This is a genomic window from Polaromonas sp. (assembly GCF_018780625.1).
In the GTDB taxonomy this organism is placed as follows: Bacteria; Pseudomonadota; Gammaproteobacteria; order Burkholderiales; family Burkholderiaceae_C; genus Polaromonas.
In genome coordinates, this window is the sequence record NZ_JADMJK010000239.1 from 1 (window position 1) to 48,264 (window position 48,264).

Sequence of the window (48,264 nt, forward strand, 5' to 3'; positions counted from 1 at the left end):
GACCAGATTCAGGGATTTTTTGACATCCCGGTGGACAACATTTACGCGTCGCCCGTGTTGCTGGGCGATTTGCGCCAGAAAAATTACACAGACCTGATGGTGGTCTCGCCCGACGTGGGCGGCGTGGTGCGCGCCCGCGCACTGGCCAAGCAACTCGGCTGCGACATGGCCATCATCGACAAGCGCCGGCCCAAGGCCAATGTGTCCGAAGTCATGCACGTGATCGGCGACATCGAGGGCCGCAACTGCGTCATCATGGATGACATGATCGACACGGCCGGCACGCTGGTCAAGGCCGCCGAGGTGCTGAAGGAGCGCGGCGCCAAAAAAGTCTACGCATACTGCACGCACCCGATTTTTTCGGGTCCTGCCATTGACCGCATTACCCAGGGTGACGCGCTCGACGAAGTGGTGATCACCAACACCATCCCGCTGAGCCAGAGCGCGAAGGCCTGCAAAAAGATTCGCCAGCTCTCCGTGGCACCGCTGATCGCTGAAACCATACAGCGCATTGCCAAGGGAGAGTCGGTCATGAGTTTGTTCTCGGATCAGGACAATCTGTTCTGATTTGAAGCAGCAAGGTGGCTGCCCGGCTCGCAGAATCTGCAGAGCTTGAGCAGCCTTTTTTTGTCGGGGTAAGCTGGTCGCGGCACGCCCCTTTTGGAGAAGATTATGAAATTCGTCGCTTTTGAGCGCGCCATGCAGGGTACGGGTGCGAGCCGCCGTCTCCGCATCACGGGCCGCACGCCCGGTATTGTTTACGGTGGCACCGGTGAAACCACGCTGATCGAGATCGATCACAACGCGTTGTGGCACGCCATCAAGAAGGAAGCCTTCCACGCCTCCATCCTCGAGATGGACCTGGGCGGCACGGCACACAAGGTTCTGCTGCGTGACCTGCAGATGCACCCCTTCAAGCAACAGATTCTGCACATCGACTTCCAGCGCGTCGAAGCCCGCACGCGCATGACCGTGAAAGTGCCACTGCACTACAGCGGTGAAGAAGAGTCGCCAGCGATCAAGACCGACAACTGCCTGGTCAACCACGTGGTGTCCGAGCTGACCGTGTCCTGCTTCCCTGCAGACATCCCTGAATTCATCGCCGTTGACTTGAGCGGCCTGAAAAAAGGCAGCCCACTGAACGTCAAGGACATCACGCTGCCAAAAGGCGTGAAGTTCGTGGCCAAGGGCCAGGTCAACCCCGTGCTGGTGTCTGTGACGCCAATCGCCGTGGAAGTTGAAGTCGCACCCGTGGTCGATGCCAAAGACGCCAAAGGCAAAGGCGGCAAACCAGCAGCCAAGCCTGCTGCCAAGAAGTAATTCGCAGCGCGCTGCATTGGCCTGAAAAGGCCAATCAAGCCCAGGCGGCCCCTGCCCTCTCTTGAGGACAGGGGTCTTTTTTATGGGCGCCCCGTTCTGCTACGCTCACCGCTACGGGTTCAGGCTTCACCACACCGGCAAGCCGCCCTCCCGCCCTCCTCTTCTCATCACATGATCAAATTGTTTGTTGGCCTGGGCAACCCCGGCGCCGAATACGAAGCCACACGCCACAATGCCGGTTTCTGGTGGATTGACGCGCTCTCTCAGGAACTGAAGGTGCCGCTGAGTCTGGACAAGAATTACTACGGCCAGGTCGGCCGCACCACCCTGAACGGACAAACCGTGTGGCTGCTCAAACCCCTGACCTTCATGAACCTGTCGGGAAAATCGGTGGCCGCGCTGGCGCGTTTTTTCAAGATTGCGCCCGGGGAGATTCTGGTGGCGCACGATGAACTCGACATCGTGCCAGGCCAGGCCAAGCTCAAGCTGGGCGGCAGCCATGCGGGCCACAACGGCTTGCGTGACATTCATGCCCAACTGGGTACGGCGGACTACTGGCGGCTGCGCATCGGCGTAGGGCACCCTGGCGTGAAGTCAGAAGTGATCAACTGGGTGCTCAAAAAGCCATCGGCCGAACACCGCACCGCCATTGAAGACTGTATCGCGCGCAGCATCAAGGCGGCGCCTGAGCTGCTCCAGGGCGAGATGGAGAAAGCCACGATGCTGATTCACACCAGCCAGCCACCGCGACCCAAGCCGCCACGGCCTGCGGCTCCGGTGCCCACAGCACCGGCGGCAGGATCGCAGCCCGACTGAGATTTACTTTTTTTGATAGCTACTTGTCCTCGTAGCTATTGGGCTACAGGACAATTTGGCTAATAGTTTTCGGCCTAAAGCAGTTCTCCAGCCTCGCTAGCGAGGCAGCACCGGCACAACAGCCTGCAGGCGATGGTACTTCTCCCAGAGCGTTTCCCGGGTTTCAACATGCTGCGGGTTTACCGGAATGCAGGCAACCGGGCAGACTTGCACGCACTGGGGTTCGTCAAAGTGGCCGACGCACTCGGTGCACTTGTTCGGGTCGATTTCGTAGATTTCCTTGCCGAGGTAAATCGCCTCGTTGGGGCATTCGGGTTCGCACACATCGCAGTTGATGCATTCGTCTGTGATCAGTAAAGCCATGGCGTGTTCCTTGTCCTCTCAAGCCTGCAATCGGGGCCGGTGCGCCGCTTCCAGTGCGCCAGCCACGGCCGGGCTGACCATCTGGCCGACGTCGCCGCCCAGCTTGCTGATCTCGCGCACCAGCGTGCTGCTGATGCACTGCAGGGGCGCGTCGGGCAGCAGAAACACCGTCTCCACCTGCGGGCGCAGCTTGCGGTTCATGGCGGCCATCTGGGCTTCGTAGTCAAAGTCGGTCAGGTTGCGGATACCGCGCACCACCGCGCAGGCCGACTGCGCCGCGCAAAAATCCATGATCAGGCCGTCAAACGACAACACCGTCACGCCCGCTATGTTTTCAGTCGCCGCACGCACCTGCTCCACGCGCTCGTCCAGTGAAAACAGGGTTTTCTTGTGGTGGGCCACCGCTACCGCGATCACGAGTTGGTCAAACAGCCCGGCGGCGCGGCGCACCACGTCGTCGTGGCCCCGGGTGAACGGATCAAACGTGCCCGAATAAACAGCAATGCGGGGAAATGGCGGCGGCGTGATGGGCATGGCGGAATTATGCGCCGGGATGCCCGTCTGCCGCCTAGGCGCAGGCCATGAACCCACGCGCCCGGCAAGGCCGCAGGCCAGGCCCCAGCGATCAGGCCGTCAGCCCGTCCTGCGGCACATCCTGAACCTGCAGTGCGTCAACCTTGGTCAGCAGATGAAAATGCACCGCGCCAGCCTTGCCGCTGCGGTGCACTTGCAGCCCCAGCGGCGCCAACTCCTCATCAAGCCAGGCCCGGGGGGCTTCCAGATAGACCAGCCCCTTGGGCGCAATCGCCTGCGCAGCGGCCTTGAGTGCGGCCTCAAACTGGATGGAGTCAAACGGCGGGTCGAGAAACACGAGCTGCATGCTGCCGGCTGGCAGCCGCCGCAGCAGACTCAAGCCGTCACCGCGCTCAACCCTGACGCTGTCGGCTTTCAGCCGCGCCTGCACGGACTTGAGTTGCAGCACCAGCGCAGGGTCCTGCTCGCACAGCAACACCTCGGCGGCGCCGCGCGAAGCCGCTTCAAACCCCAGCACACCGGTGCCGGCAAACACATCGGCGCAGCGCCAGCCGCTCAGGTCCTGGCCCAGCCAGTTGAACAGGGTTTCCCGCACACGGTCAGGCGTGGGACGCAGGCCGGGCCTGTTGGGCACGGACAGCTTGGTGCGCCGGTACTGTCCGCCAATGATGCGGATCTCACCAGGCGGCTTGAGGTGCGCCGTTCCCTTGGGCTTCACGGTGGGTTTCATCAAGGGCTTGACGGCAGGCTCGGCCTGGATTTTGAGGGGGGTGTATTTCATAGCGAAGATCCAAGAATCACGGTGACCATTTTTTCGGGTTGTAGTTTGCGCGCAAAAGCGGCCTTGATGTCGTCGGCTGTCACCTTCTCCACTTGCTGGGTCCAGGTGTCGAGGTAGTCGAGCGGCAAATTATTCCATGCTATGCCGGCAATGTTGCCCAGCAGCTTGCCATTACTGTCAATGCGCAGGGCAAATCCGCCCATCAGGTTGTCCTTGGCGGCCTGCAGTTCAGCTGCGGTCGGCCCGTTGGCCACAAAGTCGCCCACCACCTGGCGCACCAGCGCTACCGCCTGCGCGGCCTGGTCGGGCCGGGTTTGCAGGCCGACCGTGAAGCTGCCGGCATGCAGGCCGGGCGAGAAATGGCTGGAGACGCCGTAGGTTAAACCGCGCTTTTCACGCACTTCCTGGGTCAGCCGCGACACAAAGCCGCCGCCGCCCAGGATGTAATTGCCGACGGTCAAGGCGAAATAATCGGGGTCGGCGCGCTTGAAGCCGGGCTGGCCCATCAGCACATGCGCCTGGGCGGAATCGAACGGGATGCGCTTTTCCTCGGCTTGCGTGAGCGGCGCGACTTCGGCTACCTGCGGCAGCGGCGGCAAACTGGCGCAAGGCACTTGCGGCAGGCGTGACAGCAAGCGCGCGGCCAGTGCATCGGCCTGCGCCCTGGTCACGGCGCCCACCATGCTGATGCGCGCGCGGCAGGCCACGACGCCGGCGGCATGCGCGGCCCGCAGGTCGGTGGTGCTGATGCGCGCCAGCGTCGCCTCGCTCACCTCCTGGCCATAGGGGTGCGTGCCGTACACAGCCTGGCCATAGGCCCGGCCAATCACGCTGGCGGGACGGGTGTAGGACTCCTTGAGCGCGGCCTGCATGCGCTGGCGTTCGCGCTGCCAGACGGATTCGGGAAAGGACGGCTCGGCCAACTCGCGTGCGGCAAGCGCCACCGCCTGGTCCAGCAAGTCAGGCTCGGTCAGGGAGCGCAGTGAAAAACTCAGCCGGTCGACGCTGGCACCGGCACCAAACTGGGCGCCCAAATCGGCCCAGGCTTCGCTGAGCGCATTTTCATCCAGCGTTGGCGAGCCATTTTTGGCCTGCACGCCCTTGTCCAGCATGGCCGCCATGATGCTGGCCAGACCGGCTTGCGCGGGCGGGTCACGCCGGCTGCCGGCGTCAAAGTCGATCTGCACGTCCAGCATGGCCACCGCCGGACTCTCGACCAGGTAGACCTGGGCGCCGCTGGGCTGGGTCCAGTGCTGGATCGGAATCGCCGCCCATGCTGGAATATGACAAAAAAGGCCTGAAGCCAACGTCGTTATTACGCGGATAGCTATTTTTTTAGTAGCAATGATCATGAAGACCCAAATCGTTCGGTTCGGAGCCGGGCTCAATGCCGGGGCGCAACAGTGGACGGGCGCGGCTTGCGCTGGGGGCCCATCGCCTGCGGCAGCAAGGTGGCGGTCGTCAGCTGGTCATCACCAAAATATTTGGCGGCCACCGCCTGCACCTCGGCAGCGGTGATGCTGCGCAGCTGGGCGATCAGGCGCGCACTGGCGTCCAGCGGCAGGCCCTGCACCCAGTTGGAGCCCAGCTCCTGCGCCTGGCTGAACACCGAGTCTAGCTTGTAGGTTTCGCTGGCCACCCACTGGGTTTTGACGCGATTGAGCTCTGATGCGCTGACGCCGTCCCTGGCCACCAGCGCCACCTGCTGGCGCAGTGCCTGGGCCACCTGCTGCACGGTTTTGCCTTCGGCGGGCACGCCGCTGAGCCTGAACAGCTGCGGCCCGCGGCCCAGCATGCCATTGGAGGCGCCTGCGCTGTCGGCAATGCGGCCTTGCTGGCCCTTCCCCTGGACCAGCGCGCGCTCCAGCCGGGCGCCGTTGTAGCCGTCAAGCACAGCGGCCAGTACCGTCAGGGCCAGCGCATCGCGGCTGGCTGGCGCGGTGGCTGATGCGGCCATGGCGGCATCCGCCAGGTCGGCGGCTTCGAGCTTGGGCACCTTGAAGGCCAGCGTCACATAGGCCTGGCTGGCAGGGGCCTTGAGTTCCAGGCGCCGCATGCCGGCCTGCGCGGGCTCGCTGCGCGGCTTGCGCACCGGCACCGGGCGCGCGGCAATCGCGCCGTAGTATTTTTCAGCCAGCACCCGGACCCGGGCCACGTCCACATCCCCCGCTACCACCAGTGCCGCATTGGCGGGCACATACCAGCGCTGATGGAAGTCGCGCACATCGCCGGGTGTCATGGCGTCCAGGTCGCTCATCCAGCCCACGATGGGGCGCCGGTAGGGCGCGGCCAGAAAGGTCAGCGCCGTGGACTGCTCGGACAGCATGGCGCGCGGCGCGTCTTCGGTGCGCAGGCGGCGCTCCTCCTTGACCACCTCGATCTCGCGCTTGAATTCCTCGTCAGGCCACCGGTTGTTGGCAAAGCGGTCGGCCTCCAGGCGCATCACGGTTTCGAGCTGGCCGGCAGGGATTTGCTGGTAGTAGCCGGTGTTGTCGCGGCTGGTAAAGGCGTTTTCGCGCCCGCCGAGCGCCGCCACCTGCCTGGAAAAATCGCCCGGCTTCACCGTCGGCGTACCCTTGAACATCATGTGCTCCAGCACATGCGCCACGCCCGAGGTGCCATCCACCTCGTCCATGGAGCCGACACGCACCCACAGCATGTGGGCCACGGTGGGCGCACGGTGATCGGGCTTGACAATGACCGTCAGCCCGTTGGCCAGCGTGAACTGGTCCACCGGCGCGGCAGGCTGTGCAACGGCTGCAGTGCCGAGGGCGGCGAGCAGCGCCACCGGAAAAAGCGAAGCTGAAAACCGGGCGGTCAGGCCCTTGGAAAAGGTTACCGAAGGCTTCAAATGGACGGGTCTGGCTTGTTTCATAGAATAGTGGACTCTACAAGCATAATTAATGTTCAGTTTTTTCAAGAAAAAATCCGGCTCTGCCCCGCCACCGGTGCCTTGCGCACCGCCTGCAACCCCTGCCGTACAGGCGCCCGGCGAGGCGTCCGCGCCGGCGGCAGCCCCTGTGCATGGCCCCGCAGCACCAACTGGCCCAGCCCGCGGCACGGGCGGCGGGATGATCGGCAGTGCGCTGGTCACGCCCATTTCCATCCCCGACGCGCTGGCAGCGGCTGCATCGCCAGACCGCCAGCGCTGGCTCGGCAAGCTGCAGGCGGGCCTGCGCAATACCGGCAGCAGCATTTCCACCGTGTTCACCGGCAGCCGCATTGACGATGCCCTGTACGAGGACCTGGAAACCGCCCTGCTGATGGCCGATACAGGCGTGAAGGCCACCGAGCACCTGCTGGCCGATGTCAAGCGCCGCGTCCAGGCGGGCGGTATGACGCACCCGGTGGCGGTCAAGAATGCGCTGGTCGAGGCCATTGCCCAGCTGCTCAAGCCGCTTGAAAAGCCCCTGGTGATTGGGCAGTACCAGCCCACGGTGATCATGGTCACGGGCGTCAACGGCGCGGGCAAAACCACCTCGATTGGCAAGCTCACGCGCCATCTGGCCAACGAAGGCGCTTCTGTGCTGCTGGCGGCCGCCGACACCTTTCGCGCCGCAGCGCGCGAGCAGCTCAGTGTCTGGGCCGACCGCAACACAGTCGAGATTGTCAGCCAGGCCGGCGGCGACCCCGCAGCCGTGAGCTTTGATGCCGTGACTGCAGGCAAGGCGCGCGGCAAGGACGTGGTGCTGGTCGATACCGCCGGCCGCCTGCCAACGCAGCTGCACCTGATGGAAGAGCTGCGCAAGATCAAGCGCGTGGTGCAAAAGGCCGACGCCACCGCGCCGCACGAAATTTTGCTCGTGATTGACGGCAACACCGGCCAGAACGCGCTGGCCCAGGTCAAGGCCTTTGACGACACGCTGCAACTGACGGGCCTGATCGTGACCAAGCTCGACGGCACGGCCAAGGGTGGCGTACTGGCAGCCATTGCCTTGTGGGCGCGCGAGCGGGCGCTGGCTTCGCCTGACCTGCGCCCGGTGCCGGTCTACTTTATCGGTGTAGGCGAAAAGCTCGAAGACCTGGAAACCTTCAACGCGCGCGAGTTTGCCCAGGCACTGCTGGCCTGAATGCCGCGCCGGCATTGAAAACCGCCCCCTTGCCTCCATTTGACAGCTTTGAAGGATTGCCTACGTGCCTAGCTTTGTCAGTCAAGTTCTTGGTCTTACGCTGAAAATCGTTCTGGGCCTGTTCGCCGCTTTGTTTGCGGTCAGCCTGCTGGTGGCGGGCCTGATTGTTTTCGTGGTGCTTCTGCTCAAATCCCTGATTACGGGCCGCAGACCTGCGGCATCCATGGCGTTTGGCCGCTTCCAGCAGTTTTCATCCCAAAAGGGCTGGTCGGGCCGTGGCGCCCGCGAAGGCGAGTCCGCGTCCAAATCCAGACCCGGCGCCGGCGATATTGTGGACGTCGAAGTACGGGAAATTCGGGAAGAGCGGCGCCTGCCTTGAGTTCCACGGCCAGGACGGCTCAGGCGCCGGGCACCGCATAGCCTTTCAGGGTCTCACGCAAGCGCTGCAAATCCGGCTCAGTGAGCGTTTCTTTCTGAAGCAGTTCGGCTGCAGCCGCGTCCAGCACCTGGCGCCGCGCGGTCAGCATCGCCACCGTTCGCGCAAAGGCTTCACGCACGATGCTGCGCACTGCCGCATCAATCTGGCGCGCGGTTTCCTCGCTGAAGTTGCGCTCCTTAAGGCTTAGCCCGGTTTCGCCCAGAAAAGACGAGCGCTCTTCCTCGTACACCACATGGCCCAGCTTTTCGTCCATGCCATAGCGCATGACGATGGCCCGCGCAATGGAAGTCACTTTTTGCAGGTCATCTGCCGCGCCGGTGGACACTTCCCCAAACACGATGTGTTCGGCGGCACGACCGCCCAGCAGCACCTGCATCTTGTTTTCCAGTTCCTGGCGCGTCATCAGGAAACGGTCCTCGGTGGGACGCTGGATGGTGTAGCCCAGCGCGCCAACGCCGCGCGGGATGATGGAGACCTTATGCACCACGTCCACCCCGGGCAAGGACAGCGCCACCAGCGCGTGGCCCATTTCATGGTGGGCCACCACGCGCCGCTCATGCGGGTTGAGCAGGCGGTTCCTCTTTTCGAGGCCCGCCACAATGCGCTCGACCGCCACCGTGAAGTCGTCCAGCGTCACCGCCTCGGCGCGCCGGCGTGTCGCGGCCAGCGCCGCCTCGTTGCACAGGTTGGCCAGGTCGGCGCCTGAAAATCCCGGGGTCAGTTCGGCCACCTGTTCCAGCGCCACGCCCGGCGCGAGCTTGATCTTGCGCGTATGGACCTTGAGGATGGCGATTCGCCCGATGCGGTCGGGCCGGTCCACCAGCACCTGCCGGTCAAACCGGCCGGCGCGCAGCAAGGCTGCGTCCAGCACCTCGGGCCGGTTGGTGGCGGCCAGCAGCACCAGGCCCGAGCTGGAGTCAAAGCCATCCATTTCCGCCAGCAACTGGTTCAGCGTCTGCTCCTTTTCGTCGTTGCCGCCAATGCCCGGCGCGCCCCGCGCACGGCCGAGCGAGTCGAGTTCATCAATGAAAATGATGGCCGGCGCCTGCTGGCGCGCCTGCTCGAACAAGTCGCGCACCCGGGCGGCGCCCACGCCGACGAACATCTCGACGAACTGCGAGCCCGAAATGGAGAAAAACGGCACGCCCGCCTCGCCCGCCACCGCGCGCGCCAACATGGTCTTGCCGGTACCGGGCGGGCCCACCAGCAAGATACCGCGCGGCATGCGCCCGCCCAGGCGGCCATATCCCTGCGGGTCTTTCAGAAAACCGATGACTTCCTGCAACTCAGCCTTGGCTTCGTCCACGCCGGCCACGTCGTCAAAGCTGACCTTGGTGTCGGTCTCGACGTAAATCTTGGCCTTGCTCTTGCCGATCGACAGGAAGCCGCCGCCCAAACCCTGCTTTTCGCCAAATTTGCGCATCGCAAACAGCCAGATGCCCACAAATACCAGCGTCGGCAGCACCCAGGACAGGATGTCGCGCATCAAGGTGCTCTCGATCACGCCGTTGAACTTGACGTCGTACTGGGCCAGGTCCCTGGCAAGCTCAGGCGCCACCCGTGTCGTGATGAAGGTCTTCTTGCCGTCCGGCAACCCTTGCTTGAGCGTGCCGGTGATGTAGCGATCGGTGATCGAAATGTCCGCGACCTGGCCGTCTTTCAGCAAGGACTGGAACTGGCTATAGGGAATGGGTTCAACCGCCCGCCACTGCAGGTACAGCCCGTGCAGAAACTGGAGGGCGATCAGCGCCAAAAGAACGTACCAGACGCTGAACTGCGCGCGCTTTTGCGTAGGGCCTTTCATGGCGTGCGCGCGCAGGGAAGCGCAGCCCGCTGCTGCAAATCCAGTGACAGCGACATGGCCTCGCCACTGGCCGCCAGCGTGACAGCAAACCCGAGGCTGAGCGCCAATGCCGCCATGGCCTCGTTCTGGCGCAGGCACTCTCCCACGAGCTGGCCGGTACCCCGGCCTTTCAGGTAGCGAATCAGCTTGGCCAGCAGCGCCCGCCCCAGCCCCATGCCCTTCAGGTCAGAGCGCACCATGATCGCGAACTCGGCGCGCAGGTTGTCGGGGTCGGTGCTTGCCCGTACTTCGCCCAGCATGCGGTCGGCGCCCACCGCGTCTGGCGCAACCGCGATGAATGTCATGTCGCGCGCATAGTCGATCTGGCTGAAGCGGGCGAGTTCAGAATGCGCAAATTCGCGCCTGGCCATGAAAAAGCGCATGCGCAGGTCATCGGGTTCGGCCTCCATGAAAAACGCACGCAGACAAGGCTCATCCTCGGGCCGGATCGGTCGCACCAGCGCGCTGCGCCCGCTGAACTCGACCTGTTCTTCAAGCTCAGCCGGATAGGGCCGGATGGCCAGTCGCTGCGCACCGGCGCTGCGCGCGTGCACCACCTTCACGCGGGCATCCAGCGCAATCACGCCCTGGTCGTCCGCCAGCAGCGGGTTGATGTCGAGTTCGGCCACCTCCGGGAAGTCGCAAATCAGTTGCGAGACCTTCAGCAGGGTCGACTCAAGCGCCTCGTGATCGATGGCCGCGCGGTCGCGGTAGCCGGCAAGCAGCCGGGATACGCGGGTGTGCGCCACCAGATCGCGCGCCAGCGCCAGGTTCAGCGGCGGCAAGGCCACGGCGCGGTCGCCAATCACCTCGACCGCAACGCCGCCCTGGCCGAACAGGATCACCGGCCCGAAGATCGGGTCGGTCGCGGCGCCGACGATCAACTCGTGCGCATGCGGCCTGCGTACCATCGCCTGGACCGTAAAACCCGCCAGCGCGGCATCGGGACGCAGTTCTGCGACCCGCCTCAGCATGCCTTGGGCGGCCTGCGCCACTTCCTGCCGGCTCTCCAGTTTCAGCGCCACGCCGCCCACGTCGGACTTGTGCGAAATATCGGGCGAGAGGATTTTGAGCACGACAGGAAAGCCGATCTCCGTGGACGCGCTCTCGGCTTGCGCGGCATCCGCCACGACGCGGGTCTCGACCACCGGAATGGCATAGGCCGCCAGCAAGGCTTTGGCCTCGGGCTCGCTCAGCAGCGTGCGGCCATCGGCCAGCACCCCGTCAATCAGCCGCCGCGCCGCCGCCAGGTCAGGGGCGAAGCCCTGCGGCAGCGAAGGCGGCGTCTGCATCAACAGGGACTGGTTGCGGTGAAAGCCCGCGAGTTGAAGAAACCCGCCTATAGCCTGCTCCGGGGAGTCATACGAGGGAATGCCGGCCTGGGCAAAGACGCTGCGCGCCTGCTGGACCGCTCCGCCGCCCAGCCAGCAACCCAGCACGGGCCGGGTGGCCTGTTGCATCAGCGGCACGCAGGCATTGGCGATTTGCACGCTCGGCACGATGGCCGTCGGGGCATGCATGAACAAGACCGCGTCGGCATTCGGGTCGGCGAGCAGGATCTGCAGCGTGCGGACATAGCGCTCAACGGGCGCGTCGCCGATGATGTCCACCGGGTTGCCCTGGGACCAGGTGGGCGGCAGGAATTCCTGGAGTTGGCGCATCGATTCGCCGGACAACCCGGCCAGCGTGCCGCCGCCCAGCGCCAGCGCGTCGGCCGCCAGCACGGCTGCGCCTCCGCCGTTGGTCATGATGGCCAGCCGCTCCCCCTTGAAGGGCCGCGCGCGGGCCAGGGTTTCTGCCGCCGCGAACAAATCGGTCAAGGTCGCCACGCGCAGCATGCCGGCCCGCCGCACGGCGGCGTCAAATACGGCGTCTGACCCCGCGAGCGCGCCGGTGTGCGATGCCGCCGCCTTGGCACCCTCGGGTGCGCGCCCGGCCTTGACCAGCAACACCGGTTTGTTGCGCGCCGCAGCACGCGCGGCCGACATGAATTTACGCGCTGACTGGATCGACTCCATGTACATCAGGATGGCGCGCGTGCCCGGGTCGCTGCCGAGGTAATCGAGTACGTCGCCGAAGTCCACATCGGCGCTGTCGCCGAGTGAAATAAAGTGCGAAAACCCGATCTGGTGCGACTTGGCCCAATCCAGCAGCGCCGTCGTCAGGGCGCCGGACTGGGAAACAAACGCCAGCCGTCCGGAAAGCGCCGAAGTGTGGGCGAAACTGGCGTTGAGCCCTATTCCCGGCACCAGCAAGCCGACGCAGTTCGGCCCCAGAATGCGCAGCAGGTGCGGCTTTGCGGCATCCAGCATGGCCTGCTGCAGGCTGGTCTCGTCGGGCGCATGGGCAGCCGAAAGTCCGGCGCTGATGACGATGGCGGCGCGGGTGCCGCAGCGGCCGAGTTCGGCCATGATGCCCGGAACCGTAGGCGCCGGCGTGCAGATCACGGCCAGGTCCGGCGGCTGCGGCAGGCTGGCCACGTCACGAAAAGCCGGCTGGCCGGCTACTTTCAGGTGCTTTGGATTGACCGGCCAGACAGGTCCGGCAAAGCCGCCTTCGAGCAGGTTGCGCATCACGGTCGCGCCAATGCTTTGCGGCCGGTCAGAAGCGCCAATGACGGCCACCGACCTGGGGCGAAACAGGTGTTCAAGGTTGCGCACACTCATGACGGTATTTCTGACGGAAAAAGTGCGGTGTCAGTGGCGCTCATCGGCAGGCCGGGTTTTTTCCAGCAGCCTGCCCAGCAAATCCATAGGCAAGGGAAATACGATCGTCGAGGCGCGGTCGCCGGCCACCTGCGTCATGGTCTGCAGGTAGCGCAGCTGCATGGCTTCGGGCTGCTGCGCCAGCATTTGCGCGGCCTCCAGCAAGGCCACGGCAGCCTGCTTTTCGCCCTCGGCATGAATCACCTTGGCGCGGCGTTCGCGCTCGGCTTCAGCCTGGCGCGCAATGGCCCGCACCATCGACTCGTTCAGGTCAATGTGCTTGATCTCCACATTGGTGACCTTGATGCCCCAAGCGTCCGTCTGGGCGTCAAGAATCTGCTGCACGTCCAGGTTCAGCCGCTCGCGCTCGGCCAGCATCTCGTCCAGTTCATGCTTGCCGAGCACCACGCGCAAGGTGGTCTGAGCGATCTGGCTGGTCGCCGTCAGGTAGTCCTCGACCTGGATGATCGCCTTCTGCGGATCGACCACGCGAAAGAACACCACGGCATTGACCTTGACCGAGACGTTGTCGCGCGAGATCACGTCCTGCGGCTCGACATCCATCGTCACGATGCGCAGGTCCACGCGCACCATCTGCTGGATGCCGGGAATCACAAGCACCAGCCCCGGGCCCTTGACTCGCCAGAACCGGCCAAGCTGGAACACCACGCCGCGCTGGTACTCACGCAGCACGCGCAGCGAGCTGAAGGCGAGGATCAGCAGCAGTGGCAGCAACACGCCGCCGAGACCGAGGTTGAAGTCGAAAATCATGATGAAGTTCCTTTCGGGATTGGATCGCTACCGGAGTCTTCGGGGCACACGTCCAGCGTCAGGCCGCTCAGCGCCACCACGCGCACCCGCTGCCCCGGCGTCAGGGCACCGGGGCAGCGCACCTTCCAGCGTTCGCCATGAACCAGGGCCCAGGCAACACCGTTGTCCACCGCCAGTACTTCGCCCACCGCGCCCAGCATTTCCTCCGGTCCGCTGACCACGGGGCGGCGACGCGCCCGCAGCGCCATACCGCCGCCGAGCAAAACGACAGCAGCGGAGCTGGCTGCCAGGCCAAAAACCAGTGCCAGCGGAACGCCAAAGCCGGGAATGTCGCGATCAAACAGCAGCAAGCCACCTGCGATGAAGGCGATCACGCCACCGACGCCGAGCACGCCAAAGGCGGGCGTCAGGATTTCTGCAGCGAGCAGCGCCATGCCGAGCAGGATCAGCGCCAGCCCCGCATAGTTGACCGGCAGCATCTGCAGCGCAAAAAGCGCCAGCAGCAAGCAAATGGCGCCGGTCACCCCCGCCACGCCAAAGCCTGGCGATGAAAACTCGAACAACAGGCCGTAGATGCCGATCATCATCAGAATCAATGCAAAGCTCGGGTTGGCAATGACTGACAGCAGCTGCTGGCGCCAGTCGGGCAGCACGGTCTCCACAGCCAGGCCGCGCGTGGCCAGCGTCACATCGGCGCCCAGCACCCGCACCGTGCGGCCGTCGATCTGCGCCAGCAAGTCGGGCACATCGGCGGCAAGCACGTCAATCACCTTGTCCCGCAGCGCTTCGCTGGCCGTCAGACTGACCGCCTCCCGCACGGCGCGCTCGGCCCATTCGGCATTGCGCCCGCGCTGCTGCGCCAAGCCGCGAATAAAGGCGGCCGCATCGTGCACTTGCTTGGCGGTCAGTGCGTCGGCCGGTGCCATGGGCGGTGCATCCCGCGTGGGCTCACCCCCACTGGCGCCGGGCCTGCCACTTTTTTCATCCGTTGACGGCTTGCGCTCGACGCCCGGCAGGCCAACAGCGACCGGCGTGGCGGCGCCCAGCGTGGTGGCTGGCGCCATGGCGGCGATGTGCGCGGCATACAAGATATAAGTACCCGCACTGGCGGCACGCGCGCCTTCGGGGCTGACGTACACGGCGACCGGCACCGAAGATGCGAGGATCGCCTGGATGATCTGCCGCATGGACGTATCCAGTCCACCCGGCGTGTCCAGCCTGATCACCACCAGTGGGGCATGTGCGTCCTTGGCCCTGGCAATTCCGCGGATCAGGTAATCCGCGCTGGCGGGGCCTATCGCGCCGTGCACTTCCAGCAAAAGAACCGGCGCTGCGCGGGCTGCGAATGCGCTCAAGCCAAGCAAGGCCGCAACGACCAGTGCGCGAAACCACGCAGCACCCGCCGCAACTAGCACCGACGCCCCGCGCGCGGCGCAAGGCCTGCTAATCAACTGCAGCGCAGTGAACATGGCTTGTCTTTCTGTCCGTGACTGTATTTTTGCGTCGATCCAGAAGCAGTAAAAGCGATTGGATTCGGCCTGGATGCCTTGTTGCCATGGTCATGGCAAAAACGGATTCGCGGTTGACGGGGATCAACCCCGGTGTAGATGTACAGGCCCGGACGCAGCAGGCGTCAACGCACCGGCACACAGGGGGTGTTGGCCGCCGCGCCCTCTGCTGCTTTTCCTACAGGCGCTTGTAGAACTAAAGTGCAAGATCAGACTCTAATTTGTTGAATTACAGGGTGGGTCTTGATTAGCCTGCCCCTATCAAAGCAATTGAACCTATTGATTAGCACTCACTCCAACAGAGTGCTAATATTTCAGATTAGAGAAAAGGAGTTCTGATATGTCACACGCGCTTTCCCGTCAGGCCCTGAACGCTGTCATGGCGGCACCTGCCATAGCCAACCATGCTGTCGCCCCGGCCAATCCATGGTCCATGGTCCCTCCCTTGGGCGATCTGGACGCTTACATTTCAGCCGTCAACCGTCTGCCGATGCTCACGCTGGAGCAGGAGCAGGAGTTTTCCAAAAAACTGAAAGAAAACAACGATCTTGATTCTGCCGGCAAGCTGATCCTTTCCCACTTGCGTCTGGTGGTGTCCATTTCCCGGAAATACCTGGGCTACGGCTTGCCGCATGGTGACCTGATTCAGGAAGGCAACATTGGCCTGATGAAAGCGGTCAAACGGTTTGATCCCGACCAGAACGTGCGCCTGGTGAGCTATGCCATGCACTGGATCAAGGCAGAAATTCACGAGTACATCCTGAAAAACTGGCGCATGGTCAAGGTCGCGACGACCAAGTCCCAGCGCAAACTGTTTTTCAATCTGCGCTCCATGAAACAGGGTTTCAAGGATGACGCCGATGTCGCCACGCACCGAGACACGCTGACCGAGGGCCAGATCGAGTCGATGGCGAAAACGCTGAACGTCAAGCGCGAGGAAGTCGTCGAGATGGAGCAACGCATGTCAGGTGGCGACGTGCTGCTGGATCCAAGCCCGAGTGATGATGGCGAGGATGCCTTTGGCCCCATTGCCTACCTGGCAGACGCCTCACAGGAACCTACGGCACTGATGGAGTCGCGCCAGCGTGACAACCTGGCCAGCGGCGGTATCAGCACCGCACTGGAAGAACTGGACGCCCGTTCGCGCCGTATCGTGGAAGAGCGCTGGCTGAACGTCAATGATGACGGTTCAGGCGGCATGACGCTGCACGACCTGGCCGCCGAATACAAGGTCAGCGCCGAGCGCATTCGCCAGATTGAAGTTGCTGCCATGAAAAAGATGAAGAAGACACTGGCAAGCTACGCTTGACGAGAGGCGAAAAAGAACAGCTATCAAGGACAGTCAGACCCGCGCAGTCTCCCCCTTGTCATCGTATATGTCTATACGCGGCACAAAAAGCCTGCACCATCCAAGGTGCAGGCTTTTTTTACAGCCTGTCGCCTGCCTGCGTGCGGCCCGCAGGCGGCAACGATCAGGAATTCTTCAGCAGCAGGCGAATGTCGGACGCAAGGGCTTCAGCACCGCTGCCGTAACGGTTGTAAAGCCGAATGCGGCCCTTTGCATCAAAAATGTAGCTCCCTGCCGAATGGTCCATGGTGTAGCTGGTGGGGGTTTTTCCATCCACTTTCTTGTAATAAATCTTGAAGTCCTTGGCGACTTGGGGCAGCTGCTCCAGCGTGGGCCTGAGCGCCAAAAAAGAGGGGTCAAAGTTGCCCATATACGCTTTGAGCAGTTCTGATGTGTCCCGCTCAGGATCCACTGTGACGAAAATCGCCTGCAGTTTGTCGCCATCGGGGCCCAGAAGCTTTTTGACCTGCCCGAGCTCGGTCAAAGAGGTGGGGCAGACATCAGGGCACTGGGTGAACCCGAAAAAAACCACCACGATCTTGCCGGAAAAGTCCTTGAGCGTGCGCACCCGACCGTCTTGATCGGCGAGGGAAAAGCCCTGGGCGTAGTCGGCCCCCGTCAGGTCAATGCTCTTGAACTGCGGCTTGTCCGCAGAGCAGGCAGTTAAAAGACCGGCGGTTGTTGCAAGCGCCACAACGCCCATCAGCGAGTTGACAACGCGTCGGCGGCTGGGCAGCATCAAAGAGCTTTTCATACGAGGTAGTGGTCCAGCAGCAGGGCTGCAAACAAAACTGAAAGATGGATCAGGGAAAAACGGAAGGTCTTGCGGGCCAGTTCATCGGAGTAGTTGCGCCACAGGCGCCAGGCGTACCAGCAAAACCCGAGGCTGAGCACCACGGCGGCGACCAGATAAAGCCAGCCACTCATCTTGAAGACAAAAGGCATCAGACAAGCAGCGAACAGCACCAGGGTGTACAAAAACACCTGCAAGCGGGTGAATTCATTGCCGTGCGTGACCGGCAGCATGGGCAGTCCGGCCTTGCGGTAGTCCTCTACGCGGTACAGCGCCAGCGCCCAGAAGTGCGGCGGTGTCCAGAGGAAAATGATGAGGAACAAAATCAGGGCTTCGGGGCTGACCGAGCCCGTCATCGCAGCCCAGCCCAGCACGGGCGGCATGGCGCCAGAGGCACCGCCAATCACGATATTCTGGGGCGTGAGCGGCTTGAGAATCACGGTGTAGACCACCGCGTAACCCACAAAAGTGGCGAAGGTCAGCCACATGGTGAGCGGGTTGACCCAAATATACAAAATGGCTGAGCCCAGCGCGCAAAGGCCTGCCGAGAACGCCAGGGTCAGCGGATTGCTGAGCTCACCCTTGGCGGTGGGCCGCCAGGCGGTGCGCCGCATCTTGGCGTCGATCTGCTGCTCTACCAGGCAATTGAACGCTGCGGCAGCGCCCGCTACCAGCCAGATGCCTGCGCACGCGATCAGTGCCAGCCTCACCTCGGACCAGGTCGGGATGCCGGGCACGGCCAGCACCATGCCGATCAGCGCACAGAAAACGATGAGCTGGATCACGCGCGGCTTGGTCAGGGCGTGAAACTGGCTGACCCTGGACGGAACGCGGGTCGGGGATGCTGAAGCAGCGGGCGGGTTGCTGGGGTTCATGGAAAATCGCTAAGCCTTCAATTTTGATGCGGGCGCCGTCTCAAGGCTACTGCTTCCTGAAAAAATCACACCTGTGAGCACCACCACCAGCGCGGCAGCGCCGCCCGTGTGCGCCACGGCGGCCACCAACGGCCAGCCCAGCACCACATTGCTCAAGCCGGTCGCGGCCTGCAGCAAGGTCAAACCCGCCAGCCAGCGGCCCTGCAGGCGGAACGCCGGCGCACGGTGCAGATGAATGGCCAGCGCCAACAGGACGACAAACACCAGGTAGGCGGCCAGACGGTGCACATAATGAATGGCGGTGAGTGCCTGGAAACTGATGTTGGCGCCATCGTGGCTTGCGCCGAGTTCGCGCCAGACGGTAAAGCCCTGCCGGAAGTCCATGTCCGGCCAGAACGAATTCTGGCAGGCAGGAAAGTCGGTGCAGGCAAGCACGGCATAGTTGGTACTGACCCAGCCGCCCAGCGCGATCTGCAGCCACAGCAAGGCAAACGCCGCCATCACGAAGATTCGGGTTCTTGGGCTCAAGGTGATCCGCGCGGCCGCAGAATTTTCTGACAGTTGCCCATAGCGAACGGACTGTGCCTGCAGCAGGGCTAGCAAAATCAAGCCTCCCAGCAAGTGCAGGGTGACAATCGCAGGAAACAGCTTCATGGTGACCGTCAGCGCGCCAAATGCGCCCTGCAGGCAAACCCAAAGCAGCGTCACGGTAGGCCACCAGGGCGATATCTGTGCGCCACGCTTTTCGCTTTTTGCAGTGCGCCGTTCATCGCGAAAAGCGATCCATGTGCTCAAGGTCAACACCAGTATGAGCACGCCAACCCCCGTGGCCAGGTAGCGATGGATCATCTCTATCCAGGCTTTGGAGTGGGTGACAGGGCCTGTGGGCATGGCGCTTTGCGCGGCGTCAATATGCAACTGTGCGCCTACCGGGCTGGCGCTGCCGTAGCAGCCTGGCCAGTCGGGGCACCCCAGGCCAGAGTCGGTCAGGCGGGTAAAGGCGCCAAAGATCACGAGGTCAAAGGTCAGGAACAGGGTCACCAGCGTCAGCACACGCAGTCGCTGCGCCAGCGGCGCATCCTTGTTGCGCACCCAGACCCACGCAAGCGGCCCAAGGGCCACGACAAGGCCCATGAACATCAGGCGCAGGGCCGGACTCAGGTCGTAAAGAGCAGGTGTAGACATGGTCAAAAAAATCAACAAGGCAGGCAACTGACCGCTAGCGTCCTTCGTTGTCCCAGCTGTTGGAGGCGCGCAGCAGGCGCTCCAGGTCGCGCTTGGCTTTAGCCGCTGCGGGCGCATCCATATTGGCCGGAAAACGCATCATCAAGTTGCCCAGCGGATCAACCAGGTAGAGGTGGTCTTGCAAACGCTGGCCCGGTGCCGGCACCAGCCATTGCGCGAGCCCGGCAGGTGCTACGCGCAGCACTTCCGAGGCCGCCAGCGCAGGCAGCAAGGCGTCCTTGACAGCCGCTTCATCATCGACCAGCCAGACCCGGTCCAGACGCTCCTTTTCCCGGCCCAGCGACTCACGCAACTGCCGCTGAAGGTACAGGTTGCGCTCGCAGCCCGCGTCGCAGGCACCGCCGGCCACGCTGATCAACAGCCATTGGCCCTTTAAAGCAGTCATTTGACCCGCTGAACCATCCAGCTTCTGGGTGGCCAGAGCAGGCAGTGGGCGCTGCGGGTTGATCAGCTCGCCAAAGTTGTGGCGCCCCTCCGGCCGGATCACGTAGTAGGTGAAGTAGGACGCGATTACCGGGCTGGCGCAAACCAGCAGCACGGCCAGCATTTTCCAGCGGCCTGCTGCTGTGCTGGGTGCTGTGGGGGTCGGCTGGTCAAGCATGGGCATGGCATGTACCGTCAGGCCCAGCGGATGATCCTGCGCTGCCGGGCTGGCGGAACTGCCAGAGGATGAGGAAGGTGTTTGAGAGTTATTTGTCACAGCAGTCATTCGCGGCTTTTGAAAAACAGTTAGCGAGGTAAAGGGAAACGTAGCTTGGTGCGCAACGGCAGTATCAATTGAAACCAGGTAAACAAAATCAGCACCAGGCCGCACAACCCGAACCACTGGAAGGCATAGCCGTAGTGCTTGTCGACGCCCAGATTGGGCGCAGCCCACTCGCGCAGCAAGCCTTCACTCGCTGCATCCAGCTGCAGCAATGAAACATCCAGCAGCGGCAGGCCGGTTTGCGCACTAAAAGCAGCAATGTCAAGATTTTGCCGGATACGGCCACTCTCGACACCCTTGAACGCATAGAGCTTGGAAGGCGGGGGGGCAATACGCCCCCGAATGGTCACTGGCGCCGATGGCGTTGCAATCGGAGCCAGGCGGGTGCGATCCGTAAAGTCACGCGGCACCCAGCCCCGCTGCACCAAAATAACCTGCTCACTGCCATCCAGCGCCAGCGGCGTGACCACAAAAAATCCTGTTTTCCCGCCCATGGGCCGGTTGTCCAGATACACCGTGTGTTCTGCGCGCCAAGTCCCTTTCAGGATGGCTTGCCGGTGAAGGACATTGACCGGATTTTTTTCGGCAGTCAATCCGCGGTTATCGAGCAGCGGAAGATTATCCCGGGCTCCAATGGCCGACTGAAGTGCCTCTTTTTGTGCCGCCCTTCGCAACTGCCACTGGCCCAGTGAAAACGTCGACCCCGCCACCACCAGGGCAGCCAGCGTTATCAGCCAGAATCTGGGTGTGCGCAAACGCAATGTCATGAGAAGATAATCTCGTTCATGACTTATTTCGTTGCACTGGCATTCATCGCCATCGTTGTCAGCCTGGCTTTCGCACTCTTTTTCATGATGAGGGCTGGCACCGACGGCAAACGCAAAGCCAGCAACATGGCGCGCGCCTTGGCATTTCGTGTCGGGCTCTCCGTATTGCTGTTTCTATGCATTCTGATCGCCTGGAAACTGGGATACATACAACCCACCGGTATTCCAGCAGGCAAATAAAAAAAGCGGTAACTCAAGAAAAAAGCCGCACTATGCGGCTTTTTTTGATGACTGCGGCCAGATGTAGCGCGCGTGGGGGCGGCTTGCATCACCCCCGCCAGGGCGATGGTCTGCGTTGCAGCCTGGGGCTGACTGATGGCCTGACCAATATCAGAGCCAGTAAACCAGAATGTAAAGACCCAGCCACACCACGTCCACAAAGTGCCAGTACCAGGCGGCGCCTTCAAAGCCGAAATGCTTCTCAGGCGTGAAATGTCCTTTTTGCAAACGCAGCGTAATAAACAGCAGCATCAGCATGCCTACGAACACGTGAAAACCATGGAAGCCGGTCAGCATGTAAAAAGTAGAGCCATACACGCCGGATGTGAGCTTGAGGTTGAGGTCTGAGTAGGCGTGCATGTATTCATAACCCTGCACAAACAAAAAGACAATACCGAGCAGCACGGTGATCCACATGAATGCAATGGTGCGGCCACGATGGTTTTCGATCAGTGCATGGTGGGCAATGGTCAAGGTCACGCCAGAGCTCAGCAGCAATGCCGTGTTGATGGTCGGCAACCAGAACGGCCCCATGGTGGTGAAGGGCTCAATGATGTCAGCGGGTGATCCGGTCACACCAACAGCACGACTGGGCCAGACGGCCTTGAAGTCAGGCCAGAGCAGTGCGTTTTCAAGACTTCCCAGTTCGGGCACGGAATGCGCACGTGCCCACCAGAGCGCCGTGAAGAACGCACCAAAGAACATCACCTCGGAGAAAATAAACCAGCTCATGCTCCAGCGGAACGACAGGTCGATCTTGCGGCCGTAAAGCCCGCCTTCACTTTCAGCCACGGAATCACGGAACCACTGGAACAGGGTAAATAGCCACCACACCATGCCAAAGGCGACTGCCCATGCGCCCCAGCCCGCACCGTTGACCCACTGGGTCGCTCCCATAATGACGAAAAACAGCCCGATAGCGGCCATGACCGGATGCCGTGAGGGGCCGGGTACAAAATAATAGGGGGTTGTCCCGTGGGTTGCTGATGACATCGATCGACTCCTGTTTTCTCTCGGATTTTCAATAATTTATTAATGCAGGCCGTCATGCACGCAATGGCATTTTCGGCGCTTTGACTTGGGCCCCTTGGCCCTTCAGGTCGCCACCATCCAGTTCACCAGCAACACCAGGGTAGCTACAAATACAAAAACACCGACCAGCCCGACCACAATAATGTGGATAGGGCTCAAATTCTTGATGTCTTCTTCGTAGTCACCCCGCGCGCGCAGGCCCACAAACGACCAGGCGACTGCCTTGGTGGTTCGCCACAAAGATATTTTCTTGCGCGGGTTTTGAGCCATTTCTACACGCCCAGCGATTTGGCAGGAGACTCGGCATCCGAAGTAGCCTTGGCCGTGCCCGGCGCTGCTGGCGTCTTGCCACCCACTTCAAAAAAAGTGTAAGACAGCGTGATCGTGCTCACGTCCCTTGACAACTTGGGGTCAATGACAAACGCAACGGGCCACTGCTTTTTTTCGCCCGGCGCCAATGTGTACTGGTTAAAACAAAAGCACTCCAGCTTGTTAAAGTACGCCGCCGCTTGCGCGGGCGCATAACTGGGGATGGCTTGCGCAGACATGGTGCGGTTCTGCGTGTTCTGAAATTCGTACATGACCGTGGTCAATTCACCCGGATGCACTTCCAGCGTATTCTGGGCCGGCTTGAACTGCCAGGGGCCACGCGCGTTGGCGTCAAACTCCACTGTCACGGTGCGCGTGCGGTCAACTTGCGTGTTGGCGGGCAGATTCGGGGTCGCACCGGGAATCAGCCGATCCCCCAAGGCCAGTATGTTGATACCGGTTACCTCGCAAATAGCCTTGTAGATGGGAACAAGGGCATAGCCAAAGGCAAACATGCCAAGCACGATAACGCCCAGCTTGCCCACCATCTTGAAATTTTCACGCTTGACTTGCATCAGAGTTGTGCCGGTTTGAACAATTTAGCCTGTACGCCGGGTTAGCGGCCCAGGAAAATCATCTTGGCCATGAAACCGACGAAAAAGACCAGCGCAACCGATGCCAGTATCAGCGCCAGACGCAGGTTATTTTTTTTCATTTTCTCGGTCGTCATGGTGTGGGTCGCCCGGTTGCCTAGCCAATCACGCGGGTTGCGCTTGCATCCAGCTTGGGTGGCGTTTCAAAAGTGTGGAAAGGTGCTGGTGATGGAACTTCCCACTCCAGGCCCTCGGCGCCCTTGCCGCCTTCATCGACCCATGGGTTCGCCTTGGCCTTGACGCCTTTGCCGCGCATCGCAGGCAAGACAATGAACATAAAGAAATACACCTGCGCAAAACCGAAGAAGAACGCCCCCACGGAAGCGATTGCATTGAAGTCGGCAAACTGCATCGGGTAGTCGGCGTAGCGGCGCGGCATACCGGCCAGGCCCAGGAAGTGCATCGGGAAGAAAGTGATGTTGAAGGAAATCAGCGACCACCAGAAGTGGATCTTGCCGCGGGTTTCGCTGTACATCACGCCGGTCCACTTGGGCGCCCAGTAGTAAAAGCCGGCGAACATGGCAAACAGCGATCCGGCGACCAATACATAGTGGAAGTGGGCGACCACGTAGTAAGTGTCCTGCAGCTGAATGTCAATCGGCGCGACCGAAAGAATCACGCCAGAGAAGCCGCCCAGCGTGAACACGAAGATGAAGCCGACGGCGAACAACATGGGCGTTTCAAACGTCATGGAACCACGCCACATGGTCGCCACCCAGTTGAAAATCTTAACGCCGGTAGGCACGGCAATCAGCATGGTCGAGTACATGAAGAACAACTGACCGGTGACGGGCATTCCAGACGTAAACATGTGGTGCGCCCACACGACAAAGCTCAGGATGGCAATGGAGCCGGTGGCGTACACCATGGAGGCGTAGCCAAAAAGTCGCTTGCGTGAGAACGCGGGAATGATCTGGCTCACGATGCCGAAGGCCGGCAAGATCATGATGTACACCTCAGGGTGTCCAAAGAACCAGAAAATGTGCTGAAACATCACTGGGTCGCCGCCACCTGCGGGGTTGAAGAAGCTGGTCCCAAAATGGCGGTCGGTCAGCGTCATGGTGATGGCACCGGCCAGCACAGGCATCACAGCAATCAGCAGGTAAGCCGTGATCAGCCAGGTCCAGCAGAACATCGGCATTTTCATCAGCGTCATGCCTGGCGCGCGCATGTTCAGCACGGTCACGATGATATTGATCGAGCCCATGATGGACGAAGCACCCAGAATATGCAGGGCAAAAATGCCGGCGTCCATGCCGGGACCCATCTGCAGCGACAGCGGTGCATACATGGTCCAGCCGCCAGCGGGCGCGCCGCCGGGCAACAGGAACGACGTACCCAGCAACACGGCCGCTGGAATCATCAGCCAGAAGCTGAAGTTGTTCATGCGTGCAAAGGCCATGTCGGATGCGCCGATTTGCAGCGGGATCATCCAGTTTGCAAACCCCACGAAGGCCGGCATGATGGCGCCGAACACCATGATGAGACCGTGCATGGTGGTGAGCTGGTTGAACAGCTCGGGATTGACGAGCTGAAGGCCGGGCTGAAACAGTTCGACGCGCAGCAGCAACGCCAGCACGCCGCCAAACATCAGCATGAAAAAGCTGAACAGCAAATACAGCGTGCCAATATCTTTGTGGTTGGTGGCAAAAACCCACCGACGCCAGCCCGTTGGGGCATGGTGGTCGTGGTCATCATGCACGTGATCGTGAGGATCTAGAACTGCACTCATCTTGGCTTCCTTTGGTGGCTTGTGCCTGTAACTTTACTATTCCGGCTGAGGTCGGCATTGCCGACTCTCAATCAATCTGCAGCGTGCACTTGCTTATTTTCGCGCAGCCAGCACTTGGGCAGGCTGAACGATCTGACCCGTCTGGTTGGACCAGTTATTTTTGCTGTAAGTGATCACGGCAGCAATATCGGTGTCGCTCAAGGCCTTCCAGGACGGCATCGCCCCGGCAGCTGCACCGTTGAGCAGCACCAGCGTCTCCACACTGTGGTCGGCGTTCAGCACAATGGCTGAGCCGTCCAGTGGCTTGATGGGGCCTGCGCCCTTGCCAGTGGCCTGGTGGCAGGCCACGCAGTTGGCAGCGTAGACTTTTTCGCCGCGCGCCTTCAAATCAACCAATGTCCAGACTTTGGCCGGATCATCCGCCTTGGCAGCAGCCTCTTTGTTCTTGGCTGCCACCCATGCGGTGTAGTCTTCGGCGGAAAGCACCTTCACGTGAATCGGCATATAAGAATGCTCTTTTCCGCAAATTTTGGCGCACTGCCCATAAAAGTCGCCCACTTGTTCAGCGCGAAACCAGGTATCGCGCACAAAGCCGGGAATCGCATCCTGGTGGATGCCAAAGGCCGGCACCGCGAAGGAATGGATCACGTCATTGGCCGTCGTGATGATGCGGATCTTTTTATTGACAGGCACCACCAGCGGATTGTCGACCTTCAACAGATAGTCATCGATCGGAGCACCCGCCTTGGGACCGCCGGCGTCAGACAGGGCGCGGTGGCTGCTGTCCAGCGTGGACACGAAACCAATCCCCTCGCCCTCGCCCTTGAGATAGTCATAGCCCCATTTCCACTGGATGCCAGTGACCTTGATGGTGAGGTCTGAACTGGTGGTGTCCTTCATGGCGATCACCAGTTTTGTGGCGGGCAGCGCCATGCCGATGACGATCAGGAAAGGCACGATGGTCCAGGCGATTTCAACGGCCGTGGATTCATGAAAATTGGCGGCTTTGTGACCCACCGATTTGCGGTGCTTCAGGATGGAATAAAACATTATCCCGAACACGACCAGAAAGATCACGAGACAAATGGCCATCACGAACCAGTGCAGCCAGATCTGCTCGTCTGCGACTTTGGTCACAGCAGGATGCAGGTTGAGCTGGTTGACGGCCGGCCCACCAGGTAGGTCATTCACGGCGTAAGCGGCAGTGCTGACCCAAGCGGCCGCAGATACCACAATTGCGCCCGCATGCTGCATGCCAAGCCGTGTCATTTTGCTCAGGGGATTGCTTAAGTTCATCGTGATCACTTTTTCTGCTTCAATTACCGACCGAATTAACCGCTCATTATAAAGTTTGCGGCAGATCAACCTGCCGTTACTTTAAAGGAAACAAAATTATGTTTCATGTTTAGCAGGATCGCAGCGCCAATCGGATCTCACGGGCCAGTGCAGGCCGCAATTCCGGCCGCACATGCCGCCCCACCCTGACCAACTGCCCCTGGCCAGACACCTCAATCAGCGAACCATCCCCACCGCGCGGTTCAACACGAACCCACGCACGGTTGAATTCTGCCCGCAGCGTGCGGCCCGCCATTTCCTGCTCAATCACCAGTTGCCCGTCCTGCAGAATAATTTTTTCAACGTCGCCTGCATGACGGGCATACACCAAAAACGCCGCGCCCACCGCCAACAACTCAGCCCACGCAAAAGGCATCACCAAGGTGGCCCCCTGCGACCAGAAGAATCCGGCAATGGCCAGTGAGACAACGCACAGCGAGGCATAGGTCCAGGCCAGTTGGGCGGGCGTGAGTGAACAGGGACGCTTAAGGAGCCACAACACCTCGCCCGGGCGGTGAACGCCTTGCGAGGACAAAGTGGCAAAACGAAAATTCCGTGGTGATTGCAGCATGTCGCAAACATCCATAAACTGCGCGCCAAGCCGGGCGTTTGCCGCAGAAAACGAGGGAATATGCCCAAAAACAACTGCATCATAGCTTTCTTCAGTGCTGCACGCACCCTGGGAAAACACTGATACCCCACCCCGTATAAAACGCGCACTCATGGCCGGCTAAAGGCCCTCGTGGGACGCCGCAATTCAGGCCGGCGGTCGCTGACCCTGCAGCATGCTGCGCATGTCCGCCACCGACACCGCACTGAGCGCGCTCACCTTGATTTTGGGCGGGGCCTTCAGCGCGTGGCCGTAAATCACTTCATAGGTCAGCGACAAACGGCCATCGGGCCCGGTCAGCTGCGCAGCCAGCGCCTGCTCCAGCCGCGCCTTCCAGTGGCGGCCGCGCAAAGCCGGAAAACGCGCAGGATGAAAATTTCGGCCCAGTTCTGCCAGCTCCTGCAGCAACCGCGCTGGCGTCTCATAGGTCAGCGTGATGCGCTCCATGTCCATGACCGGCTCGGCAAAACCGGTCTGCACCAGCATGTCGCCCCAGTCGTGCATGTCGGTCAGCTCATGACCGGCCGGGGGCCAGCCCAGTTGTGCATAGACCTCGCGCAATTCGCGGGCAGTATCGGGCCCCAAACATGAAAACATCAGGAAACCGTCGACCTTCAGCGCCTGGTGCCACGCGGCCAGCAGGGCCTGGGGGTCGGCCGATTCGTGCAGGGCCATATTGGCCCACAGCATGTCAACGCTGGCTGCGGGCGGAGCCTCAAAGCGTGTGGACGCCGCCCGCCACTGCAGGGGCTTCCACCACGGTTTCACTATATTTTTAATAGCATATTGAGTCCGTATTTCCTGGGCTTCAGCGACAAAACATGTTGATTTTTGATACAGGCGGGCCAATTTTTCATGGGCCAGCAGCCCTCCGCGCAGGGCACCCCAATGCGCCCAGGCCTCGGGCTGCAGCTTGATCCACTGCAAGCGGTCCAGCATGCGGCTAGCCACTTCCTCATGGAGCCACGGCGAGGCCAGGGGGGCCGTACGCTGCCAGCGGCTGACAGCAAGCGGATCAAGCGTAGGCGGGCGCTGGGAAGGAGTCATGAAGAAGCTGTCACCATTGGTCAAAAGTAGGCGAGTATATTGACACGGTGTTTACCCGTCTGCTTACCCCCGGTTTTATTCCCGGCTTATGGCTGCACCGACTGCCTGAGCTGGCCAGTCAATGCGCCGTCTGCCGAAGCTGGCCTGCGCGCCAGGTATGTCAGCCCTGCGAGTCGCGCTTTGCAGCCTGGCAGCCGCGCTGCGTCCACTGCGCATTGGCGCTGCCCGCCGATCTGTCGCTGGGCCTGCGGTCAGGCCCCGGTTTGTGCGCCGCCTGCGTGCGCCAGTCGCCGCCGCTGGACGGCACGCTGGCTGCGGTGCCCTACGCCTACCCCTGGTCCACGCTGATTACCCGCTACAAATTTGGCGAGCAGCACGGCTGGGCCGGTTTTTTTGCCGCCTTGCTGCTCAAGGCGCCCGGTGTGCCGCAGGCGTTTGACAGCCTGGGTACTCAAGACTGGGTGGTGCCCGTGCCGCTGTCGGCGCAGCGCCTGCACACGCGCGGCTTCAACCAGGCTTGGGAACTGGCCAGTGCGCTGGCCCGGCAAAGCCAGACCGCTGCCCGGGCCGATGCCCGCTTGCTGCTGCGCGTCAAACACACCCGTCCGCAAAGCCAGCTCAAGCGCGAGGCCAGGCTGGCCAATGTCAAGGGCGCCTTCCAGGTGGACCCGCTGCGCGTGGCCGAACTGCAAGGCCGGCGCGTGCTGCTGGTCGACGACGTGATGACCAGTGGCGCCTCGCTATTTACGGCAGCGCAGGCCCTGCGGGACGCGGGCGCGGCGCACATCACCGCGGTGGTGCTGGCGCGCACCGCACCCGCCTAAAATCGCGGGCTGCAACCACGCTGACCCCAGCCACACCGCCCCATGTTCAATATTGTTCTCGTCGAGCCCGAAATCCCACCCAACACCGGCAACGTGATTCGCCTGGCCGCCAACACTGGCTGCCGCCTGCACTTGGTGGAGCCGCTCGGATTTTCGATGGATGACAAGCACATGCGACGCGCGGGCCTGGACTACCATGAGTACGCCGAGCTGCTGCGCCACGCCAGCTGGCAAGCGTTTGTCGACAGCCAGCAGCCGCCAGCCCACCGGACTTTTGCCATGACAACGCAGGGCGCCGGCAGCATGTACGACGTGCAATTCTTGCCCGGTGACTGGCTGGTGTTTGGCTCCGAAACCAAGGGCTTGTCGGCTGAAGTCCGCGCCTTTTTTGGTCCCGCGCAACGCCTCAAGGTGCCGATGCTGCCCGGGCAGCGAAGCCTGAACCTGTCCAACACGGTGGCAGTGACCGTGTTTGAGGCCTGGCGGCAGAACCGCTTTGAAAGCGCGTCCGTCGTGCCGGCGGCGACTCAGGCGTAACGCCGCACGATCGACTCGGCGATGCAGACCGGCTTGGCAAGGCCTTCGCACTCTACCGTCACTTCCCAGATCATCTGCATGCCGGCAGGCTCCATCGGCTCGGCCGACAGCAGCTTCATGCGGGCGCGCAGCCGGCTGCCTACGGGAACGGGCGCCGTGAAACGCACCTTGTTCAGGCCGTAATTCACACCCATGCGCGAGCCGGTGATCTCAAACGAGGACTCAAAAAACCGGGGCAGCAGCGACAGCGTCAGAAAACCGTGTGCAATCGGCCCGCCAAACGGCCCCGAACGGGCTTTTTCCGGGTCCACATGAATCCACTGGTGGTCGCCCGTGGCCTCGGCGAACAGGTTGACCTGCTGCTGCGTAATGGTGATCCAGTCGCTGACAGCCACCTCCTGGCCGGTACAGGCCGCCAGTTCGGACAGGGTTTGAAAAGTCTTCATGGCTTGACTTTAGCGCCGCGCCCGTCGCTGCCCTGGCGCAAACTGTCGGGTCCGCGACAAGCAGGCGCGCCCCACACCCTGCCCTGCATTACTGGTCCAGCCACTCGCAAATGCTTTGCCACTGCGTCAGATCCTTTTCAACCCGGGCCGGCGCCACATCAAACAGCGACAGCCCGCCCGCCGCCAGGTGAATGTAGTTTTGCGTGTCGCGCACATAACCCAGCACCGGCAGGCCCAGGCCTTCTACAAAGGCCCGTAAATTGTCGGCCGCAATCGTGCGCGCATCGACCCGCATGCCGACGATGCCGACCTGGATCTTGCCGGCACGCCGATGCTTGGCCAGCGCATCCAGAAACGCGCGGACGGCAAAAATATCGAACACGCTGGGCTGCAGCGGCACGATCACCTTGTCGGCAAACTTGAGCACATCGCCCAGGCGCCGGCCGTGCAGACCGGCAGGCGTGTCCAGCACGCCATGGGTGGTGCCTTTGGGCGGCTTGGCCAGCAGGTCGGCATCCACCTCCCAGGGTGCAATGGGCCGCTCGGTGGGCGGGCGCAAACCCAGCCACAAGCGGGAAGACTGTTGCGGGTCAGCGTCGCCCAGCAGGACCGCATGGCCCTGGTTTGAAAAGTAGCCGGCCACGTTGGTGGCCAGCGTCGATTTGCCGACGCCGCCCTTTGGGTTGGCGATCACAACCACGGTCATAAAAATCTCCTCTGCTGCTTCAGCGTGATGTTGCTATGGCGCTATCGTAACGGCCTCGAAATTGACAAGTATGTCAAGACACGGTCATCCGACACTGTCCCACAGCAGCTTGATGCCGGTGAGCAACATGCCCACGTAAAGAATGCGGTAAAACCAGACCGGACTGATGCGCCGGGCCAGCCACACACCAATCCAGACGCCCAGCGGCGCCAGCGGCAGCAGCACCACCGAAGTCGCCATGTTGCGCAGGTCCAGCAGCCCCAGCCAGGCGTAGGGAATCCATTTGGACAGATTGATCACAAAGAAGAAAAACGCCATGGTGGCGGTGAACTTGACCGGACTCAGGCGCAAGGGAATCACGTAGGCGCTCAGCGGCGGACCGCCGGCATGCGCCACGAAGCTGGTAAAGCCCGACGTGACCGTCAACACTGCGCCCAACCATTTGGGCGGTGGCGGGCTGTCGGGCGTCGGTGGAAACAGGAGGCGCTGCGCCAGAAACAGCAAGGTAAAACCACCCACAATGCCGGCGACCATTCGTGCATCGAGCAAGCGAAACAGCAGCGCGCCGACCATCGTGCCCATGAGGCCGAACGGCACCAGGAATTTCAAAAACTTGAAATCAAAGTCTTTACGGAAGGCCGCCACCCCCAGCAGGTCCATCAACAGCAACAGCGGCATCAGGATCGCTGCAGCCTGCGGCACCGTGACCGCCAGCGCCATCATGGGCACGGCCAGCGAGCCGAAGCCAGCGCCAAAGCCGCTTTTACTGATGCCCAGCAGCAGCACGGCCGGAATCGCCACGGCGTAAAAGAAAGGATCGGTGATCAGCGGGAAGTCCACGGCGGCAGGTCTTTCTGGCCCGCATGGCATGGGCACACGGGGCGGGAGGCAACAAGGTGCGCCATGTTACCCGCCGCAACTCCAGCGCACACCAGGTGATGCGGTGCGGCTGCGACAATTGGCGCATGTCTGATATTGAATCCTGGGGCGAAACGCTGCGGCTGCTGGTCGAACTCATGGGCACGGCCGCATTTGCCCTGTCTGGCCTGCTCGAAGCCGCGCGCAAGCGGCTCGACGCCGTCGGGGTTTGCGTGGTGGCCTTTCTGACAGCATTTGGCGGCGGCACGCTGCGCGACCTGCTGCTGGACCGGCGGCCTTTTTTCTGGGTCCAGCATGTCGAGCTGCTCTGGGCCGTGATGGCGCTGTGCGTGCTGGCCATGCTGTTTCTGCGCCAGCAGCATTTGGAGGTGACCGAAAAGGCGATCCAGTGGCCGGATGCGCTGGGGCTTGGACTATTCACAGCCACCGGTGTTCACCTGGCGCTGATGGAGCAGATGCCGGTGCTGGTCGCCGTGTTGATGGGCCTGACGACCGGGGTGTTTGGCGGCGTCCTGCGCGACATGGTCTGCAATGAAGTGCCTACGGCATTTCGTGACCACCGGCCCTATGCGGTCTGTGCTTTCGCTGGCGGCTGGGTGTATGCCGGGCTTTGGCTGCTCGACGCCCCGGGCTGGATGGCGCTGGTGGCCTGCGTCGTGGTCACGGCCGGCCTGCGCATCGTGGCGCTGTGGCGCAACTGGGAACTGCCGGCCTGGCGAGTCTGAGGCAGCCGGCCCGCAGGCCGGTCCGCCATCAGTCCGCTTTGTTCAATCAGTCCATGCTGGCGCCAGAATCCTTCACCACCTTGCTCCACTTGGCCGATTCCTTCTGGATAAAGGCGGCAAACTGCTGCGGCGTTTCGGTATACACCTCGGCGCCCTGGTCACTGATCTGCTTCTTGACATCGGGCTTGGCCAGCACCTTGACGATGGCGGTGTTGAGCCGGGTGATCACGGCAGGCGGCGTGGCAGCCGGCGCAAACATGCCAAACCAGGAGGTCGCTTCATAGCCAGGCACGCCGGCTTCGGCGATGGTCGGCACGTCAGGCAGTTCGGGCGAACGCTTGGCCGTGGTCACGGCAATGGCGCGCAGCTTGCCCGAACGCACATGCTGGATGGCCGAAGGCATGTTGTCGAACATGATGCCGACCTGGTTGCCCAGCAAGTCGGTCACGGCGGGCGCGCTTCCCTTGTACGGCACATGCTGCATGTCCACCTTGGCCATCGACTTGAACAACTCGCCCGACAGGTGAATCGAGCTGCCATTGCCTGACGATGCGAAGTTCAGCTGGCCCGGATTGGCCTTGGCATAGGCGATCAGTTCCTTGACGGTCTTGAACGGCTGCGCCGGGTTGGCGACCAGCAGGTTGGGCACGTTGGCCACGCGCGTCAGCGGCGCAAAGTCCTTGATCGGGTCAAAAGGCATTTTTTTGTACAGGCTGGCATTGATCGCATGCGTGCCGACCGTGCCCATGAACAGCGTGTAGCCGTCGGCCGCCGCCCGGGATGCGGCCTGGCCGCCGATGTTGCCGCCCGCGCCGGCGCGGTTGTCCACAATGACGGTCTGGCCGAGTTCGGCCGTCAGCGCCTGGCCAAGGATGCGCGCGAGAATGTCCGTGGTGCCGCCAGCAGCAAAGGGCACGACGATGGTGATGGTCTTGGTGGGGTAAGCCGCCTGCGCTGCGGCGGGCACGGCCGCCAGCAGGCCCGCGCCCATGAGGCTGGCAGAAGCCAGTGCGCCAAGGCTGAAGCGACGGCGTGAAGCGTTGGTGAAATCAGATGAATGAGACATGGAAAAGTCCTTGATAAAAAAGGGGGGAGATGAAGCCGGGCGACGCCGTAACCAGGACGTGAGCCCTGCGGCACGGCCGGCGATGGACGCCTTGGGAGGCAAAAAAATCAGATAGGCGCGGTTCCCAGCGTGGTGCCGCCGCAGACGTACAGCACCTGTCCGGTGACAAAGCCGTTGTCGGGCGACAAAAAGAACATCGCGGCACGCGCCACGTCGCCAGCCGTGCCCATGCGGCCCACGGCAATGCTGTCCAGGATGCGCTGCGTCTGCGGCGCACCCTCGGGGTTGCTCTTGCGAAACAGCTCGGTGGCGATAGGCCCGGGGCCAATCGCATTGACGGTGATGCCGTCGCGCCCCAGCTCCATCGCCAGCGTGCGCGTCATGCCGATCATCCCGGCCTTGGTCGCCGAGTACACGATGCGGTCCACCTTGCCCAGCGCGGCGCGCGAGGACATGTTGACGATGCGGCCCTGGCCGCAGGCGCGCAGGGTTGGTAAAAAGGCCTGCGTCAGCAGCAGGACGGCGCGCAGATGCAGGCCGACCACGTCGTCCAGCGAGGCGGTCGTGGCCGTGTCTATGGTGCCGGGACGGGTGGCGCCGGCGTTGTTGACCAGCGCGGTGACGTTATGCCGGGCGGCAATCTCGGCGGCGCGTTCGCGGGTGGCGGCCTCCTTTGTCAGGTCGGCCTGGTAGGACACGAGTTGCGGGTGGCGCCAGTCGGGCAGCACGTAGTCAAGGTTGACCACGTCTTTGCCTTGCGCCAGCAGGGCCTCGGCAATGGCGCGGCCAATGCCGGAACTGGCGCCGGTGACGACCGTGACTTCAGTCAATGCTGCGGTCATCGCGCTCACACCCGTTCCAGGATCAAGGCAATGCCCTGCCCCACGCCGATGCACATGGTCGCCAGCGCGTAGCGCCCGCCCGTGGTGTGCAGGCGGTTGACGGCGGTGGTGGCCAGGCGCGCACCCGATGCCCCCAGCGGATGGCCCAGCGCAATCGCGCCGCCCCAGGCGTTGACGCGCGCGTCGTCGTCCTGCACGCCAAGCATGCGCAGCACGGCCAGGCCTTGCGCGGCAAAGGCTTCGTTGAGTTCAATCACGTCCATCTGGGCCATGGTCAAGCCGGTCAGGGCCAGCACCTTTTGTGTCGCTGGCGCAGGGCCGATGCCCATGATGCGCGGCGCCACGCCGGCCGTGGCCATGCCGACGATGCGGGCACGCGGCGTCAGGCCGTTTTTGGCGGCGGTGGCTTCGTCGGCCAGCAGCAGCGCGCAGGCGCCGTCGTTCACGCCGCTGGCATTGCCGGCGGTGATGGTGCCGTCCTGGCGCACGATGGGTTTAAGCCTGGCCAGCACTTCCATGGAGGTTTCGCGCGGATGCTCGTCCTTGCCGACGACGATCGCCTCGCCCTTCTTCTGGGCAATCGTGACCGGCGTGATCTCAGCGTCAAAGTAGCCGGCTTTCTGCGCGGCTACGGCCTTGAGTTGGCTGGAAAAAGCCATCTTGTCCTGGTCTTCGCGGCTGATATTGAAGTCGGTGGCGACGTTCTCGGCGGTTTCAGGCATGGAGTCCACGCCGTACTGGGCCTTCATCAGCTTGTTGATGAAGCGCCAGCCGATGGTGGTGTCGTACACAGCATTGGAACGGCTGAAGGCGCTTTCAGCCTTGGGCATCACGAACGGTGCGCGGCTCATGCTCTCCACGCCGCCGGCAATCATCAAGTGGGCTTCGCCCGACTTGATGGCGCGGGCCGCCGTGCCCAGCGCGTCCAGGCCCGAGCCGCACAGGCGGTTGAGGGTCGCGCCCGGCACCTCGATTGGCAGCCCGGCCAGCAGCGCGCTCATGCGCGCCACGTTGCGGTTGTCTTCGCCGGCCTGGTTGGCGCAGCCGTAGATCACGTCGGTGATGGCGGCCCAGTCCACGTCAGGGTTGCGCGCCATCAGCGCCTGGATGGGAATGGCGCCCAGGTCATCGGCGCGCACGCTGCTCAGGGCGCCGCCATAACGGCCAAAGGGGGTGCGGATAGCGTCGCAGATGAAGGCTTGGTTGATCGTCATGGAGTGGTCTCTTTATAAAAGTTCAATACGGCACAAAAAGTGTTTCAGCTCAGGCGGCAATCGGCAGGCCGACCAGCTTTTCAAGTTCGGCATGGGCCAGCCCGTCGACCTTGTCGATGAGCTTCAAGCCCTTCGGCGTGCATTCGAGCGTGGCCAGCTCGGAGTAAATGCGCTTGACGCAGGCAATGCCGGTGAGCGGATAAGTGCACTGCGCCACCACCTTGCTCTCGCCCTTTTTGGTCAGCAAATCCATCATGACCCAAGTCTGCTTGGCGCCAATGGCCAGGTCCATCGCGCCGCCCACTGCCGGAATCGCGCCGGGCTCGCCGGTGCTCCAGTTGGCCAGGTCGCCGGTGGCGGACACCTGAAACGCACCGAGTACGCAGATGTCAAGGTGGCCGCCGCGCATCATGGCAAAGCTGTCGGCATGGTGAAAATAAGCGCCGCCCGGCAGCAGCGTGATCGGCTGCTTGCCCGCGTTGATGAGGTCGTAGTCTTCCTGCCCGGCAGCGGGTGCCGGCCCCATGCCGAGAATGCCGTTTTCGCTTTGAAGGATGACCTCGCGCCCGGCCGGAATATGGTTGGCAACCAGCGTCGGCATGCCAATGCCCAAGTTGACGTAGGCGCCGTCAAAGATGTCCTGCGCCACACGCTTGGCCAACTCTTCCTTGCTTCGTTTTTGATAGCTGCTCATGCTTTTTCCTTATGCGCCAGAAGCTGATTTGGCACTTGGTTTGATGCCGCCGGCCAGGGTGGCGACGCGCTCGATTTGAACGATCTGGCTGACATGGATGCCCGGCGTCACGATGCACTCGGGGTCCAGCGCGCCCAATGGGACGATCTCGTGCACCGTAGCCACCGTTTTCCTGGCGGCGGTGGCCATGACGGGGCCGAAATTGCGCGCCGACATGCGGTAGGTCAGGTTGCCCCAGCGGTCACCACGCTCAGCCTTGATCAGCGCCACATCGCCATAAATCGGGTATTCAAGCACGTAATGCCGGCCATTGATCTCGCGTGTTTCCTTGCCTTTGGCCAGTTCGGTGCCGTAAGCCGTGGGGCAGAAAAATGCGCCAATGCCGGCACCCGCGGCACGAATGCGCTCAGCCAGATTGCCTTGTGGCACCAACTCCAGCTCCAGCTTGCCGCTGCGGTACAGCCCGTCAAACACATGGCTGTCAGCCTGCCGGGGAAAGCTGCAGATGATCTTGCGCACGCGCCCGGCCTTGAGCAGAGCCGCCAGCCCGGCCTCACCGTTGCCGGCGTTGTTGTTGACGACGGTCAGGTCCTTGGCGCCTTGCGCGATCAGACCGTCAATCAACTCGTTCGGGTTGCCGGCGGTGCCGAACCCCCCGATCAAGATGGTGGAGCCGTCTTTCACATCGGCCAGTGCATCCGCCACAGAAAGGGCGATCTTGTTGATCATTGATTAGTCTCCAGGAGGCAATAACATCTGGCGCGGCCGAGGCAACCGGCAGAAGCCAAAAAAGAAATCGAGATTTATTTTGTTCGCAATAAGAACAAGTGTTCGTATAATGAATTTTAGGAGATTTAGTCCCACATGGCAACCACCCGCACCCAAACCACCGGAAAAACTGACACCCTGGCTGCGCCGGCGCGCACCACGCCCGCCCCCGGCGACAGCTATGTGCAGTCATTTGCGCGCGGGCTGGAGGTGATTCGCTCGTTCAGCGCCCGGTCACCCCGGCAAACGCTGACCGAAGTCGCCGGTCGAACCGGACTCACCCGGGCAGGTGCTCGGCGAATTTTGCTGACGCTGCAAACGCTGGGCTATGTGGAGAGTGACGGCAAGCTGTTTCGCCTGACGCCGCGCATCCTTGATCTGGGCTTTGCCTACCTGTCTTCCCTGCCCATCTGGAACCTGGCCGAACCCGTCATGGAAGATCTGGTTGAGCAAATCAAGGAATCGTGTTCGGCAGCGGTACTGGATGGCACCGACATTGTTTATGTGCTGCGGGTGCCCACGCACAAGATCATGAGCATCAGCCTGGGCGTCGGTTCGCGACTGCCCGCTTATTGCACCGCCTTGGGCCGCATGCTGCTGTCGGCTTTGCCGCCGGATCAGATGATGCAGGTGCTGCAGGCGTCAGACCGCCTTGCACGCACCCGCTACACCGTGACCGACGTGAACGAGCTGGTGGCCAGAATTGAACAGGTGCGCAAGCAGGGCTGGTCGCTGGTCAATCAGGAACTGGAAGAAGGGTTGGTGTCGATGGCGGCGCCGATCACCGATCGGGCCGGCCAGACAGTTGCAGCGCTCAATATCAGCGGCCAGGCCAACCGCACCAGCGCCAAGGTCATGCAGGAGAAGATGCTGCCGCAACTGCTGGCCGCAGCGCAGGCCATTTCAGGCAGGCTGAGCCTGCAGCGCAACTGAAGCGCCCGGCAGGGCGCGGTGCGCTGACCGGCGCAAAAGACGGAAAGTGAATCAGGATTTACGCGAGCCCATCACCAGCACGATGGCGCCCAGGGCGATGGCACCCAAGCTCAGCCACTGCGGAATGTTCACTGATTGCTTCTCCGTGACGGTCAGCTCCATAGGGCCAATTTTGGCGGCGGTCGTGTCCTTGGTGAAGCTGAAACCACCGGTGAAAAAGCCGGCCAGGCCGCCAACAATCAAAATAATACCGGCGATACGTGATGCATTCATTTAAATCTCCTAGCCGGGCTTGTGGATCGTCAAGTAGCCGCATCCCGGAACTGCGCCACCGTGATACCTAATGTAAGGGGATGCAAGGATGCTGTCTGTAGGACGCGACCGGTGCATGGCGCCCCCCCAGGCCAGGGGAAGACATCACCAGGTCCGCCGCAAGCCCCTTGTGCGTGATACGCTTTGCGGATGTTCACACCTTCGCAAGCCGACGTCCGCCATTTTTTTTGCACTGTTTATGCCAAAGCCCGCTCAGGCAAGCCAATGGAAGCGATAGAAACAATAGCAAGCCAGTGGATTGAAGAGCACCCTGAATACCACGCTGATTTTTCCGATGCGGACGCTGCGCTTGAAAAGATGTATGACGTGGACGCCGGAAAAACCAACCCTTTCCTGCACCTGTCCATGCACCTGTCCATCAGCGAGCAGTGCTCCATCGACCAGCCACGCGGCATTCGGCAGGCCGTGGAGTTGTTGACGGCCAGGCGAAACTCCCTGCATGACGCGCACCACGAAACCATGGATTGCCTGGGCCAGATGGTCTGGGAAAGCCAGCGCGCAGGCCGCCCACCCGACGGCGCGGCTTACATAGAATGCGTGCAGCACCACGCAACCCGGGACTGAAACACGAGGCCGCCTGACAACGCGTGCATCGGTCAAACCCACAAAAAAAGCCGCTGAAACAGCGGCTTTTTTTTGTGGGCGGTGGTCCGTTTTAGCGGAAGCTGCTCTGGGGAACCACCTTGAGTTCACCCGGGATCGACGCCAGGTAGTTCGACATCAATTTGAGCTCGTCGTTGGTATAGAGCTTGACCATGCCGCCCATGATGGCGTTGCCGCGCCCGACCACCGCGTTGTTTTCTGCCTTGTAGGCCTTGAGCGCTACAAACAGGAAGTCAGCATGCTGGCCAGCCAGCTTGGGATAGCTGGGGTCAATCGGCTTGCTGAAATTGGCGCCGTGGCAGGACGCGCAATTGGCCTTGTTGAGCAAAGCCTGCACTTCGGCGCTGGGCATTTTTGCAGGTGCGGCAGGCAGCGCTGCGTCAGCCACCACGCCATGACCCTCGTAGTAAGCAGCAAGGTCGGCAATATCCTGGTCTGACAGCGTGGCGGAAATGCTGCGCATGGTGGGGTGCTTGCGATCACCTTTTTTGTAGGCGTTGAGCGCAGCCACGATATAGGGGGCACCCTGGCCCGAAATCATGGGCACCTTGTAGATCTGGGGAAACGTTGCCTGGTAGCCCGAAATGCCGTGGCAGCCAATGCACATGGCGTTCTTGGCTTCGCCCGCTTTGGCATCGCCTTTAATTTCCTGGGCAAGGCTGGAAGCCGTCACGCAGGAGACAACTACAGCAAATATCGTGGTGATCAGCTTATTCATTTTGCGCGCACAATCAAGTGAAATGTCATCATATAGGTCAGCGCCGGATTATATCTGGGCTAGCCGGGGCCTCGCGCCAATTACTGCAAACTCCTGCAAAGGCCGATTCAACGGCCTCGGGCTTTATTTTCAACCTCTCACATTTTCAAGACCATGAAATTCCAAGGCTCAGAAAACTACGTCGCCACCCCGGATCTGATGCTGGCGGTCAATGCCGCGGCCACTTTGAAAAGGCCGCTGCTGGTTAAAGGCGAGCCCGGCACGGGCAAAACCATGCTGGCCGAGGAAGTGGCAGGCGCCCTGAATCTTCCCCTGCTGCAGTGGCACATCAAGTCCACCACCAAGGCGCAGCAAGGCCTGTATGAATACGACGCGGTGTCGCGCCTGCGCGACTCGCAACTGGGCGACGAGAAGGTCAAGGACATCCACAACTACATCCTCAAAGGCGTGCTGTGGCAGGCCTTCACGGCAGACCAGCCGGTCGCCCTGCTGATTGACGAAATCGACAAGGCGGACATCGAGTTTCCAAACGACTTGCTGCGCGAAATCGACCGCATGGAGTTTTACTGCTATGAGACCCGCGAACTGGTCCGCGCCAAGCACAGGCCGCTGGTGTTCATCACCTCCAACAATGAAAAAGAACTACCCGACGCCTTTTTGCGCCGCTGCTTTTTTCACTACATCAAGTTTCCCGACGCCGGCACCATGCAGCAAATCGTGGACGTGCATTTCCCCACGCTGAAAAAGGAACTGCTTGCCGCTGCGATGAAGACTTTTTACGAAGTGCGCAACCTGCCCGGCCTGAAAAAGAAACCGTCGACCAGCGAACTGCTCGACTGGCTCAAGCTGCTGGTGGCCGAGGACATTCCCCTGGAAGCCCTGCAAAGCACAGACAACAAAGTCGCCATGCCGCCGCTGGTCGGCGCGCTGCTCAAGAACGAACAGGATGTGACGCTGTTTGAAAAACTGGTGTTCATGCAGCGCAACAACCGCTAATGCAGGAGGCGCGGCGCATGAACTTTGTAGAACCCGTCACGCTGGCAGCACGCGGCGTGGAACTGGTGCCGCTGACGCTGGCCCATGAAGCCGGACTGCGCGCCGCTGCCGCCGACGGCGCACTCTGGCAGTTGCGCGTGACCTCGGTACCCGAGCCGGTGCAAACACGGGCTTACATAGAAACCGCGCTGGCCGCACGCCAGGCAGGCGAGCGCTTTGCCTTTGCGGTGGTCGACCAGGCCAGCGGCACCGTTTTGGGCAGCAGCAGTTACCACGACATCCTGCCAGCCGTCAGACGCGTCGAAATTGGCTACACCTGGTATGCCGCGCGCTGCCAGCGCACCCACGTCAACACCACCTGCAAACTGCTGATGCTGACCCATGCATTTGAAGCCCTCGACTGCCATGTGGTGGGCTGGCGCACCGACAATTTCAACTTTGCATCGCAAGCGGCCATCGAGCGGCTGGGCGCCAAAAAAGACGGCGTCATTCGCGGCCATGCCCTGCGCCGCGACGGCACCATCCGCGACACCGTGATGTACAGCCTGCGCGCCGGCGAATGGCCGGAGGCCAAGGCGCAACTGCGCTACCTGCTCGACAAGCCGCGCCACTGAGGTCTATTTAGCCATGTTGATTGACTTTTTCTACACCCTGCGCTCGGCCAAACTGCCGGTTTCGGTCAAGGAGTTCCTGATGCTGCTTGAAGCGCTGGAGGCCGGCGTGGTGGGCCCCAACAGCGGGCTGCCCGGGCCGGACGGCGAAGCGACCGAGGGCGCCTACAAGATTGACGACTTCTACTACCTGAGCCGCTGCGTGCTGGTCAAGGACGAGAAGCACTACGACAAGTTTGACCGCGCCTTCGCCAGCTACTTCAAGGGCGTGGAAATGATTGCGGATTTCACCAAGGAAATTCCGCTCGAATGGCTGCGCAAGAACCTGGAACTCGAACTCAGCGCCGAGGACAAGGCAAAAATCGAAAAAATGGGCTGGGACGAGCTCATGGAAACGCTCAAAAAGCGCTTTGAAGAGCAAAAAGAACGCCACGAAGGCGGCAGCAAGTGGATTGGCACCGGCGGCACCTCGCCGTTTGGCGCCAACGGTTTCAATCCGCAGGGCATACGCATCGGCCAGGAAAAAAGCCGCAACCGCAGCGCAGTCAAGGTGTGGGACCAGCGCGCCTACAAGGACTACGACGACACCCAGGAACTCGGCACGCGCAACATCAAGGTCGCACTGCGGCGCCTGCGCAAGTTTGCCCGGCTCGGCAACGCCGAAGAACTCGACCTGGCCGACACCATCAAGTCCACCGCCGCCAATGCCGGCTGGCTGGACATCAAGATGGTGCCCGAGCGCCACAACAACGTGAAGGTGCTGCTGCTGATGGACGTGGGCGGCAGCATGGACGACCATATCCACCGGGTCGAGGAAATGTTCTCGGCCGTCAAAACCGAATTCAAGCACCTGGAGTTTTATTACTTTCACAACTGCGTTTATGACTTCATGTGGAAGCACAACCGCCGCCGCTTCAGTGAAAAATTCCCGACCTGGGACATCATTCGCAAATACAACAAAGACTACAAGCTGATCTTTGTCGGCGACGCCACCATGAGCCCGTACGAGATCCTTCAGCCCGGCGGCAGCGTGGAATACAACAACGAGGAAGCCGGCGCCGAATGGCTGCAGCGGCTAACCAACGCCTTCCCGAAATTTGCCTGGATCAACCCGGAGCCGCAGGGCGTCTGGCAATACCGCCAGAGCATCAGCGTGATCCAGCAACTGGTCGGCCAGCGCATGTACCCGCTCACCATCAAGGGGCTCGAAGAGGCGATGCGGCTGCTCTCCAAGTAGCGCTCAAGTAAACTTCAACCGTGATCCAACCCAGTCGACGCCGTGTGCCGCTCGTCACGCAGGCAGGTCTGACCGCCGCTGCCCGCGGCCTTGCCATGGGTGTTCTGGCCCTCCACGCGGTTTTCCTGGTGCCTGCAGCCAGCGCAGAAACAGCCGCGCCTGCCGACCCTTTCGCCACCACTATTTCAACGCCGCCTTCCGGCGTCGTGCAAACCGCGCCGCCGCCCGCGCCCCCGCCTGAAAAAGTGGCGCCCGCCCCCACCCCCGAGGGCGCCGTGGGCCCCACCGGCGCCGAACCCGAAGTCACCGCTTTTGACATCACCGTGCGCGCGCCGCCCGACGTCAGCGCGCTGCTTGAAAAACACCTTGAACTGCAGCGCTACCGCGCCGTGACCGATCTGGACGACGCCGAACTGGCGCGCCTGATCCTGCTGGCCGAGCGCAATGTGCGCAACCTCGTCGGCACGCTGGGCTACTTCAACCCCACCATCCGCATCGCGCGTGAGGGCGGCCCCAACGCGCGCCCGACCATTGTGGTGGCGGTAGACCCCGGCAAAGCCACCGTGATTGGCCCGGTAGCCATCAGCTTCCTGGGGGACATTGCCGAGTCGCCAGACCTGGACGCGGTAGCCCAGCGCGCCGGCATTGAACGCAACTGGAGCCTGCCGGGCGGCCAGCGCTTTACCCAAAACGCCTGGGATGGCGCCAAAACGCAGGCCTTGCGCGCCCTGGTGGCGCGCCGCTACCCGGCGGGCCGGCTGGCCGGCAGCCTGGCCGACGTGGACGCGCCAGCCGGAACCGCCAGCCTGACCGTGGCGCTGGACTCGGGCCCGCTTTACCGCCTGGGGCCCATGCAGGTGTCGGGCGTGGAACGCTACGACCCGGTGCTGGTGCCGCGGCTGGCCCGCCTGACGCCGGGCGCGGTCTTCGACCAGAACCAGCTGGTGCAAGCCCAGCAACGGCTCGCCTCAAGTGGCTACTTTGATTCAGCCTATATTTTTATCGACCCCGAAAGCGACCCGCTGGCAGCGCCGGTACAGGTGCAGGTGCGTGAAGCCAAGCTGCAAAAAGTGGTGCTGGGCGTGGGCCTGACCACCGACAGCGGGCCCCGGGCCTCGGTGGAACACACGCACAACCGCGTGCCCGGCATAGGCTGGCGCGCCGCCACCAAGCTGCAGCTTGAGAAAAAAGCCCCCTTCATCCAGACCGAGTGGACCTCCCTGCCCAACGAGGCCAGCTGGCGCTGGGCGGCGCTGAGCCGCATAGAGCGCCTGGACGACAACGAACTGATCACCCAGACCCAGCGGCTGCGCTTTGGCCGGACGCAGGCCGGCGAGCGGATAGACCGCAACATCTACCTGCAGTACGACCGGGCGCGGGTGCGCGGCACTGGCCTGTCGGGCGCCTCGGTGGCCGACACCGGCGACGGCTCGGCGCTGACCGCCAACTACGTCTGGACCGGCCGCTACTTTGACACGACACCGTTTCCCAGCAAGGGCTATGGCCTGGGGTTTGAGCTCGGGGGCGGTTCCACGCTGGGCAATGATCGCCAGCCCTTCACGCGCCTCGTGGGCCGCTGGCTGGGCATTCGGCCGCTGCAGCGCGGGCGCATTGCGCTGCGCGCAGAAGCCGGAGCCGTGCTGGCCAGGGACAGCGCCCGCATCCCGGCGACCCAGCTGTTTCGCACCGGCGGCGACAGCACGGTGCGCGGCTACAGCTACCGCGACATCGGCATCAAGCTGCCCAACGACGTGACCGGCCCGGGCCGCTACATGGCGGTGGGCAGCATTGAATGGCAGCGCCCCATGCTGCGCAACGGGCTGCCCAGCGAATGGGAAAACACTTTCTTCCTGGATGCCGGCGCCGTGGCCGACCAGCCGCAAGACCTGCGCCCTTCTGTGGGCGTGGGCACCGGCGTGCGCTGGAAAAGCCCGATCGGCCCCCTGCAGATTGACCTGGCCTATGGCGTCAAGGTCCAGCAGCTGCGCCTGCACGTCAGTGTCGGCTTCATCTTTTAAGGGGCGCGCAAATGGACCCCGTGCCCCCTGAAGCTGCGCCAGCCACTGCACCCACCCAGCCCGCCCAACCCACACGGCGCTGGCGCAAGGCCGTTGCGCTGACGGGCGCCGGCCTCCTCATGCTGACCGGGGTGGCGCTGAGCGCGCTCTGGTGGTGGGCAGGCACCAGCGGCTCGCTGGCCACCGCGCTGAACTGGATCGGGCAGTCGCAGCCCATCACGGCCCAGGGCGCCTCCGGAGCGCTGCGTTCAGGCGGGCAGATCGAGCACCTGGTGTGGGAGCAAGGCGGCCTGCGCGTGGATGCGCGCGCGCTCACGCTGGCCTGGCAGCCCTGGTCGCTGCTGCAGGGCACGCTCAAGCTCCAGCGCATCGCGGCGGCCAGCGTCACGGTAAACGACCAGCGCCCGCCGCGCACCGTGCCCGCCAGCGCCCCCACCGTGCTCGGTCTGCCCGTGCCGATATTGCTCGATGCGTTTTCTGTCGACCAGCTGCAATGGAACGGGGCCGCCGTATTTGCCGCATCGGGCATTTCAGGGCGCTACCAGTTCACGGGCCTGGAGCATCAGCTTGCATTGCTGGGCGCGCAAGTGGCCAGCGGCCGCTACAGCGGCCAAGCCGTGGTGTCGTCGAGCAGCCCCTTCGGGCTTGATGCGCGCCTGTCGGGCGCCCTGAGCGCCACGCTGCCCAAGAGCCGCACACCGCTGCCCCTGGCATTTCAGGCCACCGCCATCGGTCCGCTGGCGGATTTTCTGGTGACGGCCAAGCTGCAGATGGCCACGGCGGCCGCTGAGGGCCAGGCGCCAACCCCAACCCCAACCCCGCCGCAAGCCAGCGCCACCGCGCGCATCACGCCCTGGGCCGCGCAGCCGCTGCCGCAGGCCGATGCCAGTTTTAGGGACCTGGACATTGCCGCCCTGTGGCCCAACGCGCCCCACACCCAGTTGACGGGCAGCGCCAGCGTTCAACCCCTGGAGCGCACCCCGCCAGCCGCCAGCCCCGGCTGGCGGCTCAAGCTGGACCTGGCCAACCAGTTGCCCGGCCCCTGGGACCAGCAACGGCTGCCACTGGAGCGGCTTGAGACGCAAGGCGAGTGGCGCGGCGGCGTTGGCATTGTCCGCACCCTCAAGGCGCAACTAGGCGGCGGAGAAATCCTGGCCAGCGGCGAATGGACGCCTGCGCCCGATACGCCCAATACACCCATTGCCCCCCCTGCACCGCCTGCGGCAGGCCCAGTGACGCCAGCCCCGGCCCAGGCCTGGACGCTGCAGGCCACGCTGAAGCAGGTCAACCCGGCCCTGCTGCACAGCCAGTTTGCCGCCCTGCCGCTGAACGGCGTGGCCGCCGTGCGCAGCCAGGGCGCCGCCATCGGCTTTGATGCCAGCGTGCAAGCCGCACCAGGCGCCGCACCCAAGTCCCTGGGCCGGCTGGTCCTGCGCAACGCCAGCGCCACCGGCAGCTGGACTCCCCAGCCAGCGGGCGGCATCCTGCGGCTGCCCGCCCTGCAGGTGCAAACCGACGACGCCGAACTGACCGGCCAGCTCGAAATCCAGCCCGGCATCCAGGCCGGCGAAGGCAAGCTCGCCCTCACCGCGCCCGGGCTGAACGCGACCGTCAACGGCGCGTTGCGGCAAACCAGCGGCGCCGGCACCGTTAGCCTGCGCGGCCAGGACGCCGCCCAGGCGCTGCGCTGGCTGCAAAAACTGCCCGGCCTGCCCGCCTCGCTTCAAACCGCCAGCGCCGCCGGCAGCGCGGACCTGCAGGCCAGCTGGCAGGGCGGCTGGCTGGACCCTGTCCTGCAGGCCAGGCTGGCCGTGCCGTCGCTCGACTGGCGCAGCCCCAACACCAACACCAAGCCCGCCGCCGCTTCGGGCGCCGCGCCGCCCCAGCCGCCCGCGGGCCTGCTGAAAATCCGCGACCTCAACGCCACCCTCTCGGGCCGCCTGAGCCAGGCGCAACTCGGCGCGCAGGGCCGGCTTGAAATCGACCAGCGCCGCATCGACCTGCAACTCGCGCTGGACGGCGGCCGCGTCAAACCGGCCGGCGCGGGCCAGAGCGCGTTCAGCGCATCGGCCTGGAAGGGCGCGCTCAAGCAGCTCTCGGTGCGGCTTGAAGACCCTGCGCTGGGCGCCGGCGCCTGGCAGCTGGCCAGCCGCGGATCGGTGCCGCTTTCATGGACCCGGACCCCTGCAGGCGGCGCCTTTGAAAGCGGTGCGGGCCAGGCGATTTTGAGCGCGCCACGCGCCACCGCATCAAGCCCCGCACCGGCGCAAGCCACGCTGGCCTGGCAGCCCGTGCGCTGGCGGCCCGGCGAACTGCTCACGGCCGGCAGCATCACCGGCTTGCCCATGGCCTGGATCGAACTGCTGGGCGGCGCGCAGCTGGCGGGCGCAGGCCTGGGCGGCAACCTGCTGCTGGACGGGCAATGGGACGCCCGGCTCAGCGACCGGCTGGCGCTCAAGGCCAGCCTGACGCGCAGCAGCGGCGACCTCTCGGTGCAGGCCGAAACCGCGCAAGGCCCCACCACCCGCGTGGCCGCTGGCGTGCGGCAAGCGCAGCTGTCGCTCGAAAGCGTGGGCGACGCCCTGACGCTGGCGCTGCGCTGGGACAGCGAGCGCGCCGGCACCGCCGACGGCCAGCTCAAGACACGCCTGACGCGCGCCCCGCCCGGCAGCGGCATTGGCGGCTGGCTCTGGCCGGCCGACGCCCCGCTGAACGGCCAGCTGCGCGCGCAACTGCCGCGCCTCGGGGTCTGGTCTGTGCTGGCGCCGCCCGGCTGGCGGCTGCGCGGCGCGCTGGCGGCCGACATTGCCATCAGCGGCAGCCGTGCCGCGCCCCAGCTGGCCGGCGAACTGCAAGCCAACGACATGGCCTTGCGCTCGGTCGTTGACGGCATCGAGTTCGGCAACGGCCGCCTGCGCGCCCAGCTGGACGGCACGCGCATGCGCATCAGCGAGTTCAGCCTGCAGGGCGCAGGCGACAAAGGCACGGGCGGCCAACTCACGGCCCAGGGCGAAGCCGCCTGGATCGATGGCAAGCCGCAAGTGCAGCTCACGGCCAAACTGGCCCGGCTGCGCGCCAGCATACGCACCGACCGGGAAGTCACCGTGTCGGGCGAGCTGCAGGCCAGCCTCCAGGGCGCCCAGACCGAACTCACGGGCAAGCTGGTGGTCGACCAGGCGCGCATCCTGCTGCCCGACGAAGGCACGCCGCAACTGGGCGACGACGTGGTGGTGCGCACGGCCGGCGGCGCCGCTGCGGGCCCCAAGGGCCCCGGCCAGGCCAGCGCCCCCGAAAAGGAAAAACCCGTCAGCCCCGTCAAGCTGGCGGTTCAAATCGACTTGGGGCCCGACTTCCGGATTCAGGGCAAGGGCATGGACACCCGCATTCGCGGCACCCTGAGCCTGCACGACAACGCGCAGCGCGGGCCGCGCCTGACCGGCACCGTCAACACCTTTGGCGGCCAGTACCGCGCCTACGGCCAGCGCCTCGATGTGGAGCAGGGCGTGATCCGCTTCACCGGCGCCATCGACAACCCGGCGCTGGACATCCTGGCGATTCGCCCCAACCTCACGCAGCGCGTGGGCGTGCAGATCACCGGCACGGCGCTGCTGCCCAGCGTGCGGCTGTACGCCCAGCCCGAGCTGCCCGATGCCGAGAAGCTGTCGTGGCTGGTCGTCGGCCGGGCCTCGGCCTCGGGCGGCGCCGAAGCCGCCCTGCTGCAGCAGGCCGCGCTGGCCCTGCTGGGCAGCAAAAGCGGCGGCATGTCGGGCGGGCTGGCCGCCTCGCTCGGGCTCGATGAGCTGTCATATCGGGGCGCATCCAGCAACGCTGACGGAACCGCCGCCGCCGGCGCGATCACGCTGGGAAAGCGCTTTTCACGCAACTTTTACGCCGCCTACGAGCGCAGCCTCTCGGGCGCCTTGGGCACCCTGTATGTTTTCTATGACTTGTCGCAGCGCTTCACGATTCGCGCCCAGGCCGGCCAGCAAAGCGCCGTGGACCTGATCTACACCCTGCCCTACGACTGAGCCCGCAGCCCCGGCCCTTCAACCAACCGCCTTCCAGCGCATACAATTCCCGTTCTTCGCAACTTGCCAAGACGTGCCGCCATAGTTCAACGGATAGAACGAGTGCCTCCTAAGCGCTAGATACAGGTTCGATTCCTGTTGGTGGCACCATTTGATCAAATCAGATCGTGTCAGAACCCCTCAAAACCCGCATGTTTACTGGCAT

At 63.0% G+C, this 48,264-nt stretch carries 49 protein-coding genes and 1 tRNA gene; 18 read left to right on the plus strand and 32 right to left on the minus strand.

Annotation, left to right across the window (positions count from 1 at the left end; genetic code table 11):
- The 3 genes from prs to pth form a co-directional block, all read left to right on the plus strand.
- A partial coding sequence (gene prs, locus IV091_RS16930; protein ID WP_293470431.1) for a ribose-phosphate diphosphokinase occupies positions 1-567 on the plus strand: 567 nt, incomplete at its 5' end.
- 105 nt (positions 568-672) lie between these two features.
- Positions 673-1,320, plus strand: a complete 648-nt coding sequence (locus tag IV091_RS16935; protein ID WP_293470432.1) for a 50S ribosomal protein L25/general stress protein Ctc — start codon at positions 673-675, stop codon at positions 1,318-1,320.
- A gap of 171 nt (positions 1,321-1,491) precedes the next feature.
- Positions 1,492-2,136, plus strand: coding sequence for an aminoacyl-tRNA hydrolase (gene pth / locus IV091_RS16940; RefSeq protein WP_293470433.1), 645 nt, complete (start codon positions 1,492-1,494; stop codon positions 2,134-2,136).
- A gap of 96 nt (positions 2,137-2,232) precedes the next feature.
- On the opposite strand, the gene IV091_RS16945 is transcribed toward pth, so the two are convergent.
- From IV091_RS16945 to IV091_RS16965, 5 genes are all read right to left on the minus strand, one after another.
- Positions 2,233-2,499: a YfhL family 4Fe-4S dicluster ferredoxin gene (locus IV091_RS16945; RefSeq protein ID WP_293470434.1), complete on the minus strand. Its 267-nt coding sequence runs from the start codon at positions 2,497-2,499 to the stop codon at positions 2,233-2,235.
- Between the two features lie 18 nt (positions 2,500-2,517).
- Positions 2,518-3,033, minus strand: coding sequence for a pantetheine-phosphate adenylyltransferase (coaD, locus tag IV091_RS16950; protein WP_293470435.1), 516 nt, complete (start codon positions 3,031-3,033; stop codon positions 2,518-2,520).
- Between the two features lie 91 nt (positions 3,034-3,124).
- On the minus strand, positions 3,125-3,763 hold the full coding sequence (rsmD, locus tag IV091_RS16955) for a 16S rRNA (guanine(966)-N(2))-methyltransferase RsmD (RefSeq protein WP_293470485.1): 639 nt from the start codon (positions 3,761-3,763) through the stop codon (positions 3,125-3,127).
- Positions 3,764-3,810: 47 nt separating this feature from the next.
- The gene (locus tag IV091_RS16960; RefSeq protein WP_293470436.1) at positions 3,811-5,166 is read right to left on the minus strand and encodes a pitrilysin family protein; all 1,356 of its coding nucleotides are present in this window, start codon (positions 5,164-5,166) and stop codon (positions 3,811-3,813) included.
- A gap of 32 nt (positions 5,167-5,198) precedes the next feature.
- Positions 5,199-6,689 (minus strand): pitrilysin family protein, encoded by a 1,491-nt coding sequence (locus IV091_RS16965; protein WP_293470437.1) that lies wholly within the window; start codon positions 6,687-6,689, stop codon positions 5,199-5,201.
- Between the two features lie 28 nt (positions 6,690-6,717).
- Between IV091_RS16965 and ftsY the strand changes: the two genes are divergently transcribed.
- Together ftsY and IV091_RS16975 are read left to right on the plus strand one after the other, a co-directional pair.
- On the plus strand, positions 6,718-7,884 hold the full coding sequence (gene ftsY, locus IV091_RS16970; RefSeq protein ID WP_293470438.1) for a signal recognition particle-docking protein FtsY: 1,167 nt from the start codon (positions 6,718-6,720) through the stop codon (positions 7,882-7,884).
- A 64-nt stretch (positions 7,885-7,948) separates the two neighbouring features.
- Positions 7,949-8,263: a hypothetical protein gene (locus tag IV091_RS16975; RefSeq protein ID WP_293470439.1), complete on the plus strand. Its 315-nt coding sequence runs from the start codon at positions 7,949-7,951 to the stop codon at positions 8,261-8,263.
- A gap of 19 nt (positions 8,264-8,282) precedes the next feature.
- Here the strand turns inward: IV091_RS16975 and ftsH are convergent, their stop codons facing one another.
- From ftsH to IV091_RS16995, 4 genes are read right to left on the minus strand one after another with little or no spacing between them, the layout of a single operon-like run.
- Positions 8,283-10,127, minus strand: a complete 1,845-nt coding sequence (gene ftsH, locus IV091_RS16980; RefSeq protein ID WP_293470440.1) for an ATP-dependent zinc metalloprotease FtsH — start codon at positions 10,125-10,127, stop codon at positions 8,283-8,285.
- Positions 10,124-12,832: a bifunctional acetate--CoA ligase family protein/GNAT family N-acetyltransferase gene (locus IV091_RS16985; protein WP_293470441.1), complete on the minus strand. Its 2,709-nt coding sequence runs from the start codon at positions 12,830-12,832 to the stop codon at positions 10,124-10,126. The genes ftsH and IV091_RS16985 overlap by 4 nt, the downstream gene beginning before the upstream one ends.
- A gap of 30 nt (positions 12,833-12,862) precedes the next feature.
- Positions 12,863-13,642 (minus strand): slipin family protein, encoded by a 780-nt coding sequence (locus tag IV091_RS16990; RefSeq protein ID WP_293470442.1) that lies wholly within the window; start codon positions 13,640-13,642, stop codon positions 12,863-12,865.
- Complete coding sequence (locus IV091_RS16995) at positions 13,639-15,111, minus strand: nodulation protein NfeD (RefSeq protein WP_293470443.1); 1,473 nt, start codon at positions 15,109-15,111, stop codon at positions 13,639-13,641. Before IV091_RS16995 ends, IV091_RS16990 begins: the two co-directional genes overlap by 4 nt.
- Positions 15,112-15,490: 379 nt before the next feature.
- Between IV091_RS16995 and rpoH the strand changes: the two genes are divergently transcribed.
- Positions 15,491-16,459, plus strand: a complete 969-nt coding sequence (gene rpoH, locus IV091_RS17000) for an RNA polymerase sigma factor RpoH (RefSeq protein WP_293470444.1) — start codon at positions 15,491-15,493, stop codon at positions 16,457-16,459.
- 163 nt (positions 16,460-16,622) lie between these two features.
- Here the strand turns inward: rpoH and IV091_RS17005 are convergent, their stop codons facing one another.
- The 5 genes from IV091_RS17005 to IV091_RS17025 form a co-directional block, all read right to left on the minus strand.
- The gene (locus tag IV091_RS17005) at positions 16,623-17,201 is read right to left on the minus strand and encodes an SCO family protein (RefSeq protein WP_293470487.1); all 579 of its coding nucleotides are present in this window, start codon (positions 17,199-17,201) and stop codon (positions 16,623-16,625) included.
- 47 nt (positions 17,202-17,248) lie between these two features.
- Positions 17,249-18,166 carry a heme o synthase gene (gene cyoE, locus IV091_RS17010; RefSeq protein ID WP_293470445.1) on the minus strand — a complete coding sequence of 306 codons (918 nt, stop codon included), beginning with the start codon at positions 18,164-18,166 and terminating at the stop codon, positions 17,249-17,251.
- Between the two features lie 9 nt (positions 18,167-18,175).
- A complete protein-coding gene (locus IV091_RS17015) occupies positions 18,176-19,351 on the minus strand; it encodes a heme A synthase (RefSeq protein WP_293470446.1) in 1,176 nt (391 codons plus the stop codon).
- Positions 19,352-19,385: 34 nt separating this feature from the next.
- Entirely contained in the window at positions 19,386-20,018 is a 633-nt protein-coding gene (locus tag IV091_RS17020) for a hypothetical protein (RefSeq protein WP_293470447.1), read from the minus strand.
- 122 nt (positions 20,019-20,140) lie between these two features.
- Entirely contained in the window at positions 20,141-20,884 is a 744-nt protein-coding gene (locus tag IV091_RS17025; RefSeq protein WP_293470448.1) for an SURF1 family protein, read from the minus strand.
- 18 nt (positions 20,885-20,902) lie between these two features.
- On the opposite strand from IV091_RS17025, the gene IV091_RS17030 reads away from it, so the two are divergent.
- Positions 20,903-21,124, plus strand: coding sequence for a twin transmembrane helix small protein (locus IV091_RS17030; protein WP_293470449.1), 222 nt, complete (start codon positions 20,903-20,905; stop codon positions 21,122-21,124).
- Positions 21,125-21,274: 150 nt separating this feature from the next.
- Here IV091_RS17030 and IV091_RS17035 read toward each other — a convergent pair whose 3' ends face one another.
- The 8 genes from IV091_RS17035 to IV091_RS17070 all read right to left on the minus strand — a co-directional run bounded on the left by IV091_RS17035 (position 21,275) and on the right by IV091_RS17070 (position 27,881).
- On the minus strand, positions 21,275-22,156 hold the full coding sequence (locus IV091_RS17035; protein ID WP_293470450.1) for a cytochrome c oxidase subunit 3: 882 nt from the start codon (positions 22,154-22,156) through the stop codon (positions 21,275-21,277).
- 102 nt (positions 22,157-22,258) lie between these two features.
- Complete coding sequence (locus tag IV091_RS17040; protein ID WP_293470451.1) at positions 22,259-22,465, minus strand: DUF2970 domain-containing protein; 207 nt, start codon at positions 22,463-22,465, stop codon at positions 22,259-22,261.
- A gap of 2 nt (positions 22,466-22,467) precedes the next feature.
- A complete protein-coding gene (locus IV091_RS17045; RefSeq protein ID WP_293470452.1) occupies positions 22,468-23,079 on the minus strand; it encodes a cytochrome c oxidase assembly protein in 612 nt (203 codons plus the stop codon).
- Positions 23,080-23,120: 41 nt separating this feature from the next.
- Positions 23,121-23,234: a cytochrome oxidase small assembly protein gene (locus IV091_RS17050; RefSeq protein WP_293470453.1), complete on the minus strand. Its 114-nt coding sequence runs from the start codon at positions 23,232-23,234 to the stop codon at positions 23,121-23,123.
- A 20-nt stretch (positions 23,235-23,254) separates the two neighbouring features.
- The gene (gene ctaD, locus IV091_RS17055; protein ID WP_293470454.1) at positions 23,255-24,889 is read right to left on the minus strand and encodes a cytochrome c oxidase subunit I; all 1,635 of its coding nucleotides are present in this window, start codon (positions 24,887-24,889) and stop codon (positions 23,255-23,257) included.
- Between the two features lie 93 nt (positions 24,890-24,982).
- The gene (gene coxB, locus IV091_RS17060; RefSeq protein ID WP_293470489.1) at positions 24,983-26,158 is read right to left on the minus strand and encodes a cytochrome c oxidase subunit II; all 1,176 of its coding nucleotides are present in this window, start codon (positions 26,156-26,158) and stop codon (positions 24,983-24,985) included.
- Between the two features lie 136 nt (positions 26,159-26,294).
- Positions 26,295-26,795: a DUF2244 domain-containing protein gene (locus tag IV091_RS17065; RefSeq protein WP_293470491.1), complete on the minus strand. Its 501-nt coding sequence runs from the start codon at positions 26,793-26,795 to the stop codon at positions 26,295-26,297.
- Positions 26,796-26,981: 186 nt separating this feature from the next.
- Complete coding sequence (locus IV091_RS17070) at positions 26,982-27,881, minus strand: methyltransferase domain-containing protein (RefSeq protein ID WP_293470455.1); 900 nt, start codon at positions 27,879-27,881, stop codon at positions 26,982-26,984.
- 215 nt (positions 27,882-28,096) lie between these two features.
- On the opposite strand from IV091_RS17070, the gene IV091_RS17075 reads away from it, so the two are divergent.
- On the plus strand, positions 28,097-28,705 hold the full coding sequence (locus tag IV091_RS17075; protein WP_366807018.1) for a ComF family protein: 609 nt from the start codon (positions 28,097-28,099) through the stop codon (positions 28,703-28,705).
- Positions 28,706-28,747: 42 nt separating this feature from the next.
- Positions 28,748-29,242, plus strand: coding sequence for a tRNA (cytidine(34)-2'-O)-methyltransferase (locus tag IV091_RS17080; protein WP_293470456.1), 495 nt, complete (start codon positions 28,748-28,750; stop codon positions 29,240-29,242).
- On the opposite strand, the gene IV091_RS17085 is transcribed toward IV091_RS17080, so the two are convergent.
- From IV091_RS17085 to IV091_RS17095, 3 genes are all read right to left on the minus strand, one after another.
- Positions 29,233-29,688, minus strand: coding sequence for a MaoC family dehydratase (locus tag IV091_RS17085; protein ID WP_293470457.1), 456 nt, complete (start codon positions 29,686-29,688; stop codon positions 29,233-29,235). The two genes, IV091_RS17080 and IV091_RS17085, sit on opposite strands and share 10 nt — an antisense overlap.
- A gap of 88 nt (positions 29,689-29,776) precedes the next feature.
- Positions 29,777-30,394, minus strand: coding sequence for a ParA family protein (locus IV091_RS17090; protein ID WP_293470458.1), 618 nt, complete (start codon positions 30,392-30,394; stop codon positions 29,777-29,779).
- 84 nt (positions 30,395-30,478) lie between these two features.
- On the minus strand, positions 30,479-31,234 hold the full coding sequence (locus tag IV091_RS17095; RefSeq protein WP_293470459.1) for a sulfite exporter TauE/SafE family protein: 756 nt from the start codon (positions 31,232-31,234) through the stop codon (positions 30,479-30,481).
- Between the two features lie 125 nt (positions 31,235-31,359).
- On the opposite strand from IV091_RS17095, the gene IV091_RS17100 reads away from it, so the two are divergent.
- Complete coding sequence (locus IV091_RS17100) at positions 31,360-31,998, plus strand: trimeric intracellular cation channel family protein (RefSeq protein ID WP_293470460.1); 639 nt, start codon at positions 31,360-31,362, stop codon at positions 31,996-31,998.
- Positions 31,999-32,044: 46 nt separating this feature from the next.
- On the opposite strand, the gene IV091_RS17105 is transcribed toward IV091_RS17100, so the two are convergent.
- From IV091_RS17105 to IV091_RS17125, 5 genes are all read right to left on the minus strand, one after another.
- Positions 32,045-33,064 carry a tripartite tricarboxylate transporter substrate binding protein gene (locus tag IV091_RS17105; RefSeq protein WP_293470461.1) on the minus strand — a complete coding sequence of 340 codons (1,020 nt, stop codon included), beginning with the start codon at positions 33,062-33,064 and terminating at the stop codon, positions 32,045-32,047.
- 107 nt (positions 33,065-33,171) lie between these two features.
- Positions 33,172-33,906, minus strand: coding sequence for an SDR family oxidoreductase (locus IV091_RS17110; RefSeq protein WP_293470494.1), 735 nt, complete (start codon positions 33,904-33,906; stop codon positions 33,172-33,174).
- 5 nt (positions 33,907-33,911) lie between these two features.
- On the minus strand, positions 33,912-35,120 hold the full coding sequence (gene pcaF / locus IV091_RS17115) for a 3-oxoadipyl-CoA thiolase (RefSeq protein ID WP_293470462.1): 1,209 nt from the start codon (positions 35,118-35,120) through the stop codon (positions 33,912-33,914).
- 49 nt (positions 35,121-35,169) lie between these two features.
- Positions 35,170-35,814 (minus strand): 3-oxoacid CoA-transferase subunit B, encoded by a 645-nt coding sequence (locus IV091_RS17120; RefSeq protein WP_293470464.1) that lies wholly within the window; start codon positions 35,812-35,814, stop codon positions 35,170-35,172.
- Positions 35,815-35,823: 9 nt separating this feature from the next.
- Positions 35,824-36,543: a 3-oxoacid CoA-transferase subunit A gene (locus tag IV091_RS17125; RefSeq protein ID WP_293470466.1), complete on the minus strand. Its 720-nt coding sequence runs from the start codon at positions 36,541-36,543 to the stop codon at positions 35,824-35,826.
- A gap of 135 nt (positions 36,544-36,678) precedes the next feature.
- On the opposite strand from IV091_RS17125, the gene IV091_RS17130 reads away from it, so the two are divergent.
- The gene (locus tag IV091_RS17130) at positions 36,679-37,515 is read left to right on the plus strand and encodes an IclR family transcriptional regulator C-terminal domain-containing protein (RefSeq protein WP_293470468.1); all 837 of its coding nucleotides are present in this window, start codon (positions 36,679-36,681) and stop codon (positions 37,513-37,515) included.
- 51 nt (positions 37,516-37,566) lie between these two features.
- On the opposite strand, the gene IV091_RS17135 is transcribed toward IV091_RS17130, so the two are convergent.
- Positions 37,567-37,788 (minus strand): hypothetical protein, encoded by a 222-nt coding sequence (locus IV091_RS17135; RefSeq protein WP_293470470.1) that lies wholly within the window; start codon positions 37,786-37,788, stop codon positions 37,567-37,569.
- A gap of 189 nt (positions 37,789-37,977) precedes the next feature.
- Here IV091_RS17135 and IV091_RS17140 point away from each other — a divergent pair, with 189 nt between their 5' ends.
- A complete protein-coding gene (locus IV091_RS17140; RefSeq protein WP_293470472.1) occupies positions 37,978-38,412 on the plus strand; it encodes a DUF1841 family protein in 435 nt (144 codons plus the stop codon).
- A 91-nt stretch (positions 38,413-38,503) separates the two neighbouring features.
- Here IV091_RS17140 and IV091_RS17145 read toward each other — a convergent pair whose 3' ends face one another.
- Positions 38,504-39,169: a c-type cytochrome gene (locus IV091_RS17145; RefSeq protein WP_293470474.1), complete on the minus strand. Its 666-nt coding sequence runs from the start codon at positions 39,167-39,169 to the stop codon at positions 38,504-38,506.
- 153 nt (positions 39,170-39,322) lie between these two features.
- Here IV091_RS17145 and IV091_RS17150 point away from each other — a divergent pair, with 153 nt between their 5' ends.
- The 6 genes from IV091_RS17150 to IV091_RS17175 all read left to right on the plus strand — a co-directional run bounded on the left by IV091_RS17150 (position 39,323) and on the right by IV091_RS17175 (position 48,209).
- Positions 39,323-40,165 (plus strand): MoxR family ATPase, encoded by an 843-nt coding sequence (locus tag IV091_RS17150; protein ID WP_293470476.1) that lies wholly within the window; start codon positions 39,323-39,325, stop codon positions 40,163-40,165.
- A 17-nt stretch (positions 40,166-40,182) separates the two neighbouring features.
- A complete protein-coding gene (locus IV091_RS17155; protein ID WP_293470478.1) occupies positions 40,183-40,779 on the plus strand; it encodes a GNAT family N-acetyltransferase in 597 nt (198 codons plus the stop codon).
- A gap of 13 nt (positions 40,780-40,792) precedes the next feature.
- Complete coding sequence (locus tag IV091_RS17160) at positions 40,793-42,013, plus strand: VWA domain-containing protein (RefSeq protein ID WP_293470480.1); 1,221 nt, start codon at positions 40,793-40,795, stop codon at positions 42,011-42,013.
- A gap of 20 nt (positions 42,014-42,033) precedes the next feature.
- Positions 42,034-44,031: a BamA/TamA family outer membrane protein gene (locus IV091_RS17165; protein WP_293470481.1), complete on the plus strand. Its 1,998-nt coding sequence runs from the start codon at positions 42,034-42,036 to the stop codon at positions 44,029-44,031.
- An 11-nt stretch (positions 44,032-44,042) separates the two neighbouring features.
- A complete protein-coding gene (locus tag IV091_RS17170) occupies positions 44,043-48,059 on the plus strand; it encodes a translocation/assembly module TamB domain-containing protein (protein ID WP_293470483.1) in 4,017 nt (1,338 codons plus the stop codon).
- A 75-nt stretch (positions 48,060-48,134) separates the two neighbouring features.
- Positions 48,135-48,209: transfer RNA gene (locus IV091_RS17175), tRNA-Arg, on the plus strand.
- Positions 48,210-48,264: the final 55 nt, after the last annotated feature.

Coding starts and splice junctions, on each gene's coding strand:
- IV091_RS16935 (WP_293470432.1), top strand. CDS start 673: ATGAAATTCGTCGCTTTTGAGCGCGCCATGCAGGGTACGGGTGCGAGC.
- pth (WP_293470433.1), top strand. CDS start 1,492: ATGATCAAATTGTTTGTTGGCCTGGGCAACCCCGGCGCCGAATACGAA.
- IV091_RS16945 (WP_293470434.1), bottom strand. CDS start 2,499: ATGGCTTTACTGATCACAGACGAATGCATCAACTGCGATGTGTGCGAA.
- coaD (WP_293470435.1), bottom strand. CDS start 3,033: ATGCCCATCACGCCGCCGCCATTTCCCCGCATTGCTGTTTATTCGGGC.
- rsmD (WP_293470485.1), bottom strand. CDS start 3,763: ATGAAACCCACCGTGAAGCCCAAGGGAACGGCGCACCTCAAGCCGCCT.
- IV091_RS16960 (WP_293470436.1), bottom strand. CDS start 5,166: ATGATCATTGCTACTAAAAAAATAGCTATCCGCGTAATAACGACGTTG.
- IV091_RS16965 (WP_293470437.1), bottom strand. CDS start 6,689: ATGAAACAAGCCAGACCCGTCCATTTGAAGCCTTCGGTAACCTTTTCC.
- ftsY (WP_293470438.1), top strand. CDS start 6,718: ATGTTCAGTTTTTTCAAGAAAAAATCCGGCTCTGCCCCGCCACCGGTG.
- ftsH (WP_293470440.1), bottom strand. CDS start 10,127: ATGAAAGGCCCTACGCAAAAGCGCGCGCAGTTCAGCGTCTGGTACGTT.
- IV091_RS16985 (WP_293470441.1), bottom strand. CDS start 12,832: ATGAGTGTGCGCAACCTTGAACACCTGTTTCGCCCCAGGTCGGTGGCC.
- IV091_RS16990 (WP_293470442.1), bottom strand. CDS start 13,642: ATGATTTTCGACTTCAACCTCGGTCTCGGCGGCGTGTTGCTGCCACTG.
- IV091_RS16995 (WP_293470443.1), bottom strand. CDS start 15,111: ATGTTCACTGCGCTGCAGTTGATTAGCAGGCCTTGCGCCGCGCGCGGG.
- rpoH (WP_293470444.1), top strand. CDS start 15,491: ATGTCACACGCGCTTTCCCGTCAGGCCCTGAACGCTGTCATGGCGGCA.
- IV091_RS17005 (WP_293470487.1), bottom strand. CDS start 17,201: ATGGGCGTTGTGGCGCTTGCAACAACCGCCGGTCTTTTAACTGCCTGC.
- cyoE (WP_293470445.1), bottom strand. CDS start 18,166: ATGAACCCCAGCAACCCGCCCGCTGCTTCAGCATCCCCGACCCGCGTT.
- IV091_RS17015 (WP_293470446.1), bottom strand. CDS start 19,351: ATGTCTACACCTGCTCTTTACGACCTGAGTCCGGCCCTGCGCCTGATG.
- IV091_RS17020 (WP_293470447.1), bottom strand. CDS start 20,018: ATGCCCATGCTTGACCAGCCGACCCCCACAGCACCCAGCACAGCAGCA.
- IV091_RS17025 (WP_293470448.1), bottom strand. CDS start 20,884: ATGACATTGCGTTTGCGCACACCCAGATTCTGGCTGATAACGCTGGCT.
- IV091_RS17030 (WP_293470449.1), top strand. CDS start 20,903: ATGACTTATTTCGTTGCACTGGCATTCATCGCCATCGTTGTCAGCCTG.
- IV091_RS17035 (WP_293470450.1), bottom strand. CDS start 22,156: ATGTCATCAGCAACCCACGGGACAACCCCCTATTATTTTGTACCCGGC.
- IV091_RS17040 (WP_293470451.1), bottom strand. CDS start 22,465: ATGGCTCAAAACCCGCGCAAGAAAATATCTTTGTGGCGAACCACCAAG.
- IV091_RS17045 (WP_293470452.1), bottom strand. CDS start 23,079: ATGCAAGTCAAGCGTGAAAATTTCAAGATGGTGGGCAAGCTGGGCGTT.
- IV091_RS17050 (WP_293470453.1), bottom strand. CDS start 23,234: ATGACGACCGAGAAAATGAAAAAAAATAACCTGCGTCTGGCGCTGATA.
- ctaD (WP_293470454.1), bottom strand. CDS start 24,889: ATGAGTGCAGTTCTAGATCCTCACGATCACGTGCATGATGACCACGAC.
- coxB (WP_293470489.1), bottom strand. CDS start 26,158: ATGACACGGCTTGGCATGCAGCATGCGGGCGCAATTGTGGTATCTGCG.
- IV091_RS17065 (WP_293470491.1), bottom strand. CDS start 26,795: ATGCTGCAATCACCACGGAATTTTCGTTTTGCCACTTTGTCCTCGCAA.
- IV091_RS17070 (WP_293470455.1), bottom strand. CDS start 27,881: ATGACTCCTTCCCAGCGCCCGCCTACGCTTGATCCGCTTGCTGTCAGC.
- IV091_RS17080 (WP_293470456.1), top strand. CDS start 28,748: ATGTTCAATATTGTTCTCGTCGAGCCCGAAATCCCACCCAACACCGGC.
- IV091_RS17085 (WP_293470457.1), bottom strand. CDS start 29,688: ATGAAGACTTTTCAAACCCTGTCCGAACTGGCGGCCTGTACCGGCCAG.
- IV091_RS17090 (WP_293470458.1), bottom strand. CDS start 30,394: ATGACCGTGGTTGTGATCGCCAACCCAAAGGGCGGCGTCGGCAAATCG.
- IV091_RS17100 (WP_293470460.1), top strand. CDS start 31,360: ATGTCTGATATTGAATCCTGGGGCGAAACGCTGCGGCTGCTGGTCGAA.
- IV091_RS17105 (WP_293470461.1), bottom strand. CDS start 33,064: ATGTCTCATTCATCTGATTTCACCAACGCTTCACGCCGTCGCTTCAGC.
- IV091_RS17110 (WP_293470494.1), bottom strand. CDS start 33,906: ATGACCGCAGCATTGACTGAAGTCACGGTCGTCACCGGCGCCAGTTCC.
- pcaF (WP_293470462.1), bottom strand. CDS start 35,120: ATGACGATCAACCAAGCCTTCATCTGCGACGCTATCCGCACCCCCTTT.
- IV091_RS17120 (WP_293470464.1), bottom strand. CDS start 35,814: ATGAGCAGCTATCAAAAACGAAGCAAGGAAGAGTTGGCCAAGCGTGTG.
- IV091_RS17125 (WP_293470466.1), bottom strand. CDS start 36,543: ATGATCAACAAGATCGCCCTTTCTGTGGCGGATGCACTGGCCGATGTG.
- IV091_RS17130 (WP_293470468.1), top strand. CDS start 36,679: ATGGCAACCACCCGCACCCAAACCACCGGAAAAACTGACACCCTGGCT.
- IV091_RS17135 (WP_293470470.1), bottom strand. CDS start 37,788: ATGAATGCATCACGTATCGCCGGTATTATTTTGATTGTTGGCGGCCTG.
- IV091_RS17140 (WP_293470472.1), top strand. CDS start 37,978: ATGTTCACACCTTCGCAAGCCGACGTCCGCCATTTTTTTTGCACTGTT.
- IV091_RS17145 (WP_293470474.1), bottom strand. CDS start 39,169: ATGAATAAGCTGATCACCACGATATTTGCTGTAGTTGTCTCCTGCGTG.
- IV091_RS17150 (WP_293470476.1), top strand. CDS start 39,323: ATGAAATTCCAAGGCTCAGAAAACTACGTCGCCACCCCGGATCTGATG.
- IV091_RS17155 (WP_293470478.1), top strand. CDS start 40,183: ATGAACTTTGTAGAACCCGTCACGCTGGCAGCACGCGGCGTGGAACTG.
- IV091_RS17160 (WP_293470480.1), top strand. CDS start 40,793: ATGTTGATTGACTTTTTCTACACCCTGCGCTCGGCCAAACTGCCGGTT.
- IV091_RS17170 (WP_293470483.1), top strand. CDS start 44,043: ATGGACCCCGTGCCCCCTGAAGCTGCGCCAGCCACTGCACCCACCCAG.